Source organism: Shewanella sairae, from assembly GCF_023283535.1.
In the GTDB taxonomy this organism is placed as follows: Bacteria; Pseudomonadota; Gammaproteobacteria; order Enterobacterales; family Shewanellaceae; genus Shewanella; species Shewanella sairae.
Genome location: NZ_JAKILT010000017.1, coordinates 1 through 57,671 on the forward strand (window position 1 = coordinate 1; position 57,671 = coordinate 57,671).

The window sequence follows — 57,671 nt, forward strand, 5'->3', positions numbered from 1 at the left end:
AGCACCTAATGAAGACTCCGAATACATTAGCGCAAACCAACCTCGTTATCGAAAATATCATTTGCAATAACGAGGCGGACCATACATTTTTGTTGTTATACCTACAGATAATCAATTGAAAATTCATAATGGTGAGTTATCACTAAGTTGCAATTCAGGTCTGTGGCAATCTAAATAGCGACTGCGTTTTTTAGGCTTAAGTTTGTGAGTATCGACTAACACTAAACCGTCGATACAATCACCAAATTCAGCGTCAATACCAAAATCTATAAAGGTGACCCCACCATCAATGCAAAGCTCGCCGTATTGTTTATATAGTGCTGGTACGGCTGAGCCCATACTGGCCATGGCTTGTTTGAGCTGTTTAAAGCCTTCGTGGTAATCAAGCCCTGCATACTTGTTGTCTAACTCCGTTTCACGGCTTGGGCTAAATTGGTAAGGACAAAATGAGTAGGCGAGTGATTGCTGGCAAGCAAACTGAGTTTTGTAAAAGTGAATTAATCGCTCTTTGGCTAGTTCAGGAATTTTATCGCTTAACGATACCGGCCCAAATAGATAGCGATATTGTGGGTTACGCACCAAAAATGCCCCAATACCAAACCACAGGTAATCTAAACTGCGTTTTCCCCAATATTTGGGCTGTACAAAGCTACGACCTAGCTCTAACCCTTGCTCAAAATACTTAGTAAAGTCGTCACTATAAGCAAACAGTGACTGACTGTAGAGTGCATTATCTCCATGTAGCTCATGCACTCGCTTTGCCCCAGCAAAACGATAAGAGCCAACAATATCCAGTGTTATAGGATCCCATAAAACTAAGTGTTGATAGTAAGCATCATATTTATCTGTGTCGCGGCGATTACCCGTGCCTTCACCGACGGCGCGAAAAGCGATTTCTCTTAAACGGCCTATTTCACGCATGATGGGATTGCTCGATTGATGCTGATATAGATAGATTTTTTTGTTATCAGCGGTTTCTCCTAGTAACTCACATTGGTGTAAAGCGGCTTGTAGCTCACTGCGTGGTTCAGGATGAGCGATAGCACTTTGAGTACTAAATAACGGACTTCTATTTTTACCTATGCGATACAGGTGATTTTTTAACAGCTTAACTTTGGTTTTTAGCGGGAAGTCATTGCTAGCCACCACTTCTTTAGGGATCAACTCCCCAATTCTAATGGGCATGGTTTTTTTAGCTTGTTTGAACATTTCTTTGACGAGTAAAAGGCTCGCAAGCGGTTTATAGATCATTGATGCGCCGTAAAATGCAGCTGAGTTTCTCGCATCAGCAAACATCGGTAATAAGGGGGCTTGGCAAGCTTTAGCTATTTTAACAAAGCCTGAGTGCCAGTGCAGATCAACGACACCGTGGGGGCGCAAACGTGATACTTCTCCAGACGGGAAGATTAAAACCGCACCCTCGTTTTTAAGATGGCTGTGGATATTCTCTAAATGCTGTTTTGGTGTACCACCTGTCATATTACGCACAGGTAGCAAAATAGGATGTAGCGGCTCTAGTGCCATCAATAATTCATTTGCGACAACTTTGATATCAGGTCTTACCTTACTGATGAGTTTTATCATCGCTAAGGCATCCAGTGAGCCTATGGGGTGATTGGCATAGATCACTACTCGACCTTCACAAGGGATATTCTCTATCTCACTATTGGGTACTGAGTAGTTAAAATTAAAGCTGGTAAGTAGTTGTTCGACAAAGTCTACCCCCTTTAAGTAACTAAACTGATTAGCTATCTCATTGCATTCTTTTTCATTGAGTAAATAGCGCAGCATAGCCTTTGTCGGCGTTGACCAGCGCGTTTGGTTAAGCTTGGGGAGATTGTTTTCTACGACTTTATCGACGGTAAATATCATGGGGAAACCTTAATAAGAAAATGGAGTCGCTACTGGCGTATTTAGGCAACGTGTTTCACCTGCGCCTGGCGCTTATTCGTCTCAAACGAGTACGACTTTATCCGCTCTGCACAGCCAAGTTCATGCCATTTATACAGTTGAATATCGCCCTCAAATGACTCGGCAATAAACGTACAGTTTTCTACCCAATCACCGTCGTTACCATAGAGTATTTGTTTATCGATATTTAACGCAGGTTGGTGGATGTGACCGCAGAATACGGCATCGACATTTTTGGTTTTTGCGTAACGGGTGACAGCTGCTTGGTAATCTGTAATTGCTTGCTGGGCTTTGTTTATTCGGAGTTTGATATAGCTTGCTAGCGACCAGTAGGGATAGCCGAGTTTATGACGTATCTTGTGCAGTCCACGGTTTAAAAACAGCAATAAATCATATAAATGGTCGCCAAGTATTGCGTAGGTGCGGCCTATACACACTTCTGAGTCAAATTGGTCACCGTGAAGCATCAGCAGCTTATGGCCGTTAACCCCCGTGTGGATATGCTCACAAAAGATCGAAAGATCCCATAAATGAAAGCCGCTATAGGATTTTAAAACTTCATCATGGTTACCGGGGATATAAACGACTTTAACGCCATCGCGGGCCATTTTTAGTAGCTGTTGCAATACTTTGTTGTGAGATTCTGGCCAGTAAATTCTGCGCTTTAGCGCCCAAATATCAAAGATATCACCAACAAGATATAAGCACTCGGTTTCAAGCTGCTGTAGAAAGGTAAGTAAATACTCCGCTTTGCAGTCTTTGCTGCCTAAGTGCACATCTGACAACCAAACGGCATTGACGCTTAATGGTGTTGCAATCGCTTTTATGGGGAGGACTGCCGATGTTGCTGTTGGCTCTGTTGTCATTTTTGGCTGCTTGTTCATTGGCTTGCCATTTAAACGAGGTGTTAGCGCAAGCGTAAAAGAGCTTATTGACGGCAGGATGAAAGATTTGTGGCGGCTTTATGACGGTGCAAGGTTGCAGAGGAAAGCTATCTCGATATGGCTGGTAGATTATGGTTTGGATATTACAGCTGTTGGGCAATAGCTACGCTAGGTTAGCAGAGCTTTACAGCAATAAAAAAGGAGCGCTAATGCGCTCCTTTTTAGTCAATCGTTGCTGCTTAGAATATCAGATGCGCAACACCTGCAATAACCGGAAGAGTCACTAATGTTCTTAGAATGAACACTACAAATAGCTCTAAGAAGTTAACTGGGATTTTACTACCAATAAGTAGTGCACCCACTTCACTCATGTAGATAAGCTGAGTGACTGACAAGGTCGCAATAATAAAGCGAGTCATATCAGATTCGATAGAGCTAGCTAAAATAGCTGGAATAAACATATCTGCAAAACCAACCATAATGGTTTTAGATGCCGCTGCAGCTTCTGGTACTTGTAATAGCTCAAGTAGCGGAATAAACGGCATACCCAAGTATTCAAAGATTGGCGTAAATTCGGCAATCATCAGCGCGATAGTACCGATGCCCATCACGACTGGTATTACACCAAAAATCATATCAACAACGTTTTTCACGCCATCGACAAGTGTGTGTTTAATACCACCTGCAGCAGAAGCTTTATTTAGCGCTTGATGCATGCCCCATGAAAATACGTTGTAACCCGCCGGGATCATTTCATCATCGCTATGACGCGGTGTTTCATCTACATAGATGTCTTTCTTCCACGATAGTGGAGGCAGTTTAGGCACAACAATCGCCGCCACAAAACCTGCAAGACAAACAGTGAGATAGAAAGGCACAAACAGATGCTCAAGTTTTACCTGAGAGATCACCACTAACGAGAAGGTGATTGATACTGCTGAGAAGGTAGTACCAATAACCGCAGCTTCCCTTTGTGTATAAAAGCGTGCTTCATACTGCTTGCTAGTCATCAAAATACCGACGCTACCATCACCTAGCCATGACGCCATACAGTCAATTGCACTGCGACCAGGTAAGTTAAAGATAGGGCGCATGACTTTGGTCAACATGGTGCCAAGTAGCTCAAGTAAGCCAAAGTTCAATAACAACGGCAAAAGCATACCTGCAAACAGAAACACTGAGAACAATACTGGTAGCAGATCGTTTAGGACTAGGGCACCAGTGCCGCCTGAACGAATGGCTTCTGGACCGACATTGAAAAAGGTTAATGCAACGAAAATCGCACCAAGAATACGCACGATCAGCCAAATTGGACTGACGTTAAATAGCGAGTTTAAAAATCGCTGCTCAACAATAAATTTGGGCTGGACAATTTTGGTTAATAACGAAGCAATCGCGGTGAAAATAACAATCGCGGTGACAACACCAACTAACACATCACTTAGCAGACTTTGTAAGCCCTTAGAAATAATCGCAATTGGAATTGTGATGGCATCATTATAGCTAATCGGCATCATAAACAGCATTAAGCCGATTAATGATGGAATGATAAACGTTAGCATTGTTTTAATGTTGTGGGTTTTTTTTTCTGACACTTTATTTGCACCCTAAATAACGAGTTTTGCTTTATGACAATAAACAGGTGTTTACGTATGAATTCAAGCTTATGCATAAACAGATAAATTATTGAATATTCATTCAACTGTTAGTCAGCGAAATGTTCGCCTTAAAATATCTAAGCAATATTTTCACTATTACGACTAGTGTAATTCACTACAGTCGAATAGTTATTAGCTCAATATGATTATTTATATTGTATCGGAAGTTTGCAAAAAAGCACAAAACTTTTTTGTGGTTAAAGATCTTTTAAGGTAATGATTTGTTTGTGTTAATTTGGTGTTGGTTGTTTTGGGTGGTGTTTAGCCGTCATAAAGACTTTATAACGGCTGATAAGGCTTTTAAACAACAATTAACTAAATGTTTTTCTCAGAGATTTTGCTTTTTCAGCATTGAACTTTAACTCTTTTACAGAGCTCTCAACTAAGGTTACTGCGCATAGGTTTTCACTTGAGGCCTGGCTAATTTGACTAATATTTTGATTAATTTCACCGACAACGAGTGTTTGTTGTTCAGCCGCCACAGCATTTTGTAATGCCAACTGTTGGATTTCTTTCATCGACTGATAGATGGTGTCGATTTTCTGAGCGGAAATTTCTGCATCTTGGCTGCATAATAATGCTCGCGACTTACTATTATCCATTTGCTGCGACCACTGAGTAAGCATAGCAAACATTTTATCGACGCTTTGAGATATGCTGGTGGTTGATTGCTGGGTGCGGCTTGATAAGGCTCTCACTTCATCGGCTACAACGGCAAAGCCGCGACCCTGTTCACCGGCTCTGGCTGCCTCAATAGCGGCGTTGAGGGCAAGTAAGTTAGTTTGCTCGGCAATGGCGTCAATTTCAGACATGGCATTGGCGACTTCTTCTGCCTCTTTGTTGAGCAGGTGAGCATTGGCTGCTGCGTCAGCGACTGAATCTGAAAGTTGGTTAATGCTAACTGCGTTTTGCTGCATCTTGTCGCGACTATCTTGGCAGATTTGATAAGTATCTTTAATGCTTTCTGATGTGGACTGGGTATTTTTAGCGACTTCGCTAATGGTGGCCCCCATTTCTTCGGTAGCACTAGCAATCTGTTCAATCTGCTGGTTTTCAATATCTAAACCTACATGGGTTTGCTCTGCCGCAGCGATTAGTTGGCTGGCGATATCTTCTATATGTTCGGCGTTGTCTTGAGAGCGTCCTAGTACGCCTTGCAGTTTGGCGTCTTTCATCATTAACTGAAAATCTAACAAGGAGGAGGTGTCTCGGCCGCAATAAATAAATCGACTTACGGAGTCATAACTTTGCTTCATTTTCATTAAACGGGCGGGCACTCTAAAGGCTTCATCATAGAAGATTGCAAGATTAACTCCCATTAAAAGTAGACCTGCAACAATCACGCCCCAGCCCCATATACTACCGGCAATGAGCAAACCTGCGCTGGCACAAAGTGCTGAAAGTATTCGTTTATTTGCTAAACTTATTGGGTCGTCGACTCGTTTCCCTTGATTTAGGCGATGATAGATATGACTGGCTTTGGTAACGAGTTCAGTACTTGGCTGAACTCTTACTGATTGGTAACCAACGAGCTTGCCTTGCTCAAACAGTGGCGATACGAAAGCATCGACCCAATAGTATGCGCCATTCTTGCAGCGATTTTTAACCACCCCACGCCATGATTGACCACTTTCTAATTTTGACCACATTTCTTTAAATGCGGCTTTGGGCATATCGGGATGGCGTACAATATTATGATTTTTGCCTATCAACTCAGCTTCTGTAAAGCCTGAGACCTCAATAAAGCGTTGGTTTACATAAGTGATCACACCACGCCTGTCGGTTGTTGATATGAGTTGGTCATTTGCCGTTAACTTTACTTCCTGATTAATTAAGTCTGGCTGCTTTTTTGTCATTATTATTAGTCCCTGTGACAGCAAAAACATTGCAATACCTTAGCAATGCGTTAACACATCAGCATAGAATATCTTATTAATACATACGTTTGAAATTTTGCTGCTGCTTTTTTTAATAGAAACTTGATAACAAAACTTGTGGACTGTTTCTGGAATTATTTTGGGGTTATTCGCTAATTAACCTATGATTTTTAGGTTGTTTTAGTTTCGTTTTTTATAAGGGAGTTGAATTTTCTGGCGGTTAATTATAGAAATAACAAATACGAAACATTAACTAAGGCTTAAGTGAATGGTAAAAATCTGAGCAAGCCCTCGTTACTCTAAGACAATTCTATATACATTAATTAGTGTTAATTAAAAGACTAAAATAGGAAGCTATGCTGGTTAAGAAGTACAATAAAGTGGCAACGTTAGCATTTAGGTTTGGCATGCTTGGCATATTTGGTCAGCTACTTGGTCTGGTTTTATCTGTTATGTTATTTAAGCAGATAGGTGATGACGGTTTTAGTTTTTTTAACCATACCTTAAGTGAGTTAGGCAGTTATGGGCAATCTCACTATGCGGTATTTGTAAATGGCGGTTTATTCTTTGGCGGGCTTTGCGTGGTGTTATTTTGCCTACTGAGTTTACAGCTAGTGCAATCTCGTTGGCATTACTTGTTTTTTTTGAGTTTAGGATTATGTTATCTGGCATTTGCTGCTTCGGGGCTTTTTCCTGTAAATGTTTATCACCTGCATATCGTGGCAATTAAATATTTTTTTATATTTGCTTGTAGTAGTTTGGTTTTTTACGGGTTGTTTCAACTAAGCGCGACGTCTTTTACATTTTCAATTTGGCATAATGCGTTAGCATTTTTTGCATTCATATTTTTAGCGGGTTTCTTACTACTTCCATCACTGGGATTAGGCTTAACTGAGGGGAATGAAGCGTTTTATAATGAGCTGTTAGTTGGTCCGGGGAGACCTGATTTATGGTGGCCAGCCATTATTGAATGGATTGGCGTAGCCACCTTTTCGTTATGGAGTTGCTCGGTGATCTATAAGATAACAAGCAGTGATTCCTAGTCCTATCATTGCTTAATCAGTTTTAACTGTCTGTATTGCTGAAAACTACTGACTCTGAATATGGGCGAACCCTGAATCGTGGTGCCAATAGCCATTGCAAGATAGGGAATTATTTTTATCAGGCTGCTGCAGAATATTTTCAGCTATCTCGATGCTTTTTAAACTATTTGGAGAGACTCTAAAATAGTTTACCCCCATAGATTTCATCACCTCAACTTCACTCGATAGATCAATTAGGCTAGCAGATTGCGTTTGAATACCGTTTAGTCTTAATAGTGGCTGGTTATCCATAGTTTGTGTGAGTAAGCCTTTAGGGTTTGCTAGGCAAACAATTTGGCAGTCATCCTTTTGCAGACCCTGTTGACGTGCGGTAAAACAGCGAGCTGAGTGAGCAAGTGGTAAATAGCCGTGCCCAAAAACTTCGACTTCAAAAGCAAGCGGTTTTTCTGATTGCATCACCTTGGTTAGCCAGTCTTTGGATAGCTCAATTGGCATTACAAAACGTTGCATACCCCACTGGTGGAGCTTGGTTAATGTTGCAAGGTTATAGTTGTTCATTGTTGCACCACATACAAAAGGCAGCTTGCGTTCCTTTGCAGCTTGCACAGCCCCCATGTCATTGGCTTCAATGATGAATTCACCATTATCGACATGTTTTTGCAATTCAGTGTATTCAGACGGCGCTTCTAGCAGTGCCAAAGTTGATAACACGACTTGCTTACCTGAGTCTCTTAGCATTTGTGCAATAGCTAAATAGTCGGAGAACTTAAGCTGACGTCGACGGCTACAAACGGTTTCACCTAAGTAAATCAGCGGAATATTGCTGGTGGCTACTTGATCATAAAAAGCGGTAACTTTTTGTTTTTCCCAGCAGTATTGCAATGGACCTAGTGATGTTTTCATGATTAATTCCTTATTGCCAATTACGCTCGTAAGCGCCAAGCGTTGTGGTTTGTCCTTCCGACACTTTTGCCAATGCTTGATCCCATGACTGTTGGGTTTGGTATTTATCTGGGGCTGACATATAGCTATCAATGGCTGCACGCCATACTTTGGTCACTTGCTCTACATAAGCAGGGCTGCGTTGGCGTCCTTCAATTTTGAGTGATACCACGTTGGCTTTCGCTAACTCAGGAAGCAGGCTTAAGGTGTTAAGACTGGTTGGTGACTCAAGAATATGACTTGGGTTGCTGTTTTCTTCCGTGGTGTATCGGCCTTTACACACGACAGGATAGCCCATTTGTTCATCTAAGCCTGACTTATCAATTAACACATCATTTAGTAGTGTTAGGCGACTATTACCTTCCTCGTGCCAGCGCACGTGTTTTGCAGGTGAGCAAGAACCACCAGTATTTGGTGATTGGCCAGTCACGTAAGATGATAAGTGGCAGCGGCCTTCAGCCATAATGCATAAACTACCAAAGGCAAAAACTTCTAAATCGACCGGCGTCACTTTGGCCAGATCGCGGACTTGTTTCATTGATAGTACCCGAGGCAGTACAGCCCGTTCGATATTAAATGCTTCTTTATAGAGCTTTAGCGCTCCCAGGTTAGTTGCGCTTGCTTGTACAGAAAGGTGGAGCGGTAAGTGTGGGTACTTACTGTGGGCGTAATCGAGTAATGACAAGTCCGCCATGATAAGTGCATCAACACCTGTATCTGCAGCGAGATCGATGGCTTGGTACCAACGCTTTTCTTCACCAGGGCTGGGAAATGTGTTTATCGTTAAAAACACTTTCTTGCCACACTTCTTGGTGTACTCTGCTGCTTGTTGTAATTTCTTCGGTGTAAAGTTTAACCCTGCAAACGACCGTGCATTGGTATCGTCCTTCAGTCCCAGGTAGACCGCATCTGCTCCAGCATTTAGGGCGGTTTTCAATGAGGCGAGATTTCCCGCTGGGCACAGTAGTTCCATTTGGTTGCTCCAAAAATAATGAAACAGGAGTTTAAAAGGGAATGAAGATCATATTTTTGATGTAAAACAGGTTTGTGATCATAAAAGCTAGGTAAAATCCCTTTCTTTGCCACATTTTGGATACATTTCCACATGCAAGGTTTCTTTCCCAACAAACTAGCTCAACAAATACTCGATATCGGGCCTAAAGCCATTGCGCGTCCTCTAGGCTTAATACCGTTTGCACTAAAAGCTGATTTGTTAAAACGTATTCTAGGTTTACTGCTAGCAGAACAAGCTGCCGATGAGGAGTTAGACTTTCTTGAAGGGCGTTGGGTGGCAATTTATATTAAGGATCTAGCGCTTAGTTTTGAGGTGACTTATGCTGATGGTTGGCAAGTTCGCCCAATCCAAAATGCAGAAGTGACATTTACTGCGCAATCAAAAGAATTATTACTTATTGCTGCGGCTAAAGAAGATCCTGACAGCTTGTTTTTTCAGCGTAAATTATGCATTGAAGGCGATACAGAGCTTGGACTAGAAGTGAAAAACTTGCTGTTGAGTGTCGAATTTGATGCCATGCCTGCAGCGATTAGAATGACCATTGAGAAGCTCGCTTTGGCGCTGCAAGCATTACAAGCAAAAGCGGAACCTGCACTGGCTTAATTTAAGCCTGAATTGAGTTTCTGTAACTTGGTCGTTAGCGATTTAGCCATGCACAACTTTTGGCGCGTGCATGGCATTGTTTTGCTTAAATGCTTTTCGAGTGAAATATATCTCTACATTAAGTTGATATAAGACTGAGTAATTAGGCGTCTTGATTAAAGTCGACATCAACCTCAAAAGTTAACCTTTCTCTGCTAACAGGGTGATTGAGCACTAAACGTTGGGCATGTAAGTGTAAGCGATTGGATTTATTACCGTAAAGGTCATCACCTATGATTGGTAGATGTAAGCCATCATGGTGAGCACAGTGCACACGCAGTTGATGAGTGCGACCTGTATGCGGATACAAATACAACATAGTGGCATCAGCGCTGCGCGACTTTACCTGCCACTTAGTTTGCGCGTGTTTTCCATGCTCATAGCAGACCAATTGTCTTGGTCTGTCATCAATATCACCACGCAATGGTAAACTAATCTCGCCTTGCGCAGCCTCAACCACACCAGATACCTGAGCCACATAACGCTTTTCTACTGTGCGGGCAATAAACTGCTGCGCTAAAGACTTGTTGGCTTCACTGCTCAGCGCAATCACCATTAAGCCAGAGGTCGACATATCAAGTCTGTGAACTATCAGTGGACCAGTGGCTTTAGGAAATAGTGCTTTCATGCGTGCATAGACAGAGTCTGTGACATTTTTACCGGGTACCGACAAAAACTCTGCAGGTTTATTGACCACCGCCATGACATCATCCTGATAGATAACCTCTAGCGATTTTCCTTCGGCGGGGTTTGTTAGTAATGGATTTTCATCCATCTCAATCCCTTCAAGCATATGGCTTAAAATTGGCTGGCATTTTCCCTGACAAGAACCATAAAAGTTTTTATGCTGCTTGATTTCTGACTTTGGTGATACGCCCCACCAAAACTCAGCCATCGCGATAGGGGTTAAGTTATGATTAAAGGCAAACTGCAGTAGTTTAGGTGCCGCACACTCTCCGGCTCCAGCTGGTGGTTGCTGGGTTGGACTGTCTTTAAAGATCTCATTAAGATCTTTTAACTCGCCTGCTTGATTTAAAAACTGATACTGGGCAAAAATCTGTTTTTGCAAATTATTTGAATGTTGTGCCCGCTTTGTTTTAATGCCCGACACTTCAGTTTGCAAGCTTTGCAGTTTTTTGGCAATGGCGTCACATTGCTCATCCCACTCTTGTTTGGTTGCTTTGAGGTGAAACTTTTCAGCGACACTCTCTTTACCCAGTTGGATATTGAGCGTATTTAGTGCGACTGCATCTTGTTGTTTTTCAACTTTGCTACGGCGCAGTTTTCGTGTTTTTCGGTTTTCAATAATTTGCGCGCGTATGGTTTCTAATGCGCTGTCAGCTTGACTGCGTAATCTTGTTAGCTCGGCAGCTAACCTAGCCATATCAGGATTGTTTTGGGCGATTTTTAACTGGTCTGTGAGTTGGTTAAGCGCCTGCATACCATCATGAAAAAAACTTTCTTCTGCCAACATATCGAAGACGGGCGGTACAAAGCCATCGAGCAGGTTCTGTTCGGCAAGTTTTCCAGAAAACGCGGATAAGTAACCTAGAGCTCCACTTTGATTACGTACCAGCAACACGCCAAACATCTTGCCAATTGCAGGTGTAGTATCGGCATATTCACCCAAGCCAAAGTTATGCTGCCAGTCAGTTTGAGTACTTAAGTGTTGCTGTAGCTCAGCTGCAGCTAACAAGCACAATGGATGCGGCTCATAGTAAAACGGGAAAGTAAAACGTTCAGGCTGCTGATAACTATCAATAGCTGACTTGAAAGCGGTAAAACAGTGTTGAGCTGAATACATGGGCACCTGACATCTTTAATTGGGCTGGGGCGATAATTGCTAAATCACAGTAAGTTTAGCTAGCAAGCTTGCAGTGGGCCGAGATTTTACTCTCTCAGAGGGGTGATGTCATCTGTCGAACTGCGCTTTTACCAGATCTATAACCAGCAAAAGCTTAGCAGTGTGCACGTATCAAAACCTTTACCTTTGGAGGGGAATTAATACGGACTTAGTTAGAGCGGACTTAGTTAGAGCGGACTTAACTAAGATGGATTTGGAATAAGTGCGTGCTTGTTAATGAAAGCGGTAAATAGCTAAACTGCGGCTAGTCATTTTATGATTTATTGGCCTATCTTCAGCAAGAGTAGGTAGTTTATTTTTAGGAGCTTATCATGGAACGAATAGGTTTAATTTTGTTACTTCAAGGATTACTAGTTAGCTCGGTTCAGGCTGATGTTGAAACATTTAGTGCTGAGTTGGTTCAAGCGGCAATGGATAGAACTGAACATCATGTTAGATATGACGGTAGCTATTTTAAGCTTGATTATCCAAACGGGGATGTGCCTGCCAATATTGGGGTTTGTACCGATGTGGTAATTCGAAGTTATCGTCAGTTAGGAATAGATCTGCAAGTGTTAGTGCACGAAGATATGAATAGCCATTTCGCTCAATATCCCTCTAAAAGAATTTGGGGCTTGAGTCGCCCTGATAAGAATATTGATCATCGTAGAGTCCCCAACCTGCAAACTTTCTTTACTCGTCATGGGCGGACATTACAAGTGAGTAATGATGGCGCAGATTATCAAGCGGGTGACATAGTCACTTGGATGTTACCGGGTAACTTACCCCATATAGGAATACTGGTAGAGCAAACATCTTTGGAGCAAAAGCGGCCGCTAGTTGTGCATAACATAGGTGCAGGGCCACAGCTTGAAGATATGTTGTTTGAATATCCAATAACGGGTCATTATCGTTATCAGCCTAATCTAGATTGAGTGTCTAGTATTAGTTTGTATCTCAACCATGTTTAGTTGAGTCTAGTTTTACTTTGTCTTTGTCTTTACGCCATTGCATAGAATTCGCATCGCGATACTGGCACTTGAACTAAGGGGTAAAATATCAAACTATATAGTTTTAAACTGGGGTTCCAGCTCGGGGGTAGTTGAAGCTAGACAATAAAAAATGGAGCCGTTTGGCTCCATTTTTTGTTCAATTTTTGCTTACTCAATAGGCTTGCCAGTAAGTATATGGTACTTAATGAGCAGTTCATCGTTAGATTCCTTATGAGCAGGGTCAATAGCAATACAATCGATAGGGCAGACCGAAATACATGTTGGTTTGGCGTAATGGCCAACACACTCTGTGCACAATATAGGGTCGATCTCGTAGATCTCTTCACCCATAGTAATGGCCTGGTTAGGACATTCGGGTTCACACATGTCGCAGTTGATACAACTGTCGTCGATTAATAATGCCATTGTCTTTAGTCTTAAATCTCTGTAATAAACACCTATCGATTATGAGCTCGTAATTCGAGCTCATAAAAATAAGCTTATATTGTGTTGCTTAAATAAGCTTACTTAGCTTGTGTATCAGCAGCTTGGTGTGGATTACGGGTATCTTGGCCTTGTGGCAAGTTACGCAGTAATACCGCTTTTTCAAGCTCAACGCCTGCCGGTACGTCAAGGAATACAAAGTGACCTGAACCTAGCCCAGCCTCAACGCTTTCACCTTTGCGGTTAATTAGCGTATCAACTTTGATGGTTAAGTTACCTTGTGGTGTCATCACCTCAACGCTGTCGCCAACAAGGAACTTGTTCTTCACATCAACTTCTGCAAGACCTGCTTCGTTACGTTTACCGGTAAATTCGCCAACAAACTGCTGCGTGTCGCTAATTGAATAGCCGTAATCGTAGTTTTGGTATTCATCATGCACGTGGCGACGTAAGAAACCTTCGGTGTAACCGCGGTGTGCAAGGCCTTCAAGATTGTGCATTAGTGTACGGTCAAAGTCTTTACCGGCAGAAGCATCTTCAATCGCTTGGCGATAAAGCTGAGCAGTACGTGCAACATAGTAGAACGACTTGGTACGACCTTCGATTTTAAGTGAGTCAACGCCCATCTTAGTCAAACGCTCAACGTGTTGAATCGCACGTAAGTCTTTTGAGTTCATGATGTAAGTGCCGTGCTCATCTTCAAACGCAGGCATATACTCGCCTGGACGACCCGCTTCTTGAAGCAGAACGATTTGATCTGATGGTTGACCTGCACCTAATGTTGGCGTTTCAATTTGTACTGCAGGGTTAACTGGAACCACATCACCGGTTTCAGTTTGTTGTGCTTCGTGGACATCGTACTTCCAACGACATGCGTTAGTGCAGGTTCCCTGGTTAGGATCACGCTTGTTGATATAACCTGATAGCAGACAGCGGCCTGAGTACGCCATACATAACGCACCATGAACAAAAACTTCTAATTCGATATCTGGGCAGCGTTGACGAATTTCTTCAATTTCATCTAGTGATAGTTCACGAGAAAGAATGACACGCTTAATGCCTTGTGACTCCCAGAATTTTACTGATGCCCAGTTAATTGCGTTGGCTTGTACTGATAAGTGAACCACTTGATCTGGAAATGCTTCACGTACCATCATGATAAGACCTGGATCTGACATGATTAACGCATCAGGCTGCATTGCAACCACAGGCTCCATATCTTTGATATAGGTTTTTAGCTTAGCGTTGTGCGGTGCAATGTTGCTCACCACATACAGCTTTTTGTTTAAGCTGTGGGCTTCCTTAATACCTGCTGCCAAGTTTTCCATCTTAAAGTCGTTATTACGCACGCGAAGACTATATCTTGGCTGGCCGGCATAAACAGCATCGGCGCCATAGGCAAAGGCGTAACGCATATTTTTTAATGTACCAGCAGGGGACAATAGCTCAGGTTTAAACATAATAGCTTCTCTGTTAACGGATAAGGACTTGACAATCGGCTGCGCATTTTACTGAATGAAAGCGCTAATGCAAGAAAGTCAGCCGCATATAATAATTGGCTTTGAGACGATCAGAGTCTTTTATCATAAGATATTGTGATCAATGTATCATTTTTAGGTGGTTTTTATACCGACCTTGCCACTTGATTAAGTATTGACCTATTACGGCCGCTTTGCACACATCATAAAGCGCTCAACTGATATACTCGGTTTGTTGCAAATGAACACAGGATAAAAGGGAGTAAAGATGTCGACAGAACATCAGATATTAGTCGGATTACTAAAAAAACTAAAGTCAGATGCATTAGTGTTGCCAACATTGCCAGAGGTGGCAATGCGGGTACAAGAAGTTGTCGCACAGGAAGACGTAAGCCTTAAAGATATTGCCATTATTATTGGCCAAGATGCAGCGATTTCTGCCAGGGTTATTAGGGTTGCTAATAGTGCTTTGTATAGCCGTGGTATGCCGGCTGATAACGTGAATGCGGCAATTAACCGTATTGGTTTAATTCAAATTAAATCGATTGTGACCTCCATTGCCATGGAGCAATTGTTCATCTCAACCAATCAAATGGTTTGGGAAGTCATGGATGAGGTGTGGAGCGCATCGATTGATGTCACATCTGCAGCTTGCGCCATGTTACAGCTTTATAAACAGCAGAACCCAACCAGCACATTGAATATTGATACTATGACGTTAGCGGGCTTAGTGCACAATATTGGTGCTCTGCCTGTGCTGACAGAAGCTGAAGCTAATCCTGAGTTATTTGGGAATATCGTTGTACTGCGGGCATTAGTTAAAAAGTTACAAGGACCTTTAGGTCGCGCTGTGTTAAAAAGCTGGCAGTTCTCGCCAGATGTGATGGAAGTTGTTGAGCGTTGGTCTGATTTAACTTATCAGTCAGATAAAGTGAGTTATTTGGATTTTATCCGAGCGGCGGCGTTTTACACTGGAAAGTTAAGGGCTGGAGCTGAATTAGAACAACGAATGCAGATCTTTATTGACCGTGGTTTACCGGTTTCAAGTAATGATTTAACGAGCGATAGCTTTATTGAAACTTATCAGTCGATTAAGTCAGGATATGAGTAAATAAATATTGAAAATAAAGTGCTCTTAAGATGGTGCAATAGCGCGCTATAGTTTATAAACAGAATAGGGAAGAAATTTAGGTTAAAGTGCCCATTGATGAACGGTAATTGGATTGTTTTTGGTGTGTGTTTATTGCTACTGCTTATACTCGTAGTTGTATTGTGGCATCAAAAAAAACTGACATTCAAAATAAATCATCTCTTCAATGCTGTTAGCAATGAAGAAGGGCTGTCAACGGCTAAAACACTGTCGAATAGTGCTAAGTTGGACCAGCTAGAACAAGGTGTTAGTCAATTAGTGATTCAAAGCCAACAAGCTGAGCAAGATAAGCTAACGCAGTTGGATAATCGCATGAGCATGAAGCGAAAAATGGCAGAGTTAATGCCACTGGATAAAGGTAGTCTTGTTTTACTTGATATTTACCGCTTTCGATACGTAAATGATTTGTTTGGCTTTAACTTTGGCGATGAATTACTGAAACAGATAGCGATTCGTATTAAGGAGTTATCGACTGATGGCTCTTTAGTTGCCAGAATGAATGAAGATGAGTTTCTTATCTATTTTCCTCGTTCTAGGTCTGAACTACAACTGCAACAGCTCATTGATAAGCTTCAACTTCCCTATGATATCTTTGGCAGCATTATTACTACCCGAGTACAAGTTGGACATTTAGCTTTAGAACCTTTTCACAGTGACATTAGTACCATGCTAAGGCGACTGGATTTAGCCCTTAAAAAGGCAAAGATTCACGACCTTGCTTTATCTGAGTATTTGCTTGGGGATGACGCAGTACAGATAAGAGAAGTTTCCATCATCAATAGTTTAGCCAAAGCCCTGAGTGATGGTGAGCTTTATATGGTTTATCAGCCTAAGCAGAGCTTTCCACAAGGTCATTGTTGCCAAGTAGAGGCCTTGATGCGTTGGCAGCATCCGCAACTTGGAAGTATCTCTCCTGCAGAGTTTATTCCTTTAGCAGAATACTCTGGCATGATTGATATTGTGAGTCAGTGGGTACTTGATGAAGTGTTTGCTCAGCAAGCAAAGTGGACAAAAATGGGCATGGATCTTCAAGTTGCCGTTAATTTATCGACTCAAGATCTGCGTAACGCCTCTTTGATCACCGGAATTAAAGCGAGGTTGGCAAAGTATCAACTTAACGCTGGGGTAATATCTATTGAAATCACCGAAAGCAAATTGATGCAAGATCTTGATGGTGCGATAGCGACTATTAAAGATTTACGTCACTTAGGTGTAGATGTTGCTATTGATGATTTTGGGACAGGGCATTCATCTTTAGCTTACCTGAAATACTTACCTGTAGACGAAGTTAAAATAGACAAAGCTTTCTTAGATGATTTAGAAAGTGATGCTCGAGCCAGGCATATAATGGACACCAGTATACGTTTAGCTAAAGGGCTTGGTTTTAAGGTAACTGTTGAAGGTGTTGAAACTGAAGATATTTTACAGTTATTACTGGGAATGGGAGTTGATAAGGTTCAAGGTGATATTTTTTCCAAGCCACTGAAACCTAAAGAGCTTGAATCGCGTTGGCCTAAATTGAGTGAGCAGGGTAACTTTTAGCGTAGCACCCAGCTTATTACGATACCTTTTAAGGTTTTATTAGCGCTAAAATGTTGTTTTAATCATTCAGGTAAGTAGAGTGACTTACCTGAGTTGAACAGGTGTTAGCCTGCTATATACAATGCAGCAAAATAGTTTTGCTGGGTCAGTTTTATGTGAGTTTAAAATGTAACTGGCTCAGAGAAAGCTTCACCTAAACGTGCAATTAGCTGCTGCGGCATAGGGCTAAGTTGACGTTTTTTATTCATACACACCATTTCAATCTGTGCCGTGACCGCTGGTTTTTTGGCGTTTGGGCGCCAAATTTCCTGTAGCCATACAGTACGGTATTTACTTTCAAAGTAGAACTTTGTTCGCACATCGATGATATCGGCAAATTCAACCCCATCATGACATAGCATATCGGTGCGATAAACCGCAAAGCCAAGATCATGCTGATCCCACAATGAAGCTAAGCTATTGGCTCCAATTACATGTTCACGGGCACGTTCAAAATATTTAAGAAAGTTTGGGTGATAAACCACACCTGAAAAGTCGGTGTCTTCATAATAGATCTGTACAGGGAAATGGCAATTTTTACTGTACTGAAAAGACTTATTCACATTGGTGTTGCTTGCTAGTTTATTAGTTTGCGACATGAAGGTTATTTTTTATCTTTTTGGCAATAGGATCATTAGGCGTAAGCTTAACATAGTCCTTTGACGGCTAAGAAATAAACTCACTTAACTAATTTTTTCTGGTTAATTGCTCAAAATGGAGGGGTGATAAGTAGTAGGCTAAAAAGCTGAGTATTTAAGTGAGTCGTTTTGAATTTTGCACCATTAGAATCTACCTTTAAAACTGCATAGAATTTTGAATCAAAAGTCGTTTTTTGCCTAATGGCGGTAGCATAGCTAGTAGAGGAAGACGCTAATCTATTGCACTTTAGATTTTTATGCGTTAGGAAGGCGTTTCCATTACGTGACAATATGTTATGGTAGTGTTTTCACCAAGCTTGGCGAGAAGCGGGGTAAGGTGTTAAAACTTAAAGACTATTGATATGTTCTAGCTGATAAATAATTGATTTAAGTTTGTATTCTGTTCAGCACTGAATTTCAAGGACGAATCGTTTTTTATGGATCAAAGCCTGCTACTTTCTTTTATTCAAAATTCCTCTCTTTTGCTGGTTATTGTGCTTGTATACGATGCTTTTCCTCGCAGCCATAACCCCCAACCTGAACTCATTCTGCGCATAGGAATTGGTGTGTTTATTGGAGTGATAACCATCGCTGTGATGCTAATGCCTTGGCAATATAGTGAAGGTGTTTTCTTTGATACTCGGACAGTTATTTTAAGCATTTGTGGGATATTTTTTGGTGGTATTCCAACCATAATTGCGGTGGTAATAAGCGGGATTTATCGTTTTATTGAAGGAGGGGTGACAACAGTTTCTGGTATTGGCGCGATCGTGACTTCTGGTTGTTTAGGTTATTTGTGGGGGAGATTACGCCAAGGTGAAATTAGTGATATAGGCTTTCGAGAGTTGTTTGTTTTTGGCTTGATATCTCATAGTGTTATTTTACTGTGGGGGTTTACTATCCCAGGTCAACTGGCTGTGTTGCTGTTACAGCAATTGCTGGTCCCTTTCCTGATAATCTTTCCTATTACGACTGCACTTTTAGGTTTGTTCTTGTCTCGACGAATTGAAATTAAGCGTGATCAAGAAATCACACTGCAAGATCATTTGTTATTTAAATCGCACTTCCAAGCTGGCACTTTAGGAGTGGCAATAACAAATAGGGATTATCAATGGATTAAGGTGAATCAAAACCTCTGTGAAATGCTTAAATACACAGAGAAAGAATTGCTTCATATGTCTTGGTTAGAGCTTATGCAGCCTCAAGATTATTTTGTCTATAAGCATTATTTTGAGCAATTAGTTGAAAGTGAAATAAATGAGTTTGAGTTAGAAGTACGTCTTATTACTAAAGATGAATCCATTGTTTATACGCACATGACAGTAGCTTGTCAGAGAGAACATGGAAAAGTTAAATTAGTTATCACAGGTGTGTTGAATCGTACTTCTCAAAAAGAAGCTGAAATAGCCCAATTAGCAAGTCAGGAACAACTGGCGTTAGTACTTGGTAGTAGCGAACTTGGTTTTTGGGATTGGGACATAGTCAACGATGTTATAGAGCGCAACGAGCACAGTGCAGCTATCTTAGGTTGTGATATTGAGAGCTTAAATCGGACGCCAAAACTGTGGATTAATGCTATTCACCCAGATGATAGAGTCAGAGTGTTAAAGTCAATTGATGCTCACTTAAATGGCGAGACGGAGCAACATAAAGTCGAGTACCGCATCCGTAATCAAGCTGAACAAATTTTATGGCTGTCAGATACTGGCAAAGTCATGAGCCGTGATACCAATGGTAAACCTTTACGTATGTGTGGAATATACACGGATATCACGGATAGAAAGCGTGTTGAAGAATCATTAAGGCTTGCAGCTTCCGTTTATAACAACAGCAGTGAAGCGATTAGTGTGCAAGATGAGCAAGGCCTAATAATCAATACTAATGCGGCATTTTCAAGAATTACAGGCTATAGCGAACAAGAGATAAAACTAAAAAATATTAAGGTTCTGCAATGTAACCGCAATAGCCGCAGTGCTTATGAACAGATGAATAAAGCGGTTGAAGAAGAGGGGCGCTGGCAAGGTGAAGTTTGGCTAAAGCGAAAAAATGGCGAAGAGTTTGTGGTTTGGTTAACCCTTAACGCTTTGATAGATAAAAACAGTGGAACTCAACGCCGAGTCGCTTTGTTTTCTGATATGACGGATAAAAAACAGGCTGAACACATTATTTGGCAGCAAGCAAATTATGACCCGTTAACAGGCTTACCGAATAGGCGAATGCTACTGGATTATTTAAGTACCTTGATGTTAAGGCTAGATAACAGTGAGCATCACTTTGCGTTAATGTTTTTAGATCTTGATTACTTCAAAGAAGTGAATGATACCTTAGGCCACGATATGGGCGATCGTTTGCTATTGGAAGCTGCGAAACGCATCAAGGCCTGCATTCGAGAAACTGATGTAGTTGCTAGGCTAGGCGGCGATGAATTTACCGTTATTTTATCAGGAATAACAGATACGGCCGGTGTTGATAAAGTCGCTAAGCATATTTTATCTTGCATTGCCGAGCCGTATATTCTGGGCGAGGAAACTGCCTATATTAGTGCCAGTATCGGGATAACATTATATCCAGATGATGCAGCGACTATAGACGGCTTACTTAAACATGCTGATCAGGCTATGTATGCGGCTAAAGGTGAGGGACGCAATCGCTTTCATTACTTTACACCTTCTATGCAACGTTACGCTAAACATAGAATGCGCCTTATTCAAGATCTCCGTCATGCCATTATTCATCAAGAATTTGAGCTCTATTACCAACCGATTATTTGTCTGCAACACGATACGTGTTTAAAAGCAGAAGCCTTGATCCGTTGGCGTCATCCTAAGCGTGGACTTGTTTCTCCCATTGAATTTATCGCTGTGGCAGAAGAGACCGGATTGATTATTGAAATTGGTAATTGGGTATTTCAACAGGCGGCAAGACAAAGCGCATTGTGGCGAGATCGTTTTGGCGTAGAAGTGCAAATTAGTATTAATAAGTCGCCGGTTCAATTTAGAGATGAAGGTGATAGTTTTGAATCATGGGCGGCGTTACTCAAGAGTTTAAAGTTAACCAATAACAATATTTGTGTCGAAATTACCGAAGGCTTGCTGCTTGATAATAGTCAGACAATATCATCTACCTTAGCAACCTATCGAGAGTCGGGCATACAAGTGTCATTAGACGACTTTGGCACAGGCTACTCTTCACTTGCCTACTTAAAGAAGTTTGAAATAGATTATTTAAAGATAGATCAATCATTTACTCGAAACCTAGATAGTAATGGTAATGATTTTACTTTGTGCGAGGCGATCATTGTGATGGCGCATAAGCTAGGTATGCAGGTGATTGCCGAGGGGGTTGAAACGGAATATCAACGTCAGCTCCTCGCTGATGCAGGCTGTGACTTTGGTCAAGGGTATCTATTTTCTAAGCCGGTTCCAGCTGAGGAGTTTGAACAGGCCTTTATTATCAAGGCAAAAGAAAACAGTGAGGCTTGATCTTGGCTATTATATGACGCGGTATTTTGCTAGACTCCGCGCTCACTTTTATTGCTTGTACTCCCATTAGCGAGTATTTAACTCATATTGAGCCGACCATGAACTTTGATGCATTCGATTTACATCCCAAAATTTTAGATGCAGTTTCTGCGCGCGGTTACCAACAATTGACTCAAGTTCAATCGCAGGTACTGCCGGTTGCCATGGAAGGTAAAGATATTATGGCGTGCGCCCAAACGGGGACTGGTAAGACAGCCGCATTTGCACTGCCGTTATTGAATCGCTTAATTAAGGAATATGCCTTATTTACAGAAACTGAAACCGAATTGACTCATGAGTCGAAGGTTAAGGTTTTAGTGTTAACGCCGACTCGTGAGCTTGCTATTCAAGTTGCTGATAACATCACTGCCTACGCACAGTTTTTACCCTTTAAAACCGTAGCAGTATATGGCGGTTCTAATATGAACCCACAGCGTAAGGCCTTACAAGCAGGCGTGGACATATTAGTCGCTACACCGGGCCGTTTGTTCGACCATATTGGTCAGTTTGGCTTAGATTTGTCTAACGTGACTCACCTTGTAGTAGATGAAGCAGACCGTATGCTAGATCTTGGTTTTGTGCGTGATATTGAAAAAGTGAAAAAGCTGGTGGCAAGCAGTCACCAAACGCTCTTTTTCTCGGCAACTTACAGTGATGCAGTAAAAACGCTTGCTGAAAAAATGCTGATCGCACCAGAGTGGATTAATGTAGCGACCTCTGCCACAGCAAGCCTTATCACCCAAGAAGTTTACTTAGTTGATACCCGTCGTAAAGCTGAGCTTTTATCAGAGCTGATTGGTCGTAATAACTGGCAGCAGGTGTTGGTGTTTGTCAGTACTCGTGAAAGCGCCGAGCATCTGCATGCAGAGCTTAAACTTGATGGCGTTAAAAACGCAGTTTTCCATGGAGAGAAAACCCAAGGCGCTCGTAACCGTGCTTTAGAAGAATTTAAATCTGGCAAGTTACGTGTGATGGTGGCAACGGACGTTGCGGCTCGCGGCCTTGATATTGAAGCGCTGCCTTTAGTGATTAACCTAGAGTTGCCATTTGCCGCTGAAGATTATGTTCATCGTATTGGCCGTACGGGTCGTGCGGGTCTTGCTGGTCGTGCTATTTCATTTGTGTCACCACAAGATCGCGACATGATGCAAGAGATTGAACAGCTAATCGAGCAAACTCTGCCAAGATTGACCATGCCAGGTTATGAAGAAGGCGCACCACTGCCTGCGCGTTACCGTGATGTGGTGGTAAAGCCTGTAAAAGAGAAAGGCCATAATAAGCGTAAATACGAAGATAAAAATCGCCCAGCAAAAAACGCTGTTGGTAAAAGCAGTTTCCGCAGTGCAGCAGCGGGCAAAAGCAGCTACGGTCGCTCAAAAGATAAAGCCAAAAAATAAGCTTGAATAGAGCTTTATTCAGTATGCTAAAAAAGTGAATATACCTAAGGTATGTTCATTTTTTTTATGGGCAATAGATTGCAAATTTGGAGGCTGAGTTGAGCAACTTACTTAAGCTCTGTGTCGTGACGGTTTTAATTGGTTTATTGGTTGGCTGCAGCGAAAAGTCAGTACCTGCGCCAGAGAATAACAACGCTGCTTTGCAACAAAGCACAACGTCGCTAAACAACGTTGCCGAAGGACCTAATAATAGCTGTAATCAAACTTGGTTTACAAAAGTTGAGCAGCAGTTAACCTCAGGCGATGATCAAGGGCATGGTCCCGATCTTGGTTCGCTTGAATGGCGCAGCGTGATTGAATTTAAGCTTGGCATAAGAGGTCAAGCCACTCTGCCAGCTAAAGACACTGAATTATGGTGTGATTATATCAATAGTCATTACATCAAATGAGAAAGCGCTAAGGAAAGTGGTCGTTTAGGGCGTTAATGTTTACCGAGAGAGTTTAGTGCTTTGCATTATGCTCGGCGGGCAAATATTTTGCTTTTTAAATTCTTGCATCACCCTTAGCGTGATATCGGTTTCAAACAGTTTTTCATATTTAATGTCGAGCACATAGGCTTTAAGTGTTAGCTTGATGGCAAAGTAACTATCGCTAATATCTTGCTTTACCAGCACAACGATTGGCTTAGGCAGGTGAATGTAACGGCTCGATGCTGCAGCCTCTCTAATGATGTCGCTAGCTAAGGTAAGGTCTTGATCAAGCGCCACATAAAACGGGATCACCACCTGCATATCTAGGGCGCCGTAATTACCACTAACCACCACGTCACTTAAGAATTTGCTGTTGGGTATAGTAATAATGTCATCGGTTAAGGTCTGCATACGTACTGAGCGTAAGCCGATGGTGACAATGTCGCCATAGTGGCCTTCAAAAGTGACTCTATCACCGACTTGAAACGGCCTATCTATCATTACCGTTAAGCCTGCAATAAACGAAGCGGCGAGATCTTTCATCGCAAAACCAACAGACACCGCTAATGTACCACCAATTAGAGTGAGCACTCTGTCATCGACTCTAAAGCTAAGCATAAACACCGAGATCCCGGCGGTCATATACACAAAGAACTGGAAAAATGATTGTAGCTTTTGCGCGAGCATACGCCGTTGTGCAAATTGACTACCGATAGAGTCAACTAAGTTTTGGGTAAACTTAAGCATTAACCAAGCGATAAAAACCACGATAATTGACAGAAATACGCCACTCCAGCGAATAAGACTGGCAATCTCAGTTAAGCTATCTAAGTTTGCTGCGCCAGACTCGGCGTAACTTGGCAGAGCTAGCGTCAACATTATCCAACTAATCAGTAGCTTAAAGGGTAGGTTTATTGTCATCTATTTCACCAATAAATGCTGATTATGTAAGGTATTGGTTATGTATCTAAACCAATGAGCCGATATTCGGGCTTTGTCATCAACGAGTTCGACAAAGCCGCGATTTTGAAAATAACGTAGGGTATTAAGTACTTCAGAAAAGCCAAGTTGAGTACAGTCTGATAACTCTTCTGCTGAGGCGACTTCTAATTGCACAATGGCGCGCAGGACTGCCAGCATAGGCTTGGGCATGGTTTCTAGCTCTTTAGCATCAGGGACGCTAAAGATCCGCACAAAAACCTTGTTGTTGGTCTTATCTTTATGCAGCGACAGCCTAAAGAAGCGCAAAGCAACACTAGGGTTACCGTCAGAGTAGTCCCATAAGATCCGATAAAAACCTTGCTCTGCCCGCTGCAACTCACTGAGCTCTTGTTCATCCCACTGTTTAGGCAGTTTGAGTCCGGCAAAACTTACTGCTAATTCACCTTTGGTCTCAATTCTGCTGCTGAGTAAGGCGGCAATTTGTTTCTCGTTCCAGCGTGGCATGGCAATCACTTTGTCGAATAACAACCTTTCGCCACGGGCGCGGTCGATAAAACGCCAAGCTGATTGTTCCATACCGATTACGGCACCATGCTGGTTTCTACCGCGTCTTAATAATTTACTGAGTTTCATCAAGTCAGCTAGGCCGTTGACCTTGGGGCTAACCAGCCGCTGACAGTTATCAATACATAAGATGTATCTATGCATCGATTGGCGTAAATGGCTAATAAGCTCGGCTTCATTGGCATCTTGATCCAAACCAAGGCTTGTATTGATTTGCGCTATTAATGGCGAGTAACCGCCATAAGGACAACTGATATAGAGTGCATGCTCAGACTTTGCACGGTGGAGTAAGCGTCTAAAGAAGGTGGTTAAACCTAAGCCGCGCTCACTATAAACCAGTGCCAATGCCGGGATTGGCGCAAGTACGTAGTGGGCTAACTCGTTGAGTTCATTATTGGCGTAGTCTTCGACCAAGTCACTGTCATCATGGCCAGGCTTTACATATAAAAAGGTATCATCACCTTTTATGCGCGCCATATTGCTATTTTCTTTATCGGCTAGGCTTTGCTTGGCCACTTCGACCCGGAAGAAATAGGCAATAGCGTGCTTAAAGGCTTGATAGCGTGAGAGGTTATGAAATAACTCTTGAAAAGCACGTTGATAAAATAGCCTAAAGATCCCTAGTAGTGTTGCAATGGGGGCGAATAACCAGTTGTGTTGATTTTTTATCGCCCAATGAATGTAGCTTGGGGGTGCTTCTTCGGCGCTTAATTGTTTGAATACAATTAAGCGCCAGTCAATGAGGGTTTTAATCAGCAAGATTACCAGCATTAACAAAATGGCGGTTTCTATCCAAGCATAAATCGTTGCTTGATATACGCTGATCGCGGTGGATTTTAAGGTGATGCCACAAATCATCAATAACCATACCCAGCGTTTAAGTGTTTTCCCTCGTAGCTCTACAATTTCTGATTGGTTGTTATATCGGCTGTGGTGTGCGGTAAATTCAGTGAGTAAGTGGATAATAATCGCTGCTGAAAATGCCCAATTAACGACTATGCTGATATAGCTCATGCTGTTAAATCCGGGGAGAGCTTCAAACAAGTTAACGAGCACGGATATGGCAATGAACCAAGCGAGTGTTTTGTGAACTTTATTGAAATAGCGCCAAAAAATACCGCTAATGGGCTCTCTTTTTACTCGTAGGGATTTATTTTTTTCGAGCTGCGAAACTATCAATTTTGGCCCCAAATTCAACCACCATTTAAGCATGATAAAAATGATGATGAACTTTATGAACAAGACTAATAGTGGGAATGGAGACACTTTGAGATCAAGTGCAAACTCGCGCAGCTTGATAAGCTGCGATACGAGTTGAAAGCTTATTATCGCCTCAGCTGTTTTTGCTTCAAGGATCACCTGTCTGACACCATCTGGGCCAAAACCTGTATATTTATCATATAGCTTGGGAGTGACGTATTGCAGCAACAGGGCTTTGTTTTTGCCTAAGCTATCAAGGGATAGCTTAGTACTACTAACCTGTAACCATAGGGCTGGCGATGGCGCAGTTTTATATTGTTGCAGTTGCTCTTTTAGCTGTTGAGTATGCGCTTGTTGTTGGTTAAATAGCGTTAGCAGTAGCTTAGCTGCATTGTTTTGGTCGCGAGCGCTCGCAAGGTGCAAATCGGGAAGGGCACTGACTTTTGCGTCTATGTCTTGACTCGGTGGCGTTAACATCGGGCTGGCTAAGTCGCTCCATTGCTGTGCATAACCAACTGATGCGAGTAGCATAAGCATTAGCCAGAGTGGGGCGTAAAGTAATTTAAGTCGCATAAATTGATATTGCTCCATAGGCAAATAGCTGATTTCCCTGTAATCAACATAGCATACACACCCATTTTTGGTTGATTAGTGACTAAGTTATGATGAGGTAGACGCCAAAAACGGGTTATTTTTATTATGTAATGTCATCTAAAAACTTGGCTAAGATCCGGTTGATGGGTGACATTGTTATCGATTAACGATTAGACTCACTGCCTATTAAAAATTGGCAGAGTATAGGCATGATCCAGAAAATTATTCCGACCAACGTGATCACAGGTTTTTTAGGTGTCGGTAAAACCTCTTTCATTAAAATGCTGTTAAAGCACAAGCCTGAAGGCGAAGTTTGGGCTGTTTTAGTTAATGAGTTCGGTGAAGTCGGTATTGATGCTGGCCTGTTAGATAGCTCTGAGGCAAAAGTACAAATAAAAGAGGTTGCTGGTGGTTGCATGTGCTGCGCAGCGGGCGTACCGATGCAAGTTGCGATTAATCAGCTAATTGCTAAAGCGAAACCAGATCGGTTATTGATTGAACCTACTGGACTCGGTCACCCGCAAGAGGTGCTTCGAGTATTAACTCAACCCCATTACCAGCAAGTTTTGGCGATGCAAGCGTGTTTAACTCTGGTCGATGCTAGAAAGCTCAATGACGAGCGCTATACCCAGCATGAGATCTTTAATCAACAGTTGCAAGTGGCTGATGTCGTGTTAGCGAGTAAGTCTGATTGTTACGAGGCTCCGATGCTTGAGCAGCTAAGGGATTATTTGAATCAAGTGCGTGTTCAAGAAGCGACAAGCATGCGAAACGATAACTCATTGGCGGTTATACCTTGGAGTATCGAACAAGCTAATGAAAAATATAGGGCGATGATGGCATTATTATCAAAGCCATATAAAGCCATCTCTTCTAATCAAAACGTCGGTTCTGCTGCAGGCAATCTAACTAAAGTTAAGCCGAGTTTGAAGCCATTAACGCCTAATGCAGCGCCTAGATTACTGGACATGAACTATAGTCCGCTATTTTCCGAGTCCCAATCTGAACCCGTTATTGAATATGATGCCCGCGGAATTTTCTATAAGCGTAATCAAGGTGATGGGTTTTATAGTTATGGCTGGGTATTTGAGCCAAGTTATGAATTTGATTTTGATACATTACTGCAGCTCATTAAAAGTCAGCAAGTTGCTCGTATTAAAGCGGTGATGATCACCGAAGAGGGCATTGCTGGGTTTAATGGTGTCGATGGCGAGTTGTCGATTGTAGAGCTTGATGATGCGATGGACTCGCGTATTGAATTATTATCGATGTCGGAACTACAAGCGCCAGAGTTTGAAACGGCATTATTACAAGCTGTGACCGGGTTAAACTAGCACTGTTTAGTCACCGCCGCGCAAACCAAAAAGCAATAATAATTAGAGCATTATCATGACAGAACAAGCTGGAGTCATCAGCCCTAAGGGACTCGCTGCAGATTCACCTATGGTGACTGAGCCGATTAGCAAGCTATTTTGGCGCTATAGCATACCGACGATTTTATCTATGCTAGTGACCGGAATTTACGTCACCATTGACGGTATGTTTATCGGACATTACCTAGGCGAAGTCGGTTTAGCTGGCATGATCTTAGCCTATCCTATTGCAGCGATCCTCTATGCTATAGGTGCGACACTCGGTATGGGGGGCGCAGCTTTAGTCTCTATTCATCAAGGTCAAGGTGAGCCACATATTGCGCGGAGGATCTTAGGTAATACCTTCAGTCTTTGTTTGCTTTCAGGCCTTATCACCACAGTATTAGGCTGTTACTTTTCAAGAGACATTCTGGTTTTGCTTGGCGCAGAAGGAGAAGTGCTAAATAGCGCTGACGATTACCTGTTTTGGTACTTTGCGCTCGGCACGTTTCCTATTGTGTCGATGGCTTTTACCACCTTACTGCGTAACGATGGTCGACCTGGTTTTGTTACCTGTGTATTAATTTTAGGTGGCGTACTCAATACCCTTCTTGATTGGCTACTCATTGTGGTGTTTCCCTATGGGTTAATGGGTGCAGCGATAGCCACCATGATCTCACAAGCCGTCACTGGCGCTTTGTGTTTACAGCACTTTTTCTCTAGCCGAACTGAAATTGGTATCAACCTTGAGCAGATGAAACTTAAGTGGGACCACTGCGTTAATATCATTAGGGTTGGCACCCCAAGCTTTTTGATGAACATGTATTTAACTGTGGTATTGACGCTACATAATGTGGCGTTTCTTACCGTAGGTACACCACTGCATGTCGCTGCCTATGGCGTGGTCAGTTATACCGAAGCTTTCTTCTATCTATTGTTTGAAGGTATCGCCTTTGGCGTGCAACCTATTTTGAGTTTTAATGCTGGGGCAAAACGCTTTGATAGAGTGAAGCAGGCATTAAAAATGGCTTTCACTGTTACGCTAATCTGTGCGGCGCTGGGGCTTATCTTTATCTATTCAGTGCCGCAATTATTTGTGTATATTTTTGCTGGCGATAATGCGTTACTTACGCCAATTGCCACCGAGGGCATGCGTTGGTATTTCTGGGGGCTACCTATGGAAGGTTTATTACTGGTTGGAGCCTCTTTCTTCCAAGCAATTAATTACTCAAAAGAGGCCTCTATTTTAACCGGCGCCAAGCTGATTTTATTCGCTGCTATCTTGTATGTGTTTGCTTGGGCTTTTGGCGTGCCGGGTGTGTGGATTTCATTAGCGACTTGCAGCACGATTTTGGTGGTTTGGATGGCGTGGATTATGAAGCGAACCAATAGCAAGTTGATGGCTTAGGTATAAAACGATAAATGCCATTAATTAACAATAGTCGCTTTGTGGCTGTTATAACCGCTGTTGATTTTCATTATCCCTCATGCGAAAGTTGCATGAGTAAAATTTAAACTATTGGCAGAAGAACAAGCATAACCAATAGCAGTAGTGCTTGATGAAATAAGGACTTTTCATGTTTAAGACTTCAATAAAATCTAATCTATTTAAAGCCGCTATATTAACGAGTGTGCTTACAGTAACTGCAGCCGCTTATGCCTCTGAATTTGGCGATGTATATTCAGCGTATCAAACCGCGGTAACAGAAAAAAATAAAGCCGACACAGAGCGTTATGCATTGCAATCTTATGAGTTAGGTAAGGTTAAGTTTGGCGCTGACAGTATCAATACCGGTAATTTAGCATTAAATGCAGGTAATGCGTTGATTGCTAATATGTCGAAGCAAACCTTTGAAAAAGAGGTAAAACAGAAAGCGAAAGTGCTACAACCGCAAGCATTTGAGCTTTATCAAGAGACATTAAAAATTTACAGCGAGCATTATGGTGACAATGGAATCGAGCTTATCGATCCGCTTTTAGGCTTAAGTGACGCCAGCAGTAAGAAATATGCGCGTGAGTATCTAGATGAGGCTCTCGATATCGCTGAAGACTCAGATAATGCAATGGTCATCGCCGATACTAAAATGGCTTACTTTGAGCGATTAGTAAATTCACGTTATTACACCCGTAAGGTGCGCAATTATGCGTTTGATGCGCATGAGGCCTACAGTGAATTATTACCAGAAGATGCGATGAAGCGAGTACTTAACAGCTTTAGAGTAGCGAATGTGCGCTTTGCTGAAAAAGATTATGATGAATCTGAAGTGCTATTTTTAGGCGTTATCACGCAATTTCAAAAACTTGACTATAACCACCCCTACGAGCTGGCGGCTCATGCCAAGTTAGTACAGATTTATGAGCTTGATGGCGAAAGGGAAAAGTCCACCCAGCATTGTATTGCGATTGGTAGTATGAAGCCTTGGAAAGAGGATATTGAACCAACGCCACTGTTTCGCAAAAATCCCGATTACCCTACTTCTTACGCTCGCATGGGTAAGAGTGGTTCCGCTCAGCTGAGTTTTACCATAGATGAAATGGGTTTTGTAAAAGATCCGGTTGTTATTGATACGATTGGCGGCGAAAAGTTTGCAACAGAGTCACTATTGGCATTAAAGCTGTGGCGTTATGCGCCTAAGTTTGTTGATGGCAAAGCGGTTGAGGCCAAAGAGGTGAGGGTTCAGTTAGAGTACTATATCGAAAAAAGATAACCTTATCTTGATGAAAAAGCCCTAATTGAGATTAGGGCTTTTTTGATTTTGCTTAACTATGGTTAGTCTACACCAAGTAAACGTTAAGGCTACAGGCGCCGTGGGCGCCAACAACCAAGGCTTGCTCAATATCAGCTGTTTTAGATGGTCCTGCGATAAAAGTACCGAACTCACCTGAATCCAACGTTATACGGCTCGCAGCTTGATGCATATTGGCCACAATGGTTTTTGCCTCTAGTACGAGAAACAGGTTTTCACAAATGAATGGCGTAACACGATGGCCTAGGTTTTTATTATTGACCCAGATAGCGCCATTTTCCGCCACACCTAAATCACCTGGGATCACCGCGTAATCAATATCTCTTAGCTGGTGAGCAGTATTGGTGACTTCACGATTACCTGTAATACCATCAACCATAGAGATAATTTGCATGCCCTGTGCAATATGTTCATCAACTTGAGCTTGCAACTTAGCTAAACCACCCTCGCGGTGCAAAGTGCCAGCAACTGTATTGAGGCTAGTTTCAAATTGTCCCACTAAATCATCGATACGGGGTGCAATGTCGATGACAGGCATAGCTTGAGGCGCAATCGCTGCGCTTTTTAGCGCGTTAAGAATCTCGAGTTTGCTAGACATGTTTTTAGCCTCTGTTTTTCTTAAACCAAGCTTCAAAGCTTGAGTTAGGTGCAACTGGTAACTCGCGGTATTTCCCCCAAGCACCTGAAAATGGCTTGAGTAAGCTACCCGGTAGAATTTTAAGCGCTGTGCGCGCCACACTCATTGAACAGTTAAGCGCGGTTTCGCTGGCCATAAACTTACCCACTAACGGCATGTAACTGGCTTTGCCATAAGGCAGTTTGCCGGCTTCTGCTTTGAGGCGGCGATGATGATGGATAATCTTATCCAGTGGTACTTTAGTCGGGCACACATAAGAGCAGCTACCACATAAAGTACAAGCCCACGGGATTGAATTGGTATCATCATTTTTAGCCCCTACCGCAATACCGATAGGGCCTGGAATGGTGTAGTTGTAGCTGTAACCACCTGAGCGGCGATAAACAGGGCAAGTATTTAAGCAACCACCACAGCGAATACACTTTAGCGATTCCGCTAAAATTTTGTCTTTGAGCATATCAGTACGGCCGTTATCGACAATAATCACATGCATCTCACCGCCATCTTGTGGGCCGCGATAAAACGAGCTGTAAGTGGTAATAGGCTGGCCGGTTGCGTTTCTTGCGAGTGTGCGTAGTAACACTGCAGCGCTATCAATATTCGGCACTATCTTGTCTATGCCCATCGAATGCAATTGCAGCTTAGGCAGGTTAGCCCCCATATCGGCATTACCTTCGTTGGTGCACACAACAACAGCGCCTTTATCGGCAATCGCCATATTCACCCCTGTCATCGCCGCATCGGCCGACAAGAATTGCTCACGCAGGTGCGCTCGCGCTGCGCGAGTTAGATAAAGTGGGTCAGAAGCGCCAGCGTCGGTACCCAGTTTGTCGTGGAATAGATCGCCCACTTCCTCTTTTTTCAAGTGAATCGCAGGCACTACAATATGTGATGGCGGCTGGCCTGCAAGCTGAATAATTCGCTCACCTAAGTCAGTATCAATCACTTCAATGCCGCGCTCCTCTAAATAAGGATTCATATGGCACTCTTCGGTAAGCATTGACTTAGATTTTACTAATTTTTTTACCTCATGCTTAGCCAAAATACTGTGCACAATACGGTTGTGCTCGGCGCCATCTTTGGCCCAGTGCACTTGAATATTGTTATTTAGACAGTTTTTGTCAAACTCTTCTAAGTATTGTGATAAATGGGTCAGGGTATGCAGTTTCATCTCTGAGCCGATTTGGCGCAGTTGTTCCCACTCTGGCAAACTACCTGCTGCACGATCTCGTTTTTCACGTAGCATCCAAAGTGCTTTTGAATGCCAATCAACGCGAGATTCATCTTTGCAAAAGATCTCCGCTTTATGGGCATGAACAGCTGATGTTGAAGTCGACATAAGTCCTCCTAAAGCGCAGCGTTGATTATTTGAGCGATATGGCGGGTTTCAATTGGCAGTTTCTGCCTTCTCACCATGCCATCGATATGCAGTAAACAAGATGGATCGAATCCTACTGCATAAGCTGCGCCCGTTTCAGCGTGGGCTTGTGCTTTGTCTTTGCCCATTTTGGCAGATACAGCGCCTTCATCGAGGGCAAAAGTACCGCCAAAGCCACAGCATTCATCGCGTCTGTCTGGATAGACAATTTCAATTTCTGGAATTGCGGCGAGTACGGCTTCGAATTTGTTCATTCGCGGACCCATTTGCTCACTAGGGGTCGCTAAGTCGAGCATACGAATGCCATGACAGCTCATTTGTAGGCTGATTTTGTGTGGAAACGGCTTAGTAAATGCAGGAATAGGAGAAACATCGTGCAGAAACTCGGTAAGCTCATACAGCTTATCAATCACAGCTTGTGCTTCAGGGCTAGTATCAAACTCGTGAAAGTTTTCTTTTGCCGCAACAAGACAAGAAGCGGCAGGACACACAATGGCATCGCACTCGACACCTTTAAAGGCGTTAAGTAGTTTCATTGTGGTTTTTTTAGCTTCGTTGTAGCAACCAGAGTTAGTCATTGGCTGGCCGCAGCAGGTTTGCCCTTGAGGCAGTATGACTTGATGGCCGAGTTTTTCTAATAATTCTAAGGTGGCGATCCCCACTTCTGGGACCATCTGATTCACTAGGCACGGAATGAAAAGAGCTATCTTCATTGTGGTTTCTCTTCTATTTAGCTGACATTGTTAGCGACTTTTAATCGGAAAATTAACCGTAAAAAGTTGTCGCAAAAAAGCCAGCTATAGAAGCCGACTTTTATCTTAAACGGACATTCGCCTTTATTTACTCACTAATACTAATCAGTATAAGAATTTGCTCTACTCAGAGTGTTTTTTGCAATAAATTCAAGACGATTGTGCGACATCATTATTTCCATTTATGAGTTCACTCCGTGCTGGAATAGACAGCCCAAAACACTCCTTACAGGCGAGTTTTAGCGGTACTGATGCTGTGTTAACGAGCTTAAACGTAGAATCACTATGCTTTTCACTCGTTGCCTTGCCTCAGGACCGCTAAACTCTCGCTGAGCGATAAAACCTTTATACTGATTAGTATAAATATAGGCCGATACCCCCATAAAAAGTAGTGCTAATTTAGCAAATAAACCAGCAGACTTTTGCAAAAATGAAAATAATATATCTAACTGTATTTAATGGGGTTATATCTTATTTTTGTTTATTGCTTTTGAGAGGTATCTAAAAATGGTTAGTCGTAATTAAGCTGGGGATTGGAGCAAGATAAAAGAAATTAGGGGCAAACTTTGCCCCTAATTGGATGTTGAAATGATTACTTTAAAGTGACCATTAGCGCGTGCACTCTTCTAAAAGATAAGCCAGATGACGATAAGAAATGCCACTGTGCTGAGTTAACCCCACTTCACACATACGGTTCGCGTAATAGCCTTCGCTGACATCAACCGGGATAAGCTTCTTGATATTACGCAGGGCGCTGGCGTTGATTTCTGGCTTATACAAGCCTTTTTCACCGGCATAACCGCAGCAATCTATGCCTGCTGGACGAACAGTTTGCTGACTACAAGCTTCGATAATCGCTTCCATTTTCGGCTCAAGCTTCATCTTACGAGCACTACAACCTAAGTGCAGCGCAACGGCTGGCTTCTTACGACTAATAGTTAGCTTATCAAGCAGTTTGTCGTGGATGAAATCAACCATATCGACAATCTCTACTTTTTCTGTCAGTGATTGATCGCCAGCAAGCGTGCGGTATGTACAAGACAGCGCATCGATAATAACCGGTAGTTTACCGCCTTGAGTCATGGCTGCAACGGCTTCAATTAGCTCTTTGCGTTTAGCGTCAGCATTTTTAAAATCACCTTTTGACTCCCACATCTGACCGCAACATAAGTCGCGAGTTTTCTCTGGGGTGATCACGTTATAACCTGAGCGTTCCAGTAGGGTGACAACCACTTCAGGTAAGCTGCGGTTATCAGGATCTTTTGGCGTAGGGCCAAAAGTACGACCACCACAGGCTGGGAAGTAAACCACGGTTTCTTGCCCAGGTATAGGTGCGCTAAGCGTAGGCAGTTTGCCGCCCTTTGGAAAATCAGGATTCCAATAAGGCACTTCTTTACTCACCACGCGACCCGCTTTCATTATTGCGCCAGTTATCGCGCTACCAGTAATTTTGTGCACAGTACCAAGAGCATTAAAACCTGTGCTAATCACTTGGTTAACCGCGCCAAAATGTTTGGCTTGAAAATCCAGTACCTTCTGCTCTGTGGTGCTGATATATGGCGTTCTTAGTTTGCGAACAAGGTTACCCATGCTGTTATCGACAGGGCAGGCAATAGTACAAAGCTGACAGGCTGCGCAGGTATCAACCACATCATATTTGGCTGCAGCGCGCATTTCGCTAGCGGCTTTTTTGTCTCCGGATTGCTCTAGACGCTCAATTTCACGCAGTGTTGCAATACGTTGGCGCGGCGACATATTCAGTGCAGAGGTAGGGCAGGTTTTCTCACAAAATCCGCATTCAATACACTTATCGACTAAGTCATCCACCACTGGGCAAGGTTTGATATTCTTAACATGTATTTGGTTGTCGTCGTTAAGAATAACCCCTGGGTTTAATAATCCTTCAGGATCAAAAATCTGCTTAATACGCTTCATTAAGGTATAAGCGTCGCTGCCCCATTCCATTTCAACAAAAGGCGCCACCGCGCGACCGGTACCGTGCTCGGCTTTCATTGAACCGTCGTACTTATTAATCACCATCTCGGCAACGTCTTGCATAAAGGCGTGGAAGCGCTCAATGTCTGCCTGAGAATTAAACGTTGGGGTAATAATAAAGTGGAAGTTACCTGCAAGAGCATGGCCATAGATAACTCCCTCAGGGTAATTATGCTTGTGGAATAACTCGGTCAAATCATTAGCTGCTGCGGCTAAGTGTTCTAGCTCAAAGGCCACATCTTCAATAATAACTGAGGTACCTTTAGGGCGCTCACCACCAATAATTGGGAACAAGCCTGAGCGCATAGCCCAGTATTGACCAAATACAGCTGGGTCATCACTGAAGGTAATAGGGCGCTCAGTTTCGATATGAGCCAGCTTAGCGATAACGTCTTGGGTATAGCTGTCTAACGTTGATTTGTCGTTAGCACGCGACTCAATCAACAAGATTGCAGCGCCTTCAGGCAGTTGGGCTAACCATTCAGGCATGCCCGCTTTACCGGTTACTGCTTTGATGGACGCCCAATCTAGTAGCTCGGCTGCGGCTACGCTATCGCCGACAATCGGCGGCACGGCGCGAGCGGCATCTTCCATATTGAAAAATACCGCCATGGCAGAGGCTTTAAAGCGTGCTTCATCAACGGTGTTGTAAGTGACTTCTTCTACAAAGGCGAGTGTGCCTTCAGCGCCGACAATTAGGTGATTAATGAGCTCAAAAGGATCGCTAAAATCTACCAAGGCATTAAGGCTATAACCTGTGGTGTTTTTAATGGAGAATTTTTTGCGAATTCGTGCAGCAAGCGTGCTGTTGTTAATCGTTAACTGTGCCAGCTCGATTAGTTCTTGTAAAAGCTGAGGGTGCGATTGACTAAATGCCGCTTTTGACGCTTCACAACCGGTATCCAGCTCGGCGCCGTCGGCAAAAAGTAACTTAGCTGAAGCGATAGTTTGGTAACTGTTTTGCGCGGTACCACAACACATGCCAGAGGCATTGTTAGAAACGATGCCGCCGATTTTTGCTGAAGCCAGTGTTGCTGGATCTGGACCAATTTTTTTATTTAATGGCTTTAATACCGCGTTGGCGTCGGCGCCAATAACGGCAGTACCTAAGGTAATTTGTGATGCATCATCGCTAACCGTCAATGTTCTAAAGCCATCATGGCCAAGGATTAGCAAAATACCTTCGCCAATTGCTTGGCCTGATAAACTGGTACCGGCAGCACGAAAAGTCACCGGCGCGCCATAAGTACGGGCAATGGCAAGGGTGCGTTTGGCTTGCTCTAAGGTATCGGCATGCACCACGATTTCAGGCACTATGCGAAAGTAACTGGCATCAGTTGACCAGGCAAAGCGGCGTACAGGGTCGTTAGTTGCGGCTTGTTCACCAACTTGCTTACGTAAATCTCTTAATACAGCTTCATAATTAATCGACATTTTTTATCTCACACACATCTTTTGAGTGAATAAAGCCGCAATCTATGCGGCTTTTTCGATATTATTATTTTGTTTGTTATTGTTCAGCAAAGAGGAGGCTAGAAGCCACCCCAAATTGCAGCGATAGTACCAGCAACTAAAGCATAGCCCAGTGCCACAGGCATCGTCTTACGGATAATTTCTGATTCACGACCCGCCATGCCTACAACGGTTGCAGCTGCCACAACATTCATTACGCACATCATGTTACCGGCGTTTGCACCAATGCCTTGCATCGCTAATATCAGCGCATGGTTAGCGCCAATATTGTCGGCAACACTGTACTGCAGGCCAGAGAACATCATATTTGAGAAAGTGGCAGAGCCTGATAAGAAGGCACCGAAAATACCGACAATTGGTGATACCCAAGCCCACACCGCGCCCATGCTGTTTGCCAATGTATCGGCAAGCGCCACAGGCATAGAGGCAAGACCCGAAGCGTTTTCGCCTGAGTTCAAGAAGATTTTGACCATAGGCACAGATGCACCGAGAGAAATAATGGTCGGCACCATAGATTTGCACGAGACTGATATTGATTCTTTTATCGCTGGCGATTTCATTCTAAACAGGAAGAAACCTAAGATACACACCAGTACAAAGAAAGCACCTGGCGCGTACAGAGTAGCGAAACCGGCTTTTAACTCGGTGCCTAGTAATCCTGTCCAGCTAATATTAAAGCTCGATAACCAAGCTTTAAGTGGCGCGACTGTACGTGAAAGCACTAGCAGGGCAGCCATGATCAAATAAGGTGACCACGCAGCAAGCTGAGAGAACTTTACTTCAGTGTCGAGCTCTTCACGTTTCTGGCCATCATTTTCAGCAAAGTCATTCCACTGCTCTTTTGGTAATAAATAACCTTTTTTAGCAACAGGGATCACCACAGCCATACCGACAAGTGCACCAATAACCGATGGGAACTCTGGGCCTGCAAAGTAGTTAATTAGCCAAGCAGGAACAGTAAAGGCAAGGCCAGCAAATAGCGCAAATTTCCAAATAGCTAAACCTTCTTTAAATGACTTATTACGGCCAAAGAAGCCAGTCAAAATAGCCACCATAGTTAATGGGATAAGCGTACCAGTCACTAAATCAATGGTTATCATATGCATGGCAATAAACTGCGCATAATCCGCAAAACTACCACCGTGTTGGGCGATTTGCTCGGCGGCCATATTGGCGCCGCCTTGGGTGAGGCCTTGCTCCATACCAAATAGTACTGGTAGGCCAATTGCACCAAACGAAACTGAAGTGGAGTCAGCGATTAAGGCTACAACTGCTGCAGCAATCGGTGGGATGCCGAGCAGTACTAGCAGTGGCGCGCCAATTGCCGCCGGGGTACCAAAGCCAGCAGAGCCTTCGATAAACGAGCCGAATAACCAACAGATGATGATCACCTGTACACGAGCGTCACCACTAATGTTGGTAAATCCTGCGCGAATGGTGTCCATAGCGCCAGAATATTTAAGGGTGTTGAGTAAAAACACTGCGCCAAAAATAATGGTTAGCGGGGTAAGAGCTGATAGCAAGCCTTCTACCACTGAAGCGGCTAAAAAAGTGGTATCCATTTTCCAGATAAATACAGCGGCAAGGCCGGTAAAAATCATGGAAATAGGCATAGCCCTTGATGCGGGCATCCGCAGTAGGACTAAAAACAGCATTACGCTGATAATTGGCGTTAAGCTGGCGAGTAGTTGAATAAAGGTCATGCTTGCCTCGTTTGATTTATATTTCTGTATCTAACTTCAATTTCTACTTCAAATAGCTAAATTTGAGTGGCTCTCTTCTTAGTGTTGTTATCAATCCATCTATTAACTTCTAGTGAGAATGGATTTAGGTGTGTACTAAACGTGATTTAGCATTTAACCAATATGATCTAGATCATACTCCACCCTAATTGTGATCGATAATGCCATTAGTGAGAGCGATCACGATTTTACTTGTGGTGCGAGTGTGATCTTGATCACTCAAAATATTGGTGGCGGTGCTAGGGATTGGCGTTTTTAGGCTGAAGATAGGAGAAATAGGTGTAGAAGGTATCAAAATGTATCTAATGGCGGCGAGAATAGCCTTTATTTGATCGTAAACTTTCTTAACCGATATTAGCTAATGAGCTATTTCAGCCTCGCAAGTGTGACTTATATCTCAGCTTGACACTCATGCATCCGGTTTTAATTATCATTATTAATCTAAGTTAATGTTTATATTGATTTAGTATTTTAAAAGCAAAAAATGCGATTTTTGACGACAAGCTTTCGGCAAAATAAAAACTGTAGTTTGCTAACAGCTAATGCTAGGAAATGTACGGACTGATTATATGAAAGGTGGTAGGACGCTTTGCCGATAGCACAAAGCTGTCTATCGGCGAGGTTTTCTCTTTATAGTGATTGGTATTAGAACAGTTTGCTGCCCCAACCGAGTTTAGTTCGCAGCACGTGAAAATAGTTATGACCTTTTGGGTGCACAAGCCTTAAGGTTTCTTGACTGCGTTTGATAATAATTTCATCGCCTGGCAATACTGACAGATGTACATGGCCGTCACAGCTTACTTCTAAATTGTCACCGTTATGGGGTGAAACCACTAATTTAATGGTGCTGGCGGCATCAACAACTATGGGTCTGCAAGAAAGCGTATGCGGGAACATAGGTACCAAGATCATCGCTTCAAGATTTGGCGTTAAAATTGCGCCGCCAGCAGATAATGAGTAAGCGGTTGAACCTGTTGGAGTGGAAATTATCATCCCATCTGCGCGCTGGCTGTACATAAATTTGTCGTCAATATAGACTTCAAACTCAATCATGTGGGCAACTTTACCTGGGTGAAGTACCGCTTCATTAACCGCAGTGTTACTCGATTTGAGTTCACCATGGCGATGCACTTCGGCTTCAAGTAAGAAGCGTTGCTCAATTTCAAATTCACCTTCGAGCACTTTCGATAAGGCTTCTTCAAAAGAGTCTGGCGGGAGATCGGTTAAAAAACCTAAATTACCACGGTTAACACCAATAACACCGATATTGAACCTAGCAAGGACTCGCGCTGCACCAAGCATATTACCATCACCGCCGATGACAATGGCTAAATCGCACTGGGCACCAATCTCTAATAAATCTACCGACTGAGCCAGCGGACCGAGTTCGCCAGCAACGCGTTCTTCGACCAATACTTTATAGCCTTGCATGCTTAGCCAGTGGTGTAACCTTTTTAAGGTCTGAGTCGTCCCTTTATGGTTGGGCTTACCAATTAGACCAATTGTTTGAAACGTATTGCTCATAATTTATGTTAGATCCAGCTTTAGGCCTTGAAACCTTAAATTTGATCCCCATAATATGCCCAGAGCATGCAGAAACAAAGCATTTTTAGCTGGAGCAAAAATGAGCAACGAAACAAACAAAGCACAAGATAACCAAGTTGAAGAGATCGTCGAAGGCGAATTGCTTAACGAAAACGGTACAGAAGCGACTGATGAAGCTTCTTTAATGGATGAATTAACTCAAGCTAACTTCCGCGTTGAAGAGTTAGAAAAAGCGTTGCAAGAAGCTGAAGCTAAGGTTGTTGCGCAAAAAGATTCAGTAGTGCGTGCAGCAGCTGAAGTTGACAACATTCGTCGCCGTTCAGCTATGGACGTAGAAAAAGCGCATAAATTCGCTTTAGAAAAGTTTATTAATGAATTGCTACCAGTATTGGATAACATGGAGCGTGCGCTGCAAGGTACTGATGCAGAAGCTGAAGCGACTAAAGCAATCTATGAAGGTGTTGAGCTAACTGCCAAGGGTTTTGTTAGCACAGTAGAGAAGTTTGGTTTAGTTCAAGTTGATCCGCAGGGCGATGCATTTAACCCTGAGCTTCATCAAGCGATTGGCATGCAGCCTAGTGCAGACTTCCCAGCTAATACTGTGATGATGGTTATGCAAAAAGGTTATACATTGAATGAGCGTTTACTGCGCCCTGCAATGGTAATGGTTTCTCAAGGCTAATGATTCGCTAGAGATTAGTTTGTGCTGACAATTACGTGAGTACCGACAATAAAAAAGGACTGCTTAGGCAGTCCTTTTTTGTGGTTAACACTTTCAGAAAAGGTTAAGCGATAAAATCTTCAATCTGCTTTTGAATACCCGCAGCATCTAAACCAAGTTCACTGATGATTTCATCTGGTGCACCGTGCTTAATAAATTCATCAGGTAAACCAATTAGCAATACTGGTTTTGGCATTCTAAGCGTTTGTAACAGTTCTAGTACACCAGAGCCTGCACCGCCCATAACAGCGTTTTCTTCCACTGTGATGAGCACATCGTGGCTTGCTGCGAGCTCTTTAACCAGCTCTACGTCTAATGGCTTAACGAAGCGCATATCGGCAACAGTGGCATCAAGAGCTTCGGCTGCGGTTAAGCTGCTTGCCAATAGGGTGCCAAAGTTGAGGATAGCAATCTTGTTGCCCTCACGTTTGATAACGCCTTTACCAATAGGCATCGCCGTCATTGCTTCAATTTGTTCTGCACCGGTTGCACTGCCGCGTGGGTAACGTACAGCGGTAGGACCGTCGTTATAGCAGTAACCGGTATATAGCATCTGACGGCATTCATTTTCGTCAGATGGCGCCATGATGACCATATTAGGCACGGTACGCATAAAGCTTAAATCAAATGCGCCTTGGTGAGTTGGGCCATCTGCACCAACAATACCACCACGATCGATAGCAAACAGTACCGGCAATCTTTGTAATGCTACGTCATGGATCAGCTGATCATAACCGCGCTGTAAGAATGTCGAATAGATAGCAACAACAGGTTTATAGCCTTCACAAGCAAAGCCGGCGCCTAAAGTGACCGCATGTTGCTCAGCGATTGCAGCGTCAAAGTATTGTTTAGGAAAACGCTGAGAAAACTCAACCATCCCTGAACCTTCACGCATTGCTGGTGTAATGCCTAACACTTTTTCATCTTTTTCTGCGACATCGCATAGCCACTTGCCAAATACTTCTGAGAAGGTTGGGTCAGATGCTTTAGCAGCAGGCTTTTCAAAGGTTGATGGATCAAACTTTGGTACAGCATGCCAGCCGATAGGATCTTTTTCTGCCGGCTCATAACCACGACCTTTCTTAGTCATGATATGCAACACTTGTGGACCACTTAAGTTGCGCATATTGCGCATGGTTTCAACCAGAGCGTCTACGTCATGACCGTCAATTGGGCCAATGTAGTTAAAGCCTAGCTCTTCAAATAACGTGCCCGGAACCACCATGCCTTTAAGGTGCTCTTCAGTGCGCTTAGCCATCTCTTTGATGACTGGCATACCTTTAAGTACTTTCTTGCTGCTTTCACGGATAGTGGTGTAGAAGCGGCCTGACATTAGCTGTGCGAGGTGATTATTGAGCGCGCCAACGTTTTCAGAGATAGACATCTCATTGTCGTTTAGCACCACTAGCATGTCGTTATGCAAGTCTCCCGCATGGTTCATGGCTTCAAACACCATGCCGCCAGTCATTGCGCCATCACCTATCACCGCAACGACTTTACGACCTGCTTGCTCTTTTTCAGCAGCAACAGCCATTGCCAGTGCCGCACTAATAGAGGTACCAGAGTGACCGACACTAAAGGTGTCGTATTCACTTTCTTCACGCCACGGGAATGGGTGCACGCCGCCCTTTTGGCGAATAGTGTGCATCTTTTCACGGCGACCCGTTAAAATTTTATGCGGGTAAGCTTGGTGACCAACGTCCCAAACTAATCTGTCAAATGGCGTGTTGTACACGTAATGAAGCGCAACTGTCAGCTCCACCGTGCCTAAGCCCGATGCAAAGTGACCGCTTGATTTACCCACAGACTTCAGTAAGAAACCTCTAAGTTCGTCTGCCAACTGTGGCAATACGGCTTGAGGGAGCTGTCGTAGCTCATCTGGAGTATTAGCCTGTGCAAGCACAGGGAATTGAGAAATATCAAAACTCATATTGAGATTCTTTGTCTCTTTATTAAACTCTTCGCTCAATGATGTAACGGGCGAATTCTGCAATTAACTGGCTATTGTATGGTAATTTAGCCAGAGCTGATAGTGCGTCCTCAATCAAACTTGCCGCAGTTTCTTGAGCGCCTTCTAAACCAAGCAACTTAGGATAGGTGCTTTTGTTTGAATCTGTATCTGAACCTTGCGGTTTTCCTAGTTCTTCAGTGCTGGAGATAATATCGAGCACGTCATCTTGAACTTGGAAGGCTAGGCCTATTGCATCGGCAAAATCGAGTAGAGCTTGGCGCTCATCTTCGTTAACTTTAGCGGCAATGATGGCAAACTCCACCGCACAGCGAATAAGCGCACCGGTTTTTAGTTTATGTAGCTGTATTAATGTCGCTAATTGAATCTGCTTGTTAGTAGCACTTAAATCCATCGCTTGACCACCACACATACCACTATACCCAGAGGCATTAGCTAAGGCTTTAACCATAGCTAAATTCTGTGATGGAGTAATGTTTTCTATTGGGTCGCTAACGATTTCAAACGCTAATGCTTGTAATGCATCACCTGCTAGAATTGCTGTTGCTTCATTAAAGGCAATATGGACAGTGGGTTGCCCACGTCGCAAAGCATCATTATCCATAGCAGGAAGATCGTCATGGATTAAAGAGTAGGCATGCACACACTCAATTGCTGCAGCACACGAATCAAGGGTGGTCAGCTTGACACCTAACATATCACCCACTGCATAGACCAAGAACGGGCGAATACGTTTGCCGCCGATCAAGGCACCATGCTTCATTGCAGCTTTAAGGTTTGGCTCAATATCATCAAGCGCATTAATACGCAGTGCTAGCTGCTGATTAATACGTTGTTGGTAGCGTTTAAGTGACTCTTCTAACAATTACTCACCCTCGACATCATAAGGTTTGAGAGTATCGACACCCTCTTCTTGCATTAGAACGGCGACTTTTTGTTGCGCATTTTCTAGTTTATTTTGGCTATTGCGCACAAGCTTGATGCCGCGTTCGAATTGCTTGAGTGCATCATCGAGCGAAACATCGCCATGTTCTAAGTCGGTTACGATTTTTTCTAGCTCGGAAAGTGAATCTTCAAATGAGAGATTTTCTGGTTTTTTTGCCACGATGATCATTCCTAGAAAATAAGCGGTACACAAAGTATATCAGCAGGGCACATGGGTCAAATTAAGCCGTTGACTATTTGCACAAAAGCACGGTTTGAGGAGCAAACGCACGCTAAAAGGCTTGTTAAAGTATACGTTAACGAATTGATTATCGATCAACTTGCTGACGATTGGAAAATTACCGAGCCTGCACTTGAGCGCTATTTTAACGGAAATTGAATAAGATTTGCTGGAAATATCACTCAAGAGATCGTTTATTTGGTCGTTATATAGTTAGAATCGCAAAAAATGCCTGCTATGGGTATTAAGACAGACTTATGACTTGCTCAAGTATTAAAGGCATAATATTGTCGCAAAAAATATTTTCGGCATTTATGTAGCACTTGGTATTCGAGACTATCGATAAACCGTGTATTGAAAAGCTTTGAGGAGCAGTTTTGGATTTAGCAACCCTTATCGGACTGATTGGCGCATTTATCTTTATCATTATGGCCATGGTGAGCAGTGGTGGCATCGCCATTTTTATTAACGTCCCGTCTATTCTAATTGTGTTAATTGGTTCAATGTTTGTGGTGATGATGAAATATAACCTCAAGCAGTTTTTAGGCTCGGCCAAAATTGCCGCCAAGGCATTTATTTTTAAAATAGATAAGCCGGAAGATCTTATTGAGCAATCAATCTCTATGGCGGATGCTGCACGTAAGGGGGGGGTCTTAGCATTAGAAGAAGCAGAGATCAGTAACAGCTTTATGCAAAAAGCCGTTGATATGTTAGTGGATGGTCACGACGGTGATGTAGTGCGGGACGCATTAGAAAAAGATATTGCGCTAACGGAAGAGCGCCATAAAACAGGTATTGGCATTTTTAAAGCCATTGGTGATGTTGCACCTGCAATGGGTATGATCGGTACCCTAATCGGTTTGGTGGGCATGCTATCGAATATGGACGACCCTAAATCTATTGGACCTGCGATGGCGGTTGCACTGTTAACCACTTTATATGGCGCGGTAGTTGCTAACATGGTTGCCTTGCCTATTGCTGATAAATTATCGCTACGTATGAGCGAAGAGATGCTAAATCGTAACTTGATTATGGATGCGGTATTGGCCATTCAAGACGGACAAAACCCACGGGTTATCGAAGGTTTTCTAAAGAACTACTTATCGGAAAAATCGCGAAAAATAGACACTTTGGACGGGGCGTAAACGGATGGCTAAGAAAGCCAAATGTGACTGCCCACCTCCGGGGGCGCCGATGTGGCTGGCAACTTTCGCAGATTTGATGTCGCTACTGATGTGCTTCTTTGTACTCCTGCTGGCTTTTTCTGAAATGGACGTGATGAAGTTCAAACAGATTGCGGGTTCGATGAAGTACGCTTTTGGTGTGCAAAATAAGGTTGAAGTCAAAGACATTCCTAAAGGTACTTCAGTGATTGCGCTTGAGTTTAGACCGGGTCGACCAGAGCCAACTCCGATTGAAGTCATTAATCAGCAAACCAATGAAATGACTGAGCCTATGCTTGAGTTTCAAGAAGGCGAAGATGCAAATGCTGGTGGTATTCAGCAGCAGCGCGGAGAGCAGCGCGGCGGGCAGGCGTCAGCGACAGCTGTCGAGCAAAAAGAGGCTGAAGCTCAGGCAGAAAGTGCCGCGCAGTCAGAGTCTGAATCAACTAAAACACAAGCTTCTGCTCAAGATAAAATTAACGAGCAAGTGAAAAAAATGGCGCAGGAGCTGAATAAAGAGATTGTTGATGGCGCAATTGAAATTGAATCTCTAGGTCAGCAGATCATTATTCGTATTCGAGAGAAGGGAGCTTTTGCATCCGGTTCAGGTTTTTTACAGCCAAGGTTTAAGCCTGTAGTGCGCCGTGTGGGCGAACTATTAAAAGATGTGCCTGGTATCGTAACGGTTTCAGGTCACACTGATGATTGGAATATTTCTAATGAGCTTTATAGCTCTAACTGGGATTTATCAAGCAAGCGAGCGGTTGCCGTTGCACATGAACTGGTGAGAGTAAAAGGTTTTAATCAGCAACGCATGAAAGTGGTTGGGATGGCGTCTTCAGATCCATTGGTTAAAAATGACTCTGCCGCGAATCGAGCGCGTAACCGCCGAGTCGAAATCGCGATTGAACAAGGTAAACCCAAAGAATCTGCCGAAATCAGAGTGAGTCAGTAATCACTACTAGGCATACACAAAACACGCAATTTATTGCGTGTTTTTGTTTTTCAGGCCCTCAATAATAGTAAGTAAAACCGTTTTGAGCCGAATATTTACTATTTTGTCGAGACAAACAGAGATTGCTTATACGCAATTGCCAACTGATCTTGTTATAATCGGTGAATTGCTGTTTAAACAACTCCTCGCGGAAGACCAATGAAATTTATCGTAAAACTGTTTCCTGAAATCATGATGAAAAGCAAGCCGGTAAGAATGCGCTTTACCAAAATGCTTGAAACTAACATTCGTAACGTACTTAAAAAGGTTGATGAGACCGCTAAAGTACAGCGCCAGTGGGACAAAATCATGGTTATGGTGCCAGATGATAGACCGGATCTGGTTGAGGCATTTGGTGAACGTTTAGCTTGTATCCCAGGTATCGCCCACGTGCTGCAAGTAAGCGTAAGTACATTTACTTCTGTGGATGATATTTATAAGCAAACATTAGCCGTTTATAAGGAAGAGCTAGCGGGTAAAACATTCTGTGTGCGTGTAAAGCGTGCGGGTAAGCATGACTTTAACTCTATCGAAGTTGAGCGTTATGTCGGCGGTGGTTTAAACCAGTTTACAGACGCAGCAGGTGTACGCTTAAAAGATCCTGATATGACGGTTAACCTAGAGATCGATAATGACAATCTTTACCTTGTTGATAAGCGTATCGAAGGTCTTGGCGGTTTCCCTATGGCCACTCAAGAAGACGTATTGTCATTGATCTCGGGCGGTTTTGACTCAGGTGTTTCTAGCTATCAGTTTATTAAACGTGGCTCTCGTACTCATTATTGCTTCTTTAACTTAGGTGGCGATCAGCACGAAATTGGCGTTAAGCAAGTGGCTTACCATTTATGGCAGAAGTACGGCGAGTCGCACAAGGTTAAGTTCATTTCGGTACCTTTTGACCCTGTAGTGCAAGAAATTCTAGAGCGCGTTGACAATGGTCAGATGGGCGTAGTACTTAAGCGTATGATGATGCGTGCTGCAGCTCGCGTAGCACAAAAAATGGGTATTCAAGCGTTAGTCACGGGTGAAGCTATGGGGCAAGTATCTAGCCAAACATTGACTAACCTAAATGTCATTGACCGTTGTACTGAGCAGTTAATTTTGCGTCCACTTATTGCCATGGATAAGCAAGATATCATCAATCTTAGCCGCCAAATCGGTACTGAAGATTTTGCTAAATCAATTCCTGAATATTGTGGTGTGATTTCTCAAAAGCCAACGGTTAAAGCGGTTTTGTCAAAAGTTGAAGCTGAAGAGGCTAAATTCTCTGAAGATTTGCTTGATCGCGTTATAGCTGATGCTGAAATTATCGATATTAGGGAGATTGCTGCGCAGATGGATACTAAAATCACCGAAACTGAAACCGTTGATGCAATTAGCGCTGGCGAAATCATTATTGACGTTCGTGCGCCAGAAGAGGAAGAGAAGTCGCCTTTAGAAGTTGATGGCGTTGAAGTGAAAGCAATTCCTTTCTATAAGCTTGCGACGCAGTTTGCAGATCTAGATAAAGATAAGAGTTACTTATTGTATTGCGACCGCGGTGTGATGAGTAAGCTACAAGCGCTATATTTACAAGAGCAAGGTTACACTAATGTTAAGGTATACCGCCCTTAAATTGCTTAGCTGCTGCAGATTAGATTAATTATGAGAAAGGCGACTTGCTAAAAGTCGCCTTTTTTTTATTTTTAAGAAATGAGTACAGACAGACCTTGCATCAGCAAGATACAAAAAAACCACCGTTTGAGGTGGTTTTAAAGTTTGACTAAGATAAGCAGATTAGTCTGCTAAAAGCACCTTTGCAGTGGCTTCTTGGTCCTTCTTCACTTCATCAGTCGCAAGCATAGTATCTAGCTCTGCAGTGAGCTGAGACTGCATTAATTCCATGCTTTCTGCTAGGTTAGCTGTTAGTGTTGCTTCAATGTCTTTAGTATCGATAGTCATTTCATCGGCGCTAACAGATGCTGAAAGGCTAAGAGTAGCAATAACAAGTACTGATTTAAGGTTTAACATACGCGGTAGCCTCCAGGCTTATATTCGGGTTGTTAGACATTCCCCATTTACGTCGTAGAGGCTGTCCAACTAATTTCGTTTTGTTGGCGCAGATTTTGACCAAAAGGGCTGGTCTTTACAAACGATAAAATGTAACAATGCTCATTAGAAAAACTAATTAAAAATCGGGATCTGGATCACTATGGCAAGACGATTACCTCCCCTAAATGCAGTCAAGGCATTTGAGGCGGCTGCTAGGCACTTAAGCTTTACCCGAGCGGCTGAAGAACTGTTTGTAACCCAAGCTGCAGTGAGTCATCAAATTAAGGCATTAGAAGAATATCTCGGATTAAAATTATTCCGCCGAAAGAACCGTTCTTTACTATTAACTGAAGAAGGGCAAAGCTACTTTCTCGATATTAAAGACATCTTTACTCAGCTTGCGGATGCCACCGATAGGTTACTCGCTCGTAGTGCCATTGGTTCGCTTACAGTCGCCACCTCGCCTAGCTTTGCGATTCAATGGCTAGTGCCAAGATTGGCTAAGTTTAGTGAGAAAAACCCAGAGATTGATGTGCGAATTAAAGCGGTTGATGATGAAGACGGCTCATTAACCGATGATGTCGATGTGGCTATTTACTACGGCATGGGTAATTGGCAAGGCATGCGTGCTGACAAGCTGAGAAATGAAGTGCTTATTCCGGTTTGTTCGCCACTATTGCTTAACGGTCCTAAGCCGCTTGAAAAGCCAAGTGATCTGAAAAATTACACCCTATTACATGACTCAAGTCGCCAAGATTGGCAGGCGTGGTTTAGGCAATGTGGAATTACTGATATTAATGTGAACCAAGGTCCAATATTTAGTCATTCTTCATTAGTGCTACAAGCGGCTGCTCATGGTCAAGGTGTGGCGCTAGGCTACAGCGTACTTGCAAGACCAGATATTAAAGCGGGTCGTTTAGTCTGTCCGTTCCCTGAAGTTTTAGTCAGTAAAAATGCATATTACTTAGTGTGTCAGCAAAACCATGCTGAAATCGGCAAGGTGGCTGCGTTTAGAGAGTGGATGCTCGATATGTTTGAAGAGGAGACGCGTAGTGAGCTGCTTACTGGATAGATTAAAACAGGCTTATCTAGATGGCGAACTCGCCGCGGCAGTTACGACTTTAACCGCTGATGATTTAGTGTTTGATGCACAGCAATACTTAATCAATGCCAATAACGACAACGCCGACACGTTAATTGTATTGACCCATGGTGCTGGTGCCAATATGCATCATGAATTTATGACGGCAATGGCAGAGGGATTAGTAACGAGCTCAACTCGGGTGGTGCGCTTTAATTTTCCCTATATGCGAGCCAATGCCATTGACGGTAAACGTCGTCCACCGGATCGAGCGCCAAAGCTTATTGCCGATTATGCGCTGCAGCTAAGTATTTTAAAGCAGCGATTTCAGCCTAAACGTATCGTGCTTGTCGGTAAATCCATGGGCGGGCGCATGTCAGCGATATTGGCCGAAAGTTTAGCTGTCGATGGGGTGATTTGCTTAGGGTATCCGTTTATTCCACTCAGTGGTGGTGAGCCACGTCTTGAGCCAATAGAGAAATGTTTAGCGCCATTATTAGTTATTCAAGGTGAACGGGATAAATTTGGTCATAAAGGTTTAGTCGAAACTTGGGCTGTAATGGATAAGGTTCAACTACAGTGGTTAATCGATGGTGATCATAGTTTTAAACCACGAAAGTCGTCAGGTACTAGCTTAGAAGCTAACCTAGAAAAGGCTATTTCAGTTGCTCAAAAATTTATAGGTTAGGGTTAACTCGTGTCTGTTTTCGAGTTTGATCATGGTTCGCTATTTATTGAAAGAGGAGAGGGTTGATGCGTAATGGTTTTTTGCTGCTTGCAGCGTTAAGTGGTTTCATTGCTGTCGCTTTAGGGGCATTTGGGGCCCATGGTTTAAAAAATGTTGCACCAGCCGATTTGATTGCGATTTTTAACTTAGGCGTTGAATATCAGTTTTACCATACCTTTGCGTTAATCGCGGTGGCTTTTGCTGGTCACTGGATTAAATCTCGTTTACTTGATTGGGCAGGGTACATGTTTATAGCGGGTATGATTTTGTTCTCTGGCTCGCTGTATATGTATGCGTTAATTGGTGCAAAATGGACCGGTCCAGTGACACCTATGGGCGGCGTATGTTTCTTATTAGGCTGGTTATTTATTGCTGTAGCAGTATGGCGCAATCGAGTAAAAGAACTCGATTAACCCCATCGGGAATTGTATTGTTAGTGCGTGAGTGCTGATAATTAAATATTAGACAGTACACAGCTAAGCTTGAACAGTGTAAAATAGCGGTCAACAACTTTGTTGGCCGCTTTTTTATATCAATTATTCAATAACGCTGGCTGTTTACCCGCTATGCTTTGGAAGCTTGTGTTGTTATTAACGACGATACAATGATTGATATTATTTTTATCTTCAGGAAATTCAATGATAAACCTATTTTTATTTTGCCGTGCTGGCTACGAAAAAGATTGCGCAGCAGAGATCCAAGTGCGCGCGGCTGAGCTTGATATTGGTGGTTTTGTAAAAACCAATACCAATGATGCTTACGTTATTTTTCAGTGCTTTCAAGCCGGTGATGCTGAAGTTCTAGCTAAAAATATCAGCCTAGACTCACTTATTTTTGCCAGACAGATGTTTGCAGCAAAAGAGTTGCTTAAAGGTCTGCCAGAACAAGATAGAATTGGCCCAATCGTTGAAGCATTAACCCAAGTAAACAAAGCGGGTGAACTGCGTGTTGAAACACCTGACACCAACGAAGCAAAAGAGTTATCTAACTTCTGCCGTAAGTTTACAGTGCCACTGCGTCAAGCGCTGAAAAAGTCTGGCACCTTGCTTGAAAAAGAAAACCCAAAGCGTCCAATTATTCACGTATGTTTTGTGGCCTCTGGTCAAGCGTATGTGGGCTACTCGTTGAGTAACAACAGCTCGCCATACTTTATGGGGATCCCAAGACTTAAGATTGCAGCTGATGCGCCAAGTCGATCAACCTTAAAGCTTGATGAAGCCTTTATTCACTTTATCCCTAAAGAAGAGCAAGAAACGCGTCTAAGCAGCGGCATGAAAGCGGTTGACCTTGGTGCTTGCCCTGGTGGTTGGACATATCAGCTTGTACGTCGTGGTATGTTTGTTGCTGCCGTTGATAACGGTCCAATGGATCAAGGTTTGATGGATACTGGACAGGTAAAACACTACCAAGCAGACGGCTTTAGATTTGAGCCACCAAGAAAGAACATCACTTGGTTGGTGTGTGACATGATTGAAAAGCCATCTCGAGTGGCTGAGTTAATCGAAGCATGGGCAATTAATGGTTGGTTTAAAGAGTCAATCTTCAACCTTAAATTGCCAATGAAGGCACGTTATAAGGAGGTCTCGACGATTCTTGAGACCATGGCTGAGATCCTAAAAGAAAACGGCGTAGATGATTTCTCTATTGCCGCTAAGCATCTTTACCATGATCGTGATGAAGTAACAGTACACCTCTGCTTACGTCCAAGTCAGCCTTGGTAAATATTGGTTGAAATAGAACTGGTTGAAATTGGACTAGCTGAAATATGCTTGGTTGAACTAAGTCTAATCAATCGCAGATACAAAAAGACCCCATGTGCAAACATGGGGTCTTTTGATTTAAGCGGCTAAATTAATTCAGCCGTTTAGTACCAATTAAGATAAACGCTCAATTACAGCTTGAGTGAAGTCAGTTGTACCGTGGGTACCACCAAGATCACGCGTCGTGCGGTCGCCTTCTTCAATCACAGCGGTAATTGCACTGCGGATAAGCTCTGCTTTATCACCCATACCTAAGTATTCAAGCATTTGAATCGATGCTAGGACAACTGATGTTGGGTTAGCTAGGTTCTTACCGGCGATATCTGGCGCACTGCCGTGAACCGCTTCGAAGATTGCTGCGTCGCTACCAATGTTGGCACCTGGCGCCATACCTAGGCCGCCAACAAGGCCTGCACAAAGATCAGATAAGATGTCACCAAATAGGTTAGTAGTTACAATGACATCGAAGTTTTCTGGATTCATAACCAGCTTCATGCAAGTTGCATCAACAATCATCTCTTCTGTGGTGATGTCTGGGTAACGCAAGCTGACTTCACGTGCCACTTTCAAGAATAAACCAGAAGTTGATTTCATGATGTTGGCTTTATGAACGATAGTGACCTTTTTGCGACCTTCTTTGCGAGCAAGCTCATAGGCGAAAGTGGTGATTTGCTCAGCACCTTGACGGGTAATGATACTGGTTGCTTCAGCGGTTGTACCGTCATCAGATACTGTTTGGCCTAGGCCAGAGTACATACCTTCAGTGTTTTCACGCACTGTGATGATATCGATATTGTCATAGCGCGCTTGAGTGCCTTTAAAAGACAAAACAGGACGTACGTTTGCATACAAGCTGAACTGCTTACGTAGGCTAACGTTGATAGAGGTAAAGCCTTCTCCAACAGGTGTAGTTAGTGGGCCTTTAAGAGTGATACGGTTTTTTTCGATAAGTTCCAATGTACGCTGAGGTAGTAATTCGCCGTGTTTTTCTAAAGCAACTAGGCCAGCATCTGCAAACTCATATTCAAAGTCACAACCAGCTTTATCAAGAATCTTTAGTGCTGAATCGATAATGCTTGGGCCAATCCCATCACCAGGGATTACGGTTATAGTTCTTTTTGTCATGGATAGTCCTATCAGGGTTAGGCGTTACTGCAATTGTCTAACCATGCCACAAGGCATGATAAGTAACTTGATATATTTTCTTTTTATGCGAGGTATTTTAAACACTTTTAAACAACTTTCACAGTAAATAGTGAGCAATCTCACGTTTTTTTCTGTAGGGTAACTTGCATAAATCATTGCTTATGACGATGATTGACCGCCAGAAGGTTAAAAAGTCTACTTTAGTCTAATAAAATAATAATGAGGAAGACCTTGAAGTCACTACCAATAAAGTCATTATTGCTATTCTCGACCAGTTTGCTTTCAGCAAGCATTATGGCCGCTACTAGTAGCATAACTCCCACCGATATTATGCGATTTGAATCGCTTAAAAAGCCTGTTATTTCAGATACTGGCAATATGCTTGCTGTTGAAGTTAAGCCGGACCGGGGCGATAGCCGTAGTTTAGTGAAGAGTTTAATCTCTGATAAACAGTTCAATGTAAAAGGCGCCAGTAAGCCTAAAGTGAGCCATGACGGCCGTTTTGTTGCATTTGTTAATGAAGTGCCATTACTTGAGTCTGAAAAGGCTGATAAAAAAGCCAAGAAGAAACTAAAGCCTGGTTTGGTTTTATTAGATACGACAACCGGAACGGAATTACGTTTTGATCGTGTTAAGTCTTTTGAATTCAATGAGACAGGTAGCCATTTAGCGATTTGGTTTGAAGCTGAAGATAAGAAAAAAGACGAAAAATCAGCAGATAAGACAGATAACAGTAAAAAAGATGTAAAAGTTGATGAATTCGATAAAGGCACTACTGTTGAACTGATTTCACTTAATAACTTGAAATCAATAAAGTTTAAAGATGTTACAGCTATGACTTTTGATAAGTCAGGTCTGCATTTTGCCCTTGCAATTAATCATCTTGAGACAAATAAGCATGAAATAAGACTAGTAAAGCTCGCAAATAACTCAGCAACGATTGTGCAGAGTTTTAAACAGCAGCAAGCCGGTTCTATTGCGCTGAGTAATGACGGTAAATACTTAAGTTTTACTTATGGTAATGCTAAGGCTGAACCTTACGGTCGTGAATATCAATTATCGTTACTGAACCTAGAAACTAACCAAGTTTCTGCAGCGCCTAAAGCCGATGATTGGACGCTTAATCGTTATGCCGAGCTACGTTTTTCTGATGATAGCCAACGCTTGTTTTTTGGGCGTGTTCCTCAAGTTAGTCAGCAGTTAGAAGTCGCTAAAGTAGAAAGCGAAGCTGACTTGTTTGATAAAGAGGTGATTACATCGGGCAGAGCTTTACGCGTCTGGCACGGTGAAGATGCTCGGATTAAGCCCCATGAAATCAAGCAATATAAAAAAGAGATGAAACGTACTTATCTCGCGGTATTGCATGTTAACGGCAATAATTTAGTGCAGCTTGCCGATCTCAATGTTCCTGATATTGAAGTTCAGGAACAAAAGCGTTTTGCATTAGCAAGCTCAGATTTGCCTTACCGTAAGATGATTACTTGGGCTGGTTTTTATCGCGATTTTTACTTAGTTGATTTAAATACAGGTCGAAAAATCCCATTACTGAGCCAGCAAAGCAGCTCAGAAGAACCGACTTTGTCTCCTGATGAAAAGTTTGTCGCCTACTATTTACACGGTAATGTGTTTTTGTATGAAGTGGGTCAAGATAGACGGACTAATATCACCAAGAGCCTAGGTGTGTCATTTGCTAATGAAGACCATGATTACCCCTCAAATGCACCAAGTTATGGTTTAGGTCCGTGGATAAGTGGTGATGCTGGACTGTTAATTTATGATAAATATGATATTTGGCAGGTTAATAGCACTTCACATGATGCATTTAAGCTGACTGCTGGTGACGGGCGTAAGCAGGGGATCCAATACCGAGTTACCGGCCTTGTTGAAGATGAAAACACACCAACAGTGTTGAATAGTAACGATGAAGTGCTGCTTCATGGTTATAGTGATACCACTAAAGGTGATGGCTTTTATCAAGCTCAAGTTGGCGTAGCAGGTGTTAAGCCGTTAATGGATGGTGACTATAAACTCAAATTGCTCGCGCGCAGTAAAGATGCGCAGACCATAGTGTACTCAAAAGAGCAATATGATCAGTTTCCTGACCTATACACTGCCAACTATGGCAGCCCAGAGCGCGCAACGCGTCAAACTGACTTAGACAAGCAATTGGATGGTTTTAACTGGAGCCAGTCAGAGCTTGTTCGATGGGCTAACGGTGACGGTAAGCCGTTAGATGGTGTATTAATTAAACCGACAAATTATGTTGAAGGTAAACGCTATCCTGTATTGGTATATTTCTATCGCTTTATGAGCGACAGACTGCATGCTTTCCCGCAGATGCAAATCAACCATAGACCAAACTTTGCCTGGTATGCCGATAATGGTTACGCCATTTTCTTACCCGATATCCGCTTTGAAGTGGGTTATCCGGGGGATTCATCAGTGCAAGCGTTAACCTCTGGTGTGCAGCATCTAATCGATATTGGAATAGCAGACCCACAAGCGGTTGGTATTCAAGGTCACTCTTGGGGTGGATACCAAACTGCATTTGCAGTAACAAAAACCAATATCTTTAAAGCTGCGGTGACAGGTGCACCTGTATCGAATATGACCAGTGCTTATAGCGGTATTCGTCATGGTAGTGGTTTAGCAAGGCAGTTCCAGTATGAAACAGGGCAAAGCCGTATCGGTGAAAGCTTATTCAAATCACCACAAAAATACATAGAGAACTCACCCGTGTTTTACGTTGAACGTATTAAAACACCTATGATGATCATGTTTGGTGATAAAGATGATGCTGTGCCTTGGGAGCAAGGTGTTGAGCTTTATTTAGCGATGCGTCGCGCGGGTAAGGATGTGGTGTTTTTACAATATGAAGATGAGCCACATCACCTTAAAAAATATCCAAACAAGCTAGATTACAGTATTCGTATGATGGAGTACTTTGATCATTATTTAAAAGGTGCCCCCGCACCTAAATGGCTTAGTGAGGGTGAAGCTTATACTGAGTACAAAAAAGCTCAGTAAAGCTAAGCTATAGTGTGTACGAACTAAATGCCGAGAGTCACTTCTCGGCATTTTTGTTATTGGCTACAAACAGGTATTCGTCATTAACAGTCGTAATTTGAGATAATATAATACCAATCAGTATAAGAATTTGATCAGCTCAGAACGATTTTTGGCAAACTAATTCAAGGCGAATAGCTGTAATAATGGTTATTCCCTTATAAATCTATTCAACGCAGAAGTAGGAAGCCAAAAACGTTCCAAACTGGCGAGTTTTAGCGATTCTGATGCTGTGACTCTTAATAAACAAAGAGGGAACTTGAACCTAGTTCAACTATGCCCTTCGCTCGTTGCAAACCACATGGATGTGGTGAATGGCATTAAAGCAGGAGCACTTAATGACCTTGCCTCAAAACCGCTAAACTCTCGCTGAGCGACTAAATGTTTATACTGATTGGTATAATAAACAGATTTAATAAAAAGCGAGGAGAGATTCATGGACGGAATATGGATGCATATTGGCGCGGTATTTATGGGCTTTTTTGCCATTATGAACCCGATTGCTAACGTTCCGATATTTTTAGGGTTAACCGCTGACTATGATGAAAAGACGACGCGTCAAATCGCGTTTCGAGCGCTTATTATTGCGTTTGTGATTATTAGTTTATTTGCAGTATCGGGTCAGTTTATCTTTCATCTATTTGGTATTTCACTGCCAGCGTTCAGGATCACCGGCGGCTTATTGGTATTCTTAATAGGCTTTCATATGCTACAAGGTAATCAGTCTGCCGTGCATCATGACAAAGATAAGCCTGAAGATGAGTCACTAGAGGCGAAACTGAGTGTAGCGGTATCGCCGTTAGCATTACCTATTCTAGCTGGACCAGGTACTATCGCCACGGCGATGAATTACACCGCAGCAGGCGGCGTCCCTGAGCTAATCAGTACCATAGGCTCATTTGGCGTACTGTGCGTTATAACTTATGTATTTTTTATATTTGGTGGTCGTTTGGTTAGCTATTTGGGCACAGCAGCGCTAGGAGCAATAACCCGAATGATGGGGCTTATCCTGGCTGTTATTGGAACACAAATGGCGGTCGAAGGCTTACAGGGCGCCTTTAAAGTGCTTGGCTAGCGCGTTTACTTAAGCGGCATTAAACAAAAAAAAGCAGTGACTTAAGGCACTGCTTTTTTATTGCGATAAGGCTTTTAACTATCGATGGTGCTCGCTAGATACTGCTGATAAGTATCTTCGCCCCAAGCGATAAGTTTCCCTTGTTTAAATAACAGTGGGGTGCATTCTTCTTTGGTCGTTTCACCATCCGATTCTTTATGGTGAGTACGATAAAATAATACCTGTAGATTGCTCTCTTGAGAGACTTTTGCTTCACTAAAGTCGGCTTTGCCTAACAGAGATTTGATCTCTTCGATACTTTGCCCTAAGGCGACTTCAGACAGTTGAGCTTGATTATAAGCTTGCCTATCTTCCCAATCCATTTCG

The 57,671-nt window shown here is 42.9% G+C and carries 46 protein-coding genes (1 of these 46 running past the window's edge); 22 read left to right on the forward strand and 24 right to left on the reverse strand.

Annotation, left to right across the window (positions count from 1 at the left end):
- Nucleotides 1-123 precede the first annotated feature (123 nt).
- The 4 genes from olsF to L2748_RS09305 form a co-directional block, all read right to left on the reverse strand.
- The gene (gene olsF, locus L2748_RS09290) at nt 124-1,872 is read right to left on the reverse strand and encodes a bifunctional ornithine lipid synthase OlsF (RefSeq protein ID WP_220780785.1); all 1,749 of its coding nucleotides are present in this window, start codon (nt 1,870-1,872) and stop codon (nt 124-126) included.
- A gap of 41 nt (nt 1,873-1,913) precedes the next feature.
- On the reverse strand, nt 1,914-2,795 hold the full coding sequence (locus tag L2748_RS09295) for a UDP-2,3-diacylglucosamine diphosphatase (RefSeq protein ID WP_220780786.1): 882 nt from the start codon (nt 2,793-2,795) through the stop codon (nt 1,914-1,916).
- 239 nt (nt 2,796-3,034) lie between these two features.
- Nucleotides 3,035-4,357, reverse strand: a complete 1,323-nt coding sequence (locus tag L2748_RS09300; protein WP_220780824.1) for a YjiH family protein — start codon at nt 4,355-4,357, stop codon at nt 3,035-3,037.
- Between the two features lie 407 nt (nt 4,358-4,764).
- Nucleotides 4,765-6,309, reverse strand: a complete 1,545-nt coding sequence (locus L2748_RS09305; RefSeq protein WP_220780787.1) for a methyl-accepting chemotaxis protein — start codon at nt 6,307-6,309, stop codon at nt 4,765-4,767.
- A 377-nt stretch (nt 6,310-6,686) separates the two neighbouring features.
- Here L2748_RS09305 and L2748_RS09310 point away from each other — a divergent pair, with 377 nt between their 5' ends.
- Nucleotides 6,687-7,373: a DUF998 domain-containing protein gene (locus L2748_RS09310; RefSeq protein ID WP_220780788.1), complete on the forward strand. Its 687-nt coding sequence runs from the start codon at nt 6,687-6,689 to the stop codon at nt 7,371-7,373.
- Between the two features lie 45 nt (nt 7,374-7,418).
- On the opposite strand, the gene L2748_RS09315 is transcribed toward L2748_RS09310, so the two are convergent.
- Entirely contained in the window at nt 7,419-8,276 is an 858-nt protein-coding gene (locus L2748_RS09315) for a U32 family peptidase (RefSeq protein WP_220780789.1), read from the reverse strand.
- Nucleotides 8,277-8,286: 10 nt separating this feature from the next.
- Complete coding sequence (gene ubiU, locus L2748_RS09320) at nt 8,287-9,288, reverse strand: ubiquinone anaerobic biosynthesis protein UbiU (RefSeq protein WP_220780790.1); 1,002 nt, start codon at nt 9,286-9,288, stop codon at nt 8,287-8,289.
- 132 nt (nt 9,289-9,420) lie between these two features.
- Between ubiU and ubiT the strand changes: the two genes are divergently transcribed.
- Nucleotides 9,421-9,933 (forward strand): ubiquinone anaerobic biosynthesis accessory factor UbiT, encoded by a 513-nt coding sequence (gene ubiT, locus L2748_RS09325; RefSeq protein ID WP_220780791.1) that lies wholly within the window; start codon nt 9,421-9,423, stop codon nt 9,931-9,933.
- Between the two features lie 142 nt (nt 9,934-10,075).
- Here ubiT and L2748_RS09330 read toward each other — a convergent pair whose 3' ends face one another.
- Entirely contained in the window at nt 10,076-11,776 is a 1,701-nt protein-coding gene (locus L2748_RS09330; RefSeq protein ID WP_220780792.1) for an RluA family pseudouridine synthase, read from the reverse strand.
- 160 nt (nt 11,777-11,936) lie between these two features.
- Between L2748_RS09330 and L2748_RS24705 the strand changes: the two genes are divergently transcribed.
- Nucleotides 11,937-12,038: a hypothetical protein gene (locus L2748_RS24705; RefSeq protein ID WP_476712905.1), complete on the forward strand. Its 102-nt coding sequence runs from the start codon at nt 11,937-11,939 to the stop codon at nt 12,036-12,038.
- A gap of 109 nt (nt 12,039-12,147) precedes the next feature.
- The gene (locus L2748_RS09335; RefSeq protein WP_220780793.1) at nt 12,148-12,750 is read left to right on the forward strand and encodes a DUF1287 domain-containing protein; all 603 of its coding nucleotides are present in this window, start codon (nt 12,148-12,150) and stop codon (nt 12,748-12,750) included.
- Between the two features lie 225 nt (nt 12,751-12,975).
- Here L2748_RS09335 and L2748_RS09340 read toward each other — a convergent pair whose 3' ends face one another.
- Nucleotides 12,976-13,233 carry a YfhL family 4Fe-4S dicluster ferredoxin gene (locus L2748_RS09340; protein WP_220780794.1) on the reverse strand — a complete coding sequence of 86 codons (258 nt, stop codon included), beginning with the start codon at nt 13,231-13,233 and terminating at the stop codon, nt 12,976-12,978.
- Between the two features lie 98 nt (nt 13,234-13,331).
- Nucleotides 13,332-14,711 carry a prephenate-dependent tRNA uridine(34) hydroxylase TrhP gene (trhP, locus tag L2748_RS09345; protein ID WP_220780795.1) on the reverse strand — a complete coding sequence of 460 codons (1,380 nt, stop codon included), beginning with the start codon at nt 14,709-14,711 and terminating at the stop codon, nt 13,332-13,334.
- 286 nt (nt 14,712-14,997) lie between these two features.
- On the opposite strand from trhP, the gene L2748_RS09350 reads away from it, so the two are divergent.
- Nucleotides 14,998-15,840 carry an HDOD domain-containing protein gene (locus tag L2748_RS09350; protein ID WP_220780796.1) on the forward strand — a complete coding sequence of 281 codons (843 nt, stop codon included), beginning with the start codon at nt 14,998-15,000 and terminating at the stop codon, nt 15,838-15,840.
- Nucleotides 15,841-15,936: 96 nt separating this feature from the next.
- A complete protein-coding gene (locus tag L2748_RS09355) occupies nt 15,937-17,421 on the forward strand; it encodes a putative bifunctional diguanylate cyclase/phosphodiesterase (RefSeq protein ID WP_220780797.1) in 1,485 nt (494 codons plus the stop codon).
- 161 nt (nt 17,422-17,582) lie between these two features.
- Here L2748_RS09355 and L2748_RS09360 read toward each other — a convergent pair whose 3' ends face one another.
- A complete protein-coding gene (locus L2748_RS09360; protein WP_246616135.1) occupies nt 17,583-18,059 on the reverse strand; it encodes a thioesterase family protein in 477 nt (158 codons plus the stop codon).
- A gap of 476 nt (nt 18,060-18,535) precedes the next feature.
- Here L2748_RS09360 and L2748_RS09365 point away from each other — a divergent pair, with 476 nt between their 5' ends.
- The 3 genes from L2748_RS09365 (at nt 18,536) to L2748_RS09375 (ending at nt 23,465) form a co-directional block, all read left to right on the forward strand.
- Complete coding sequence (locus L2748_RS09365) at nt 18,536-21,580, forward strand: EAL domain-containing protein (protein ID WP_220780798.1); 3,045 nt, start codon at nt 18,536-18,538, stop codon at nt 21,578-21,580.
- A 98-nt stretch (nt 21,581-21,678) separates the two neighbouring features.
- Entirely contained in the window at nt 21,679-23,016 is a 1,338-nt protein-coding gene (locus L2748_RS09370; RefSeq protein ID WP_220780799.1) for a DEAD/DEAH box helicase, read from the forward strand.
- A 98-nt stretch (nt 23,017-23,114) separates the two neighbouring features.
- Nucleotides 23,115-23,465, forward strand: coding sequence for a hypothetical protein (locus L2748_RS09375; protein WP_246616136.1), 351 nt, complete (start codon nt 23,115-23,117; stop codon nt 23,463-23,465).
- A 39-nt stretch (nt 23,466-23,504) separates the two neighbouring features.
- On the opposite strand, the gene L2748_RS09380 is transcribed toward L2748_RS09375, so the two are convergent.
- Together L2748_RS09380 and L2748_RS09385 are read right to left on the reverse strand one after the other, a co-directional pair.
- Nucleotides 23,505-24,407, reverse strand: a complete 903-nt coding sequence (locus tag L2748_RS09380) for a mechanosensitive ion channel family protein (RefSeq protein WP_220780800.1) — start codon at nt 24,405-24,407, stop codon at nt 23,505-23,507.
- The gene (locus tag L2748_RS09385; protein ID WP_220780801.1) at nt 24,408-26,765 is read right to left on the reverse strand and encodes an AAA family ATPase; all 2,358 of its coding nucleotides are present in this window, start codon (nt 26,763-26,765) and stop codon (nt 24,408-24,410) included.
- Between the two features lie 230 nt (nt 26,766-26,995).
- Between L2748_RS09385 and L2748_RS09390 the strand changes: the two genes are divergently transcribed.
- The 3 genes from L2748_RS09390 to L2748_RS09400 all read left to right on the forward strand — a co-directional run bounded on the left by L2748_RS09390 (nt 26,996) and on the right by L2748_RS09400 (nt 30,846).
- Complete coding sequence (locus tag L2748_RS09390) at nt 26,996-28,120, forward strand: CobW family GTP-binding protein (protein WP_220780802.1); 1,125 nt, start codon at nt 26,996-26,998, stop codon at nt 28,118-28,120.
- Nucleotides 28,121-28,175: 55 nt separating this feature from the next.
- Nucleotides 28,176-29,546 carry an MATE family efflux transporter gene (locus L2748_RS09395; RefSeq protein WP_220780803.1) on the forward strand — a complete coding sequence of 457 codons (1,371 nt, stop codon included), beginning with the start codon at nt 28,176-28,178 and terminating at the stop codon, nt 29,544-29,546.
- A 169-nt stretch (nt 29,547-29,715) separates the two neighbouring features.
- Nucleotides 29,716-30,846 carry an energy transducer TonB gene (locus L2748_RS09400; protein WP_220780804.1) on the forward strand — a complete coding sequence of 377 codons (1,131 nt, stop codon included), beginning with the start codon at nt 29,716-29,718 and terminating at the stop codon, nt 30,844-30,846.
- Between the two features lie 67 nt (nt 30,847-30,913).
- Here L2748_RS09400 and L2748_RS09405 read toward each other — a convergent pair whose 3' ends face one another.
- From L2748_RS09405 to nadK, 6 genes are all read right to left on the reverse strand, one after another.
- Nucleotides 30,914-31,483: a LutC/YkgG family protein gene (locus L2748_RS09405; RefSeq protein WP_220780805.1), complete on the reverse strand. Its 570-nt coding sequence runs from the start codon at nt 31,481-31,483 to the stop codon at nt 30,914-30,916.
- A 4-nt stretch (nt 31,484-31,487) separates the two neighbouring features.
- On the reverse strand, nt 31,488-32,861 hold the full coding sequence (locus L2748_RS09410; protein WP_220780806.1) for a lactate utilization protein B: 1,374 nt from the start codon (nt 32,859-32,861) through the stop codon (nt 31,488-31,490).
- Between the two features lie 8 nt (nt 32,862-32,869).
- Nucleotides 32,870-33,613: a (Fe-S)-binding protein gene (locus tag L2748_RS09415; protein ID WP_220780807.1), complete on the reverse strand. Its 744-nt coding sequence runs from the start codon at nt 33,611-33,613 to the stop codon at nt 32,870-32,872.
- A 648-nt stretch (nt 33,614-34,261) separates the two neighbouring features.
- Nucleotides 34,262-37,081 carry an FAD-binding and (Fe-S)-binding domain-containing protein gene (locus L2748_RS09420; protein ID WP_220780808.1) on the reverse strand — a complete coding sequence of 940 codons (2,820 nt, stop codon included), beginning with the start codon at nt 37,079-37,081 and terminating at the stop codon, nt 34,262-34,264.
- A gap of 98 nt (nt 37,082-37,179) precedes the next feature.
- The gene (locus L2748_RS09425) at nt 37,180-38,823 is read right to left on the reverse strand and encodes an L-lactate permease (protein ID WP_220780809.1); all 1,644 of its coding nucleotides are present in this window, start codon (nt 38,821-38,823) and stop codon (nt 37,180-37,182) included.
- A gap of 684 nt (nt 38,824-39,507) precedes the next feature.
- The gene (gene nadK / locus L2748_RS09430; protein WP_220780810.1) at nt 39,508-40,386 is read right to left on the reverse strand and encodes an NAD(+) kinase; all 879 of its coding nucleotides are present in this window, start codon (nt 40,384-40,386) and stop codon (nt 39,508-39,510) included.
- A 100-nt stretch (nt 40,387-40,486) separates the two neighbouring features.
- Between nadK and grpE the strand changes: the two genes are divergently transcribed.
- Nucleotides 40,487-41,089: a nucleotide exchange factor GrpE gene (gene grpE, locus L2748_RS09435; protein ID WP_220780811.1), complete on the forward strand. Its 603-nt coding sequence runs from the start codon at nt 40,487-40,489 to the stop codon at nt 41,087-41,089.
- A gap of 103 nt (nt 41,090-41,192) precedes the next feature.
- Here the strand turns inward: grpE and dxs are convergent, their stop codons facing one another.
- From dxs to xseB, 3 genes are read right to left on the reverse strand one after another with little or no spacing between them, the layout of a single operon-like run.
- Complete coding sequence (dxs, locus tag L2748_RS09440; RefSeq protein ID WP_220780812.1) at nt 41,193-43,058, reverse strand: 1-deoxy-D-xylulose-5-phosphate synthase; 1,866 nt, start codon at nt 43,056-43,058, stop codon at nt 41,193-41,195.
- A gap of 22 nt (nt 43,059-43,080) precedes the next feature.
- Nucleotides 43,081-43,962, reverse strand: a complete 882-nt coding sequence (gene ispA / locus L2748_RS09445; protein WP_220780813.1) for a (2E,6E)-farnesyl diphosphate synthase — start codon at nt 43,960-43,962, stop codon at nt 43,081-43,083.
- On the reverse strand, nt 43,963-44,202 hold the full coding sequence (gene xseB, locus L2748_RS09450; protein ID WP_220780814.1) for an exodeoxyribonuclease VII small subunit: 240 nt from the start codon (nt 44,200-44,202) through the stop codon (nt 43,963-43,965). It abuts the gene before it with no gap.
- 437 nt (nt 44,203-44,639) lie between these two features.
- Here xseB and pomA point away from each other — a divergent pair, with 437 nt between their 5' ends.
- The 3 genes from pomA (at nt 44,640) to thiI (ending at nt 48,033) form a co-directional block, all read left to right on the forward strand.
- A complete protein-coding gene (pomA, locus tag L2748_RS09455) occupies nt 44,640-45,407 on the forward strand; it encodes a flagellar motor protein PomA (protein ID WP_220780815.1) in 768 nt (255 codons plus the stop codon).
- A gap of 4 nt (nt 45,408-45,411) precedes the next feature.
- Nucleotides 45,412-46,380, forward strand: coding sequence for a flagellar motor protein MotB (locus tag L2748_RS09460; protein ID WP_220780816.1), 969 nt, complete (start codon nt 45,412-45,414; stop codon nt 46,378-46,380).
- A 198-nt stretch (nt 46,381-46,578) separates the two neighbouring features.
- Nucleotides 46,579-48,033 carry a tRNA uracil 4-sulfurtransferase ThiI gene (thiI, locus tag L2748_RS09465; RefSeq protein WP_220780817.1) on the forward strand — a complete coding sequence of 485 codons (1,455 nt, stop codon included), beginning with the start codon at nt 46,579-46,581 and terminating at the stop codon, nt 48,031-48,033.
- Between the two features lie 162 nt (nt 48,034-48,195).
- Here thiI and L2748_RS09470 read toward each other — a convergent pair whose 3' ends face one another.
- On the reverse strand, nt 48,196-48,429 hold the full coding sequence (locus L2748_RS09470) for a hypothetical protein (protein WP_220780818.1): 234 nt from the start codon (nt 48,427-48,429) through the stop codon (nt 48,196-48,198).
- 181 nt (nt 48,430-48,610) lie between these two features.
- On the opposite strand from L2748_RS09470, the gene L2748_RS09475 reads away from it, so the two are divergent.
- The 4 genes from L2748_RS09475 to rlmM all read left to right on the forward strand — a co-directional run bounded on the left by L2748_RS09475 (nt 48,611) and on the right by rlmM (nt 51,979).
- Nucleotides 48,611-49,522: a transcriptional regulator GcvA gene (locus tag L2748_RS09475; RefSeq protein ID WP_220780819.1), complete on the forward strand. Its 912-nt coding sequence runs from the start codon at nt 48,611-48,613 to the stop codon at nt 49,520-49,522.
- 67 nt (nt 49,523-49,589) lie between these two features.
- A complete protein-coding gene (locus L2748_RS09480) occupies nt 49,590-50,219 on the forward strand; it encodes an alpha/beta family hydrolase (protein ID WP_246616138.1) in 630 nt (209 codons plus the stop codon).
- 65 nt (nt 50,220-50,284) lie between these two features.
- Entirely contained in the window at nt 50,285-50,671 is a 387-nt protein-coding gene (locus tag L2748_RS09485) for a DUF423 domain-containing protein (RefSeq protein ID WP_220780820.1), read from the forward strand.
- Nucleotides 50,672-50,896: 225 nt separating this feature from the next.
- Complete coding sequence (rlmM, locus tag L2748_RS09490) at nt 50,897-51,979, forward strand: 23S rRNA (cytidine(2498)-2'-O)-methyltransferase RlmM (protein WP_220780821.1); 1,083 nt, start codon at nt 50,897-50,899, stop codon at nt 51,977-51,979.
- A gap of 153 nt (nt 51,980-52,132) precedes the next feature.
- Here the strand turns inward: rlmM and L2748_RS09495 are convergent, their stop codons facing one another.
- Nucleotides 52,133-53,143, reverse strand: a complete 1,011-nt coding sequence (locus tag L2748_RS09495) for an isocitrate dehydrogenase (RefSeq protein WP_220780822.1) — start codon at nt 53,141-53,143, stop codon at nt 52,133-52,135.
- Between the two features lie 252 nt (nt 53,144-53,395).
- Between L2748_RS09495 and L2748_RS09500 the strand changes: the two genes are divergently transcribed.
- Both L2748_RS09500 and L2748_RS09505 read left to right on the forward strand, forming a co-directional pair.
- A complete protein-coding gene (locus tag L2748_RS09500) occupies nt 53,396-56,191 on the forward strand; it encodes a S9 family peptidase (RefSeq protein WP_220780823.1) in 2,796 nt (931 codons plus the stop codon).
- A gap of 475 nt (nt 56,192-56,666) precedes the next feature.
- Nucleotides 56,667-57,305 carry a MarC family protein gene (locus L2748_RS09505; RefSeq protein WP_220783016.1) on the forward strand — a complete coding sequence of 213 codons (639 nt, stop codon included), beginning with the start codon at nt 56,667-56,669 and terminating at the stop codon, nt 57,303-57,305.
- Nucleotides 57,306-57,379: 74 nt separating this feature from the next.
- On the opposite strand, the gene L2748_RS09510 is transcribed toward L2748_RS09505, so the two are convergent.
- Nucleotides 57,380-57,671: the 3' portion of a DUF3192 domain-containing protein gene (locus tag L2748_RS09510; RefSeq protein ID WP_220783017.1), read on the reverse strand. The gene runs 95 nt beyond the window's last position; 292 of the gene's 387 nt are visible here — the last part of the coding sequence; its start codon lies beyond the right edge, outside the window; it ends in the stop codon at nt 57,380-57,382.

Excerpts from the sequence above, each read along its gene's own strand:
- L2748_RS09305 (WP_220780787.1), bottom strand. The coding sequence starts at position 6,309 with ATGACAAAAAAGCAGCCAGACTTAATTAATCAGGAAGTAAAGTTAACG.
- L2748_RS09395 (WP_220780803.1), top strand. The coding sequence starts at position 28,176 with ATGACAGAACAAGCTGGAGTCATCAGCCCTAAGGGACTCGCTGCAGAT.
- olsF (WP_220780785.1), bottom strand. The coding sequence starts at position 1,872 with ATGATATTTACCGTCGATAAAGTCGTAGAAAACAATCTCCCCAAGCTT.
- L2748_RS09335 (WP_220780793.1), top strand. The coding sequence starts at position 12,148 with ATGGAACGAATAGGTTTAATTTTGTTACTTCAAGGATTACTAGTTAGC.
- L2748_RS09415 (WP_220780807.1), bottom strand. The coding sequence starts at position 33,613 with ATGAAGATAGCTCTTTTCATTCCGTGCCTAGTGAATCAGATGGTCCCA.
- L2748_RS09400 (WP_220780804.1), top strand. The coding sequence starts at position 29,716 with ATGTTTAAGACTTCAATAAAATCTAATCTATTTAAAGCCGCTATATTA.
- L2748_RS09470 (WP_220780818.1), bottom strand. The coding sequence starts at position 48,429 with ATGTTAAACCTTAAATCAGTACTTGTTATTGCTACTCTTAGCCTTTCA.
- L2748_RS09350 (WP_220780796.1), top strand. The coding sequence starts at position 14,998 with ATGTCGACAGAACATCAGATATTAGTCGGATTACTAAAAAAACTAAAG.
- L2748_RS09315 (WP_220780789.1), bottom strand. The coding sequence starts at position 8,276 with ATGAAAACATCACTAGGTCCATTGCAATACTGCTGGGAAAAACAAAAA.
- L2748_RS09495 (WP_220780822.1), bottom strand. The coding sequence starts at position 53,143 with ATGACAAAAAGAACTATAACCGTAATCCCTGGTGATGGGATTGGCCCA.
- trhP (WP_220780795.1), bottom strand. The coding sequence starts at position 14,711 with ATGTTTAAACCTGAGCTATTGTCCCCTGCTGGTACATTAAAAAATATG.
- L2748_RS09300 (WP_220780824.1), bottom strand. The coding sequence starts at position 4,357 with ATGCTAACGTTTATCATTCCATCATTAATCGGCTTAATGCTGTTTATG.
- L2748_RS09380 (WP_220780800.1), bottom strand. The coding sequence starts at position 24,407 with ATGACAATAAACCTACCCTTTAAGCTACTGATTAGTTGGATAATGTTG.
- L2748_RS09330 (WP_220780792.1), bottom strand. The coding sequence starts at position 11,776 with ATGTATTCAGCTCAACACTGTTTTACCGCTTTCAAGTCAGCTATTGAT.
- dxs (WP_220780812.1), bottom strand. The coding sequence starts at position 43,058 with ATGAGTTTTGATATTTCTCAATTCCCTGTGCTTGCACAGGCTAATACT.
- L2748_RS09420 (WP_220780808.1), bottom strand. The coding sequence starts at position 37,081 with ATGTCGATTAATTATGAAGCTGTATTAAGAGATTTACGTAAGCAAGTT.
- L2748_RS09355 (WP_220780797.1), top strand. The coding sequence starts at position 15,937 with ATGAACGGTAATTGGATTGTTTTTGGTGTGTGTTTATTGCTACTGCTT.
- L2748_RS09475 (WP_220780819.1), top strand. The coding sequence starts at position 48,611 with ATGGCAAGACGATTACCTCCCCTAAATGCAGTCAAGGCATTTGAGGCG.
- L2748_RS09410 (WP_220780806.1), bottom strand. The coding sequence starts at position 32,861 with ATGTCGACTTCAACATCAGCTGTTCATGCCCATAAAGCGGAGATCTTT.
- L2748_RS09385 (WP_220780801.1), bottom strand. The coding sequence starts at position 26,765 with ATGCGACTTAAATTACTTTACGCCCCACTCTGGCTAATGCTTATGCTA.
- L2748_RS09360 (WP_246616135.1), bottom strand. The coding sequence starts at position 18,059 with ATGTCGCAAACTAATAAACTAGCAAGCAACACCAATGTGAATAAGTCT.
- L2748_RS09365 (WP_220780798.1), top strand. The coding sequence starts at position 18,536 with ATGGATCAAAGCCTGCTACTTTCTTTTATTCAAAATTCCTCTCTTTTG.
- L2748_RS09485 (WP_220780820.1), top strand. The coding sequence starts at position 50,285 with ATGCGTAATGGTTTTTTGCTGCTTGCAGCGTTAAGTGGTTTCATTGCT.
- ubiU (WP_220780790.1), bottom strand. The coding sequence starts at position 9,288 with ATGGAACTACTGTGCCCAGCGGGAAATCTCGCCTCATTGAAAACCGCC.
- nadK (WP_220780810.1), bottom strand. The coding sequence starts at position 40,386 with ATGAGCAATACGTTTCAAACAATTGGTCTAATTGGTAAGCCCAACCAT.
- L2748_RS09425 (WP_220780809.1), bottom strand. The coding sequence starts at position 38,823 with ATGACCTTTATTCAACTACTCGCCAGCTTAACGCCAATTATCAGCGTA.
- L2748_RS09390 (WP_220780802.1), top strand. The coding sequence starts at position 26,996 with ATGATCCAGAAAATTATTCCGACCAACGTGATCACAGGTTTTTTAGGT.
- ubiT (WP_220780791.1), top strand. The coding sequence starts at position 9,421 with ATGCAAGGTTTCTTTCCCAACAAACTAGCTCAACAAATACTCGATATC.
- grpE (WP_220780811.1), top strand. The coding sequence starts at position 40,487 with ATGAGCAACGAAACAAACAAAGCACAAGATAACCAAGTTGAAGAGATC.
- L2748_RS09405 (WP_220780805.1), bottom strand. The coding sequence starts at position 31,483 with ATGTCTAGCAAACTCGAGATTCTTAACGCGCTAAAAAGCGCAGCGATT.
- L2748_RS09295 (WP_220780786.1), bottom strand. The coding sequence starts at position 2,795 with ATGAACAAGCAGCCAAAAATGACAACAGAGCCAACAGCAACATCGGCA.
- L2748_RS09310 (WP_220780788.1), top strand. The coding sequence starts at position 6,687 with ATGCTGGTTAAGAAGTACAATAAAGTGGCAACGTTAGCATTTAGGTTT.
- rlmM (WP_220780821.1), top strand. The coding sequence starts at position 50,897 with ATGATAAACCTATTTTTATTTTGCCGTGCTGGCTACGAAAAAGATTGC.
- L2748_RS09460 (WP_220780816.1), top strand. The coding sequence starts at position 45,412 with ATGGCTAAGAAAGCCAAATGTGACTGCCCACCTCCGGGGGCGCCGATG.
- L2748_RS09370 (WP_220780799.1), top strand. The coding sequence starts at position 21,679 with ATGAACTTTGATGCATTCGATTTACATCCCAAAATTTTAGATGCAGTT.
- L2748_RS09340 (WP_220780794.1), bottom strand. The coding sequence starts at position 13,233 with ATGGCATTATTAATCGACGACAGTTGTATCAACTGCGACATGTGTGAA.
- L2748_RS09505 (WP_220783016.1), top strand. The coding sequence starts at position 56,667 with ATGGACGGAATATGGATGCATATTGGCGCGGTATTTATGGGCTTTTTT.
- thiI (WP_220780817.1), top strand. The coding sequence starts at position 46,579 with ATGAAATTTATCGTAAAACTGTTTCCTGAAATCATGATGAAAAGCAAG.